This window comes from Desulfobacula toluolica Tol2 (assembly GCF_000307105.1).
Classification (GTDB): domain Bacteria; phylum Desulfobacterota; class Desulfobacteria; order Desulfobacterales; family Desulfobacteraceae; genus Desulfobacula; species Desulfobacula toluolica.
The window spans coordinates 1,592,132-1,649,802 of the sequence record NC_018645.1; the positions used below are offsets into that span (position 1 = coordinate 1,592,132).

The 57,671-nt window shown below is 40.6% G+C and carries 59 protein-coding genes (2 of these 59 running past the window's edge); 47 read left to right on the forward strand and 12 right to left on the reverse strand.

Going from position 1 to position 57,671, the window contains the following annotated elements:
• From TOL2_RS07290 to TOL2_RS07345, 12 genes are all read left to right on the forward strand, one after another.
• Positions 1-100, forward strand: partial view of a cell envelope integrity protein TolA gene (locus tag TOL2_RS07290; protein ID WP_014956862.1) — the 3' end only. Its footprint begins 872 nt before the window's first position; the window shows 100 of its 972 coding nt (coding positions 873-972); its start codon lies beyond the left edge, outside the window; it ends in the stop codon at positions 98-100.
• A 2-nt stretch (positions 101-102) separates the two neighbouring features.
• A complete protein-coding gene (gene tolB / locus TOL2_RS07295; protein ID WP_014956863.1) occupies positions 103-1,464 on the forward strand; it encodes a Tol-Pal system beta propeller repeat protein TolB in 1,362 nt (453 codons plus the stop codon).
• 148 nt (positions 1,465-1,612) lie between these two features.
• Positions 1,613-2,230: a peptidoglycan-associated lipoprotein Pal gene (gene pal / locus TOL2_RS07300; protein WP_014956864.1), complete on the forward strand. Its 618-nt coding sequence runs from the start codon at positions 1,613-1,615 to the stop codon at positions 2,228-2,230.
• Positions 2,231-2,310: 80 nt separating this feature from the next.
• Entirely contained in the window at positions 2,311-3,189 is an 879-nt protein-coding gene (gene ybgF, locus TOL2_RS07305) for a tol-pal system protein YbgF (RefSeq protein ID WP_014956865.1), read from the forward strand.
• Positions 3,190-3,204: 15 nt separating this feature from the next.
• A complete protein-coding gene (locus tag TOL2_RS07310; protein WP_014956866.1) occupies positions 3,205-3,690 on the forward strand; it encodes a crossover junction endodeoxyribonuclease RuvC in 486 nt (161 codons plus the stop codon).
• Positions 3,687-4,337: a Holliday junction branch migration protein RuvA gene (ruvA, locus tag TOL2_RS07315; protein WP_014956867.1), complete on the forward strand. Its 651-nt coding sequence runs from the start codon at positions 3,687-3,689 to the stop codon at positions 4,335-4,337. Before TOL2_RS07310 ends, ruvA begins: the two co-directional genes overlap by 4 nt.
• Before the next feature lie 7 nt (positions 4,338-4,344).
• Positions 4,345-5,370: a Holliday junction branch migration DNA helicase RuvB gene (gene ruvB, locus TOL2_RS07320; RefSeq protein WP_014956868.1), complete on the forward strand. Its 1,026-nt coding sequence runs from the start codon at positions 4,345-4,347 to the stop codon at positions 5,368-5,370.
• 118 nt (positions 5,371-5,488) lie between these two features.
• Positions 5,489-6,391: a hypothetical protein gene (locus TOL2_RS07325; protein WP_014956869.1), complete on the forward strand. Its 903-nt coding sequence runs from the start codon at positions 5,489-5,491 to the stop codon at positions 6,389-6,391.
• Between the two features lie 44 nt (positions 6,392-6,435).
• Positions 6,436-6,846 (forward strand): bactofilin family protein, encoded by a 411-nt coding sequence (locus TOL2_RS07330; protein WP_014956870.1) that lies wholly within the window; start codon positions 6,436-6,438, stop codon positions 6,844-6,846.
• A gap of 73 nt (positions 6,847-6,919) precedes the next feature.
• Positions 6,920-7,354: a 50S ribosomal protein L13 gene (rplM, locus tag TOL2_RS07335; protein WP_014956871.1), complete on the forward strand. Its 435-nt coding sequence runs from the start codon at positions 6,920-6,922 to the stop codon at positions 7,352-7,354.
• 25 nt (positions 7,355-7,379) lie between these two features.
• Positions 7,380-7,775, forward strand: coding sequence for a 30S ribosomal protein S9 (gene rpsI, locus TOL2_RS07340; protein WP_014956872.1), 396 nt, complete (start codon positions 7,380-7,382; stop codon positions 7,773-7,775).
• 93 nt (positions 7,776-7,868) lie between these two features.
• Positions 7,869-9,305, forward strand: a complete 1,437-nt coding sequence (locus TOL2_RS07345) for an exonuclease domain-containing protein (protein ID WP_148278074.1) — start codon at positions 7,869-7,871, stop codon at positions 9,303-9,305.
• 203 nt (positions 9,306-9,508) lie between these two features.
• Here TOL2_RS07345 and TOL2_RS24805 read toward each other — a convergent pair whose 3' ends face one another.
• A complete protein-coding gene (locus TOL2_RS24805) occupies positions 9,509-9,667 on the reverse strand; it encodes a hypothetical protein (protein WP_158406071.1) in 159 nt (52 codons plus the stop codon).
• A gap of 67 nt (positions 9,668-9,734) precedes the next feature.
• A complete protein-coding gene (locus tag TOL2_RS07350) occupies positions 9,735-10,004 on the reverse strand; it encodes an HU family DNA-binding protein (protein WP_014956874.1) in 270 nt (89 codons plus the stop codon).
• Between the two features lie 202 nt (positions 10,005-10,206).
• On the opposite strand from TOL2_RS07350, the gene TOL2_RS07355 reads away from it, so the two are divergent.
• Positions 10,207-10,683: a chemotaxis protein CheX gene (locus tag TOL2_RS07355; RefSeq protein ID WP_014956875.1), complete on the forward strand. Its 477-nt coding sequence runs from the start codon at positions 10,207-10,209 to the stop codon at positions 10,681-10,683.
• A 45-nt stretch (positions 10,684-10,728) separates the two neighbouring features.
• Here the strand turns inward: TOL2_RS07355 and TOL2_RS07360 are convergent, their stop codons facing one another.
• Positions 10,729-11,529 carry a prepilin peptidase gene (locus tag TOL2_RS07360; protein WP_014956876.1) on the reverse strand — a complete coding sequence of 267 codons (801 nt, stop codon included), beginning with the start codon at positions 11,527-11,529 and terminating at the stop codon, positions 10,729-10,731.
• A 211-nt stretch (positions 11,530-11,740) separates the two neighbouring features.
• Between TOL2_RS07360 and lon the strand changes: the two genes are divergently transcribed.
• The 8 genes from lon (at position 11,741) to folE2 (ending at position 18,594) form a co-directional block, all read left to right on the forward strand.
• Complete coding sequence (gene lon / locus TOL2_RS07365; protein ID WP_014956877.1) at positions 11,741-14,170, forward strand: endopeptidase La; 2,430 nt, start codon at positions 11,741-11,743, stop codon at positions 14,168-14,170.
• Positions 14,167-14,850: a tRNA (adenosine(37)-N6)-threonylcarbamoyltransferase complex dimerization subunit type 1 TsaB gene (tsaB, locus tag TOL2_RS07370; RefSeq protein WP_041279348.1), complete on the forward strand. Its 684-nt coding sequence runs from the start codon at positions 14,167-14,169 to the stop codon at positions 14,848-14,850. The genes lon and tsaB overlap by 4 nt, the downstream gene beginning before the upstream one ends.
• A gap of 70 nt (positions 14,851-14,920) precedes the next feature.
• Positions 14,921-15,583, forward strand: a complete 663-nt coding sequence (locus TOL2_RS07375; RefSeq protein ID WP_014956879.1) for a phosphatidylserine decarboxylase family protein — start codon at positions 14,921-14,923, stop codon at positions 15,581-15,583.
• 19 nt (positions 15,584-15,602) lie between these two features.
• Complete coding sequence (gene pssA, locus TOL2_RS07380; protein ID WP_014956880.1) at positions 15,603-16,328, forward strand: CDP-diacylglycerol--serine O-phosphatidyltransferase; 726 nt, start codon at positions 15,603-15,605, stop codon at positions 16,326-16,328.
• Between the two features lie 49 nt (positions 16,329-16,377).
• Positions 16,378-16,845: a transcription elongation factor GreA gene (gene greA / locus TOL2_RS07385; RefSeq protein ID WP_014956881.1), complete on the forward strand. Its 468-nt coding sequence runs from the start codon at positions 16,378-16,380 to the stop codon at positions 16,843-16,845.
• 20 nt (positions 16,846-16,865) lie between these two features.
• A complete protein-coding gene (rpoZ, locus tag TOL2_RS07390; protein ID WP_014956882.1) occupies positions 16,866-17,069 on the forward strand; it encodes a DNA-directed RNA polymerase subunit omega in 204 nt (67 codons plus the stop codon).
• A 15-nt stretch (positions 17,070-17,084) separates the two neighbouring features.
• On the forward strand, positions 17,085-17,840 hold the full coding sequence (locus tag TOL2_RS07395; RefSeq protein WP_014956883.1) for a tRNA 2-thiocytidine(32) synthetase TtcA: 756 nt from the start codon (positions 17,085-17,087) through the stop codon (positions 17,838-17,840).
• On the forward strand, positions 17,815-18,594 hold the full coding sequence (gene folE2, locus TOL2_RS07400) for a GTP cyclohydrolase FolE2 (protein ID WP_014956884.1): 780 nt from the start codon (positions 17,815-17,817) through the stop codon (positions 18,592-18,594). Before TOL2_RS07395 ends, folE2 begins: the two co-directional genes overlap by 26 nt.
• A gap of 24 nt (positions 18,595-18,618) precedes the next feature.
• Here folE2 and TOL2_RS07405 read toward each other — a convergent pair whose 3' ends face one another.
• From TOL2_RS07405 to TOL2_RS07415, 3 genes are all read right to left on the reverse strand, one after another.
• A complete protein-coding gene (locus tag TOL2_RS07405; protein WP_014956885.1) occupies positions 18,619-19,848 on the reverse strand; it encodes a D-alanyl-D-alanine carboxypeptidase/D-alanyl-D-alanine-endopeptidase in 1,230 nt (409 codons plus the stop codon).
• Positions 19,849-20,053: 205 nt separating this feature from the next.
• Positions 20,054-21,481, reverse strand: a complete 1,428-nt coding sequence (locus tag TOL2_RS07410) for an aminopeptidase (protein WP_014956886.1) — start codon at positions 21,479-21,481, stop codon at positions 20,054-20,056.
• Between the two features lie 100 nt (positions 21,482-21,581).
• Positions 21,582-22,124 carry a hypothetical protein gene (locus TOL2_RS07415; protein WP_014956887.1) on the reverse strand — a complete coding sequence of 181 codons (543 nt, stop codon included), beginning with the start codon at positions 22,122-22,124 and terminating at the stop codon, positions 21,582-21,584.
• 235 nt (positions 22,125-22,359) lie between these two features.
• Between TOL2_RS07415 and TOL2_RS07420 the strand changes: the two genes are divergently transcribed.
• Positions 22,360-22,845, forward strand: coding sequence for an LPP20 family lipoprotein (locus tag TOL2_RS07420; protein ID WP_014956888.1), 486 nt, complete (start codon positions 22,360-22,362; stop codon positions 22,843-22,845).
• Positions 22,820-23,785: an OmpA/MotB family protein gene (locus TOL2_RS07425; RefSeq protein ID WP_051012315.1), complete on the forward strand. Its 966-nt coding sequence runs from the start codon at positions 22,820-22,822 to the stop codon at positions 23,783-23,785. Before TOL2_RS07420 ends, TOL2_RS07425 begins: the two co-directional genes overlap by 26 nt.
• A 77-nt stretch (positions 23,786-23,862) precedes the next feature.
• On the opposite strand, the gene TOL2_RS07430 is transcribed toward TOL2_RS07425, so the two are convergent.
• Genes TOL2_RS07430 through gspG form a run of 5 tightly spaced genes read right to left on the reverse strand, consistent with a single transcriptional unit; the run spans position 23,863 to position 27,149 of the window.
• Positions 23,863-24,993: a type II secretion system minor pseudopilin gene (locus tag TOL2_RS07430; protein WP_014956890.1), complete on the reverse strand. Its 1,131-nt coding sequence runs from the start codon at positions 24,991-24,993 to the stop codon at positions 23,863-23,865.
• Positions 24,983-25,720 carry a PulJ/GspJ family protein gene (locus TOL2_RS07435; RefSeq protein WP_014956891.1) on the reverse strand — a complete coding sequence of 246 codons (738 nt, stop codon included), beginning with the start codon at positions 25,718-25,720 and terminating at the stop codon, positions 24,983-24,985. Before TOL2_RS07435 ends, TOL2_RS07430 begins: the two co-directional genes overlap by 11 nt.
• Positions 25,717-26,211: a type IV pilus modification PilV family protein gene (locus tag TOL2_RS07440; RefSeq protein ID WP_041279349.1), complete on the reverse strand. Its 495-nt coding sequence runs from the start codon at positions 26,209-26,211 to the stop codon at positions 25,717-25,719. Before TOL2_RS07440 ends, TOL2_RS07435 begins: the two co-directional genes overlap by 4 nt.
• Positions 26,204-26,710 (reverse strand): pilus assembly FimT family protein, encoded by a 507-nt coding sequence (locus TOL2_RS07445; protein ID WP_041279350.1) that lies wholly within the window; start codon positions 26,708-26,710, stop codon positions 26,204-26,206. Before TOL2_RS07445 ends, TOL2_RS07440 begins: the two co-directional genes overlap by 8 nt.
• Positions 26,703-27,149, reverse strand: coding sequence for a type II secretion system major pseudopilin GspG (gene gspG, locus TOL2_RS07450; RefSeq protein ID WP_014956894.1), 447 nt, complete (start codon positions 27,147-27,149; stop codon positions 26,703-26,705). Before gspG ends, TOL2_RS07445 begins: the two co-directional genes overlap by 8 nt.
• A 277-nt stretch (positions 27,150-27,426) precedes the next feature.
• On the opposite strand from gspG, the gene pilM reads away from it, so the two are divergent.
• From pilM to TOL2_RS07490, 8 genes are all read left to right on the forward strand, one after another.
• Complete coding sequence (pilM, locus tag TOL2_RS07455; protein WP_014956895.1) at positions 27,427-28,917, forward strand: pilus assembly protein PilM; 1,491 nt, start codon at positions 27,427-27,429, stop codon at positions 28,915-28,917.
• Positions 28,918-28,944: 27 nt separating this feature from the next.
• On the forward strand, positions 28,945-29,472 hold the full coding sequence (gspM, locus tag TOL2_RS07460) for a type II secretion system protein GspM (protein ID WP_014956896.1): 528 nt from the start codon (positions 28,945-28,947) through the stop codon (positions 29,470-29,472).
• A gap of 17 nt (positions 29,473-29,489) precedes the next feature.
• Positions 29,490-30,362, forward strand: a complete 873-nt coding sequence (gene gspN, locus TOL2_RS07465; protein ID WP_014956897.1) for a type II secretion system protein GspN — start codon at positions 29,490-29,492, stop codon at positions 30,360-30,362.
• The gene (locus tag TOL2_RS07470; protein WP_014956898.1) at positions 30,359-31,246 is read left to right on the forward strand and encodes a type II secretion system protein N; all 888 of its coding nucleotides are present in this window, start codon (positions 30,359-30,361) and stop codon (positions 31,244-31,246) included. The genes gspN and TOL2_RS07470 overlap by 4 nt, the downstream gene beginning before the upstream one ends.
• Positions 31,247-31,397: 151 nt before the next feature.
• A complete protein-coding gene (gene gspD / locus TOL2_RS07475; RefSeq protein ID WP_014956899.1) occupies positions 31,398-33,374 on the forward strand; it encodes a type II secretion system secretin GspD in 1,977 nt (658 codons plus the stop codon).
• 13 nt (positions 33,375-33,387) lie between these two features.
• Positions 33,388-35,100, forward strand: a complete 1,713-nt coding sequence (gene gspE / locus TOL2_RS07480) for a type II secretion system ATPase GspE (RefSeq protein ID WP_014956900.1) — start codon at positions 33,388-33,390, stop codon at positions 35,098-35,100.
• Positions 35,101-35,107: 7 nt separating this feature from the next.
• Complete coding sequence (gene yidD, locus TOL2_RS07485) at positions 35,108-35,494, forward strand: membrane protein insertion efficiency factor YidD (RefSeq protein ID WP_014956901.1); 387 nt, start codon at positions 35,108-35,110, stop codon at positions 35,492-35,494.
• Entirely contained in the window at positions 35,491-36,669 is a 1,179-nt protein-coding gene (locus tag TOL2_RS07490; protein WP_014956902.1) for a tetratricopeptide repeat protein, read from the forward strand. Before yidD ends, TOL2_RS07490 begins: the two co-directional genes overlap by 4 nt.
• Before the next feature lie 2 nt (positions 36,670-36,671).
• Here the strand turns inward: TOL2_RS07490 and gspF are convergent, their stop codons facing one another.
• Entirely contained in the window at positions 36,672-37,889 is a 1,218-nt protein-coding gene (gspF, locus tag TOL2_RS07495; RefSeq protein WP_014956903.1) for a type II secretion system inner membrane protein GspF, read from the reverse strand.
• A gap of 217 nt (positions 37,890-38,106) precedes the next feature.
• Between gspF and TOL2_RS07505 the strand changes: the two genes are divergently transcribed.
• The 16 genes from TOL2_RS07505 to TOL2_RS07580 all read left to right on the forward strand — a co-directional run.
• Entirely contained in the window at positions 38,107-39,072 is a 966-nt protein-coding gene (locus TOL2_RS07505) for an ABC transporter substrate-binding protein (RefSeq protein ID WP_014956904.1), read from the forward strand.
• A gap of 8 nt (positions 39,073-39,080) precedes the next feature.
• Complete coding sequence (locus TOL2_RS07510) at positions 39,081-40,517, forward strand: sensor histidine kinase (protein WP_232508094.1); 1,437 nt, start codon at positions 39,081-39,083, stop codon at positions 40,515-40,517.
• A complete protein-coding gene (locus tag TOL2_RS07515; protein WP_014956906.1) occupies positions 40,518-41,879 on the forward strand; it encodes a sigma-54-dependent transcriptional regulator in 1,362 nt (453 codons plus the stop codon).
• Complete coding sequence (locus TOL2_RS07520) at positions 41,880-43,901, forward strand: TonB-dependent receptor plug domain-containing protein (protein WP_014956907.1); 2,022 nt, start codon at positions 41,880-41,882, stop codon at positions 43,899-43,901.
• A gap of 145 nt (positions 43,902-44,046) precedes the next feature.
• On the forward strand, positions 44,047-44,475 hold the full coding sequence (locus TOL2_RS07525; protein ID WP_014956908.1) for a hypothetical protein: 429 nt from the start codon (positions 44,047-44,049) through the stop codon (positions 44,473-44,475).
• Positions 44,472-45,797, forward strand: coding sequence for a TolC family protein (locus TOL2_RS07530; protein WP_014956909.1), 1,326 nt, complete (start codon positions 44,472-44,474; stop codon positions 45,795-45,797). The genes TOL2_RS07525 and TOL2_RS07530 overlap by 4 nt, the downstream gene beginning before the upstream one ends.
• 182 nt (positions 45,798-45,979) lie before the next feature.
• Complete coding sequence (locus tag TOL2_RS07535) at positions 45,980-46,189, forward strand: hypothetical protein (protein WP_041279353.1); 210 nt, start codon at positions 45,980-45,982, stop codon at positions 46,187-46,189.
• A 3-nt stretch (positions 46,190-46,192) separates the two neighbouring features.
• Positions 46,193-47,848 carry a type I secretion system permease/ATPase gene (locus TOL2_RS07540; protein ID WP_014956910.1) on the forward strand — a complete coding sequence of 552 codons (1,656 nt, stop codon included), beginning with the start codon at positions 46,193-46,195 and terminating at the stop codon, positions 47,846-47,848.
• Positions 47,845-49,509 (forward strand): type I secretion system permease/ATPase, encoded by a 1,665-nt coding sequence (locus tag TOL2_RS07545; RefSeq protein ID WP_014956911.1) that lies wholly within the window; start codon positions 47,845-47,847, stop codon positions 49,507-49,509. The genes TOL2_RS07540 and TOL2_RS07545 overlap by 4 nt, the downstream gene beginning before the upstream one ends.
• Entirely contained in the window at positions 49,493-51,163 is a 1,671-nt protein-coding gene (locus TOL2_RS07550) for a type I secretion system permease/ATPase (RefSeq protein WP_041279354.1), read from the forward strand. Before TOL2_RS07545 ends, TOL2_RS07550 begins: the two co-directional genes overlap by 17 nt.
• Positions 51,164-51,165: 2 nt before the next feature.
• A complete protein-coding gene (locus TOL2_RS07555; RefSeq protein ID WP_014956913.1) occupies positions 51,166-52,476 on the forward strand; it encodes an HlyD family type I secretion periplasmic adaptor subunit in 1,311 nt (436 codons plus the stop codon).
• A 6-nt stretch (positions 52,477-52,482) separates the two neighbouring features.
• Positions 52,483-53,595 carry a glycosyltransferase gene (locus TOL2_RS07560; RefSeq protein WP_014956914.1) on the forward strand — a complete coding sequence of 371 codons (1,113 nt, stop codon included), beginning with the start codon at positions 52,483-52,485 and terminating at the stop codon, positions 53,593-53,595.
• A 216-nt stretch (positions 53,596-53,811) separates the two neighbouring features.
• Entirely contained in the window at positions 53,812-55,146 is a 1,335-nt protein-coding gene (locus TOL2_RS07565) for a hypothetical protein (protein WP_041279355.1), read from the forward strand.
• Positions 55,147-55,260: 114 nt separating this feature from the next.
• A complete protein-coding gene (locus tag TOL2_RS07570) occupies positions 55,261-56,226 on the forward strand; it encodes a GDP-mannose 4,6-dehydratase (RefSeq protein ID WP_014956917.1) in 966 nt (321 codons plus the stop codon).
• A 28-nt stretch (positions 56,227-56,254) separates the two neighbouring features.
• Positions 56,255-57,382 carry a GDP-mannose 4,6-dehydratase gene (gmd, locus tag TOL2_RS07575; RefSeq protein WP_014956918.1) on the forward strand — a complete coding sequence of 376 codons (1,128 nt, stop codon included), beginning with the start codon at positions 56,255-56,257 and terminating at the stop codon, positions 57,380-57,382.
• Position 57,383: 1 nt separating this feature from the next.
• Positions 57,384-57,671: the 5' portion of an ABC transporter permease gene (locus TOL2_RS07580; RefSeq protein WP_014956919.1), read on the forward strand. It continues 489 nt past the right edge of the window; 288 of the gene's 777 nt are visible here — the first part of the coding sequence; it begins with the start codon at positions 57,384-57,386; the stop codon falls past the right edge of the window.

Here is a 57,671-nt window from a genome sequence, read left to right on the forward strand (position 1 = left end):
AAAAAAAGCAATTAAAAAAGCAAATCCACTGCCGCAGTTGCCGGGTGGAAGGCATTCTTATGATGTTATTGTTATTTTCACACCAAGAGGGCTGAAATAAAAATGGGTTTAATTATCAGGAATAAACGGTATCTTATCTATGAGATGGTTAATAAAACTATGGTATACAGATGTTGTTTTGTGTTTATTGTTTTTTTTTTATTTCAATATGGCACTGTATATGCTCAAGAATATGATTATATCAATATCAGTAACCCATTTTTAAAGAAAACACCTGTTGCTGTAACGGGATTTAAGGCGTTTAACGGTCATGAAGTTGAGGTAACGGATGGAGAAAAAGCAAGGCGTATTTTAACACAGGCACTTGATTTTACAGGCTACCTTAAAACGATGAACCCTGTTGCATTTTTATCAAATCCGGCTGAATCCGGCATTCAGCTGGGCCAGATTAATTTTCGTGACTGGACAGGCATTGGTGCTGAACTGCTTGTTACCGGGGGGATTATTGAAACCAATGGCAAAGTAAAACTTAAATTAAGACTTTTTGATACATTTAATACAAAACTTCTGGTAGGCAAGGTATATAGCGGTTCTCGTTCCCAAATCAGGAAGATGATTCATTTGTTTTGCAGTGAAATATCCTACTCTCTTACCGGTAAATGGGGGGTGTTCAATAGTAAAATTGCATTTGTTTCAACAGTAAACGGTAAAAAAGAAATATTCACCTGTGATTTTGACGGGCAAAACGTCAAGCAGATGACCTTCCACAAAAGTATTTGTCTTTCTCCTTCCTGGTCTTTTGATGGAAAATGGCTGGCCTATGTTTCCTATGCAAAGGGAAAGCCGGATATATTTATTAAAAATTTCAATGAAAACAAAGGTGCAATTGTCAATTACAAGGGAATGAATATTTCTCCGGACTGGATGCCGGGACAGCTTAAACTTTCGGCAGCTTTAAGTTTTTCCGGGGATCAGGAAATTTATTTGTTGACCCTGACCGGAGAAATTATTAAAAGAATAACAAAAAGCTGGGGAATTGATGTGTCGCCCAAGTTTTCACCGGATGGCCAAAAAATAGTTTTTACTTCAAAACGGGCCGGAACTCCCCAGATATATATAAAGGATATTGAATCAGGAGAAGTGCGGCGCCTGACGTTCAAAGGTCTTAATAATACATCGCCGGCTTGGTCTCCCGATGGCAAGAAAATTGCTTATGTCAACATTAAAGATAACCATATTAATATTTTTATACTGGATATTGATACGGGAATGCCGGTTCAATTGACCATGAATACGGGGGATAATGAAGATCCTGCATGGTCACCGGACGGCAGTATGATAACTTTTACATCAACCCGTGAAAACGGGGTTCCAAGAATTTTTGTTATGAATGCGTCCGGATCAGACCAGCGAAGACTTTTAAGTCTGAGCGGCAAACAGACCCAACCGGATTGGTCAATGTAACAAAGTACTGAATAAAGATGATATTGCGGGGGCAGATTTTAAATCTGCTTTCTTTGTTATAGTAGATTGAATGACTAAATTTGAATTCGTTGAGTTGAATTATAGGCGGGGACAAATTTGTTCCCTCAAACAAAGAGGAGATAAAAAAATGAAAAACAGAGTGTGGATTAATCTGACCATGGCAATCCTTGTTGCAGGACTTTTTTTTGCTGTCTCATGCGCAAAAAAAACAATTGTGTCAGATGCAACTGCTATTGAGGATCAAGCTAAGATAGAAGCAGATAAAAATGCTGCCAAAGCTAAAGCAGAAGCTCAAGCTCGGGCCAACGCGCAAGCAAGGGAAGATGCGGATCGTATTGCACAGCAGGAACTGGAAGATCGAATTGCCAATGAAAAAGCGCTGAGGCAAGCTAAAATAATGGCTGCAAAGAAACGGTTTGAAAACCAGAACATCCATTTTGAATATGACAGTTCTCAACTGAGTCCAATGGCAAAAACAGTTTTAAAAGAAAAAGCAGCATGGTTAAAAGCAAATTATTCGGTATCCGTAACTATTGAAGGCCACTGTGATGACCGTGGTACAACTGAATATAACCTTTCGTTGGGTGAAAGGCGTGCTGCTGCAGCAAAAGCTTATTTGGTCAATCTGGGCGTTTCGGCTTCTCGTTTGAACACCGTCAGCTATGGTGAAGAACAACCTGAAGATTTTGGAAAAACAGAGGATGCATACAGAAAGAACAGGCGCGCTCATTTTGCAATTGATTAATACAGAACTGATTTAAAATCTGTTCTTGCAACTATAAATTTGTCTTTCCACAAATTTTTTTTGATTGCTGGAGTTTAGTTATGAGAATGAAATATTTGTTCGGTGTTGTGATTATTGTATTGGTTTTTTCCGGCTGTGTCGAATCCCAGAGTTTTGTGATTCTTGAGAACAAGGTGGCAACTCTGGAATTGAAAAATAAGCGGCAAACTGAAAAATCAAAAGAATTTGCCGTGCAAAATGAACAGATTCGTTTGAAGTTTGAGCAGAATATTGAAAGTATCGAAAAAAGATTAAATGAAAGTCACAGTATCAGCCAGGAAGAGTATGCTGAAATGAAAGATACTATTCAGAGTATCAAATCAGACATTCAGAGGCTTCAAGGTATGATTGAAGAAATTAATCACAGTTTTGCACAATACCGCCAAAATGATAGTGAATCAATTGAGAAAAAAATTGATCGACTTGATCAGGCAGTTTCAAAGAATTATGAAAAAGTGATAGCGCTTGAAAAGTATATGGGGTTTGAACCATCTGCAGCAGGAAAAATTGAAAAAAAAGCAGTATCATCAATAGAATCCGGCAAGACTGCCGAACTTGAATTGTATGAGTTTGCAAAGAAATTGTTTGATGAGGGAGATAAGGAAAACGCCCGTATCCAGTTTGAAAACTTTATCAATAAATATCCGGATTCTAATAATGCGGACAATGCAAGATTTTGGATTGCCGACAGTTATTATGCTGAAAAATGGTTTGAAAAAGCAATCCTGGAGTACCAGAAAGTCTTGGAAGTGTATCCGAACAGCAATAAATTGGCTGCAGCAAGATTAAAACAAGGGTATGCGTTTGCTGAACTGGGTGAAAAAGCTAATGCAAGGCTTATCCTGAAAGAATTGTTAAAAAAACATCCTGACTCAAATGAAGCACAATATGCCCAAAAGAAATTAAAAAGTTTAAAGTAAGTCTATCAATATTTTATGGTAAAAATAGTTGGGATTGATCCTGGGTTGGCCGGCACCGGCATTGGCGTTATAGAGGGAAATGATCGAGAAATCCTATCGTATTCATTTGGCAGCATATCCACTGATTCAAAGGACCCGATTCATTTGAGACTTCACACCATTTATTCTAAAGTGCTGTCTTTTCTTTGCGCACAAAAACCTGATCGTGTTGTTATAGAGGACATATACTCACTTGAAAAATACCCAGGATCAGGTATTATGCTGGGCAAAGTTTCCGGTGTTCTTCTTCTGGCAGCTTATAAAGCAGGTCTTGATGTGGAAGAAATTTCCGTAAGGGAAATGAAAAAAATTGTTTCCGGGAATGGGAGCGCAGACAAGCATCAGGTGGAGCGGTCTGTCCGTAATTTGTTGGGACATGGTGAGACAATAAAGCCCTTTCATGCCTCTGATGCACTAGGATTGGCTTTGACAGGATATTACAGGTGTAAAAGGATATTATGATCGGATATCTGGAAGGCACTATTTTGCAGTTTGAATCTGATGGTATCCTGCTGCTTGTGGGTAGTGTGGGATATGAGGTGCTGTTGAATCCCCAAATGGTTGAAAAGCTGATGTCCCGGGAAGCTACCGATAAAATGATTTCTCTGTATATTTATTATCACCAGACAGAGCGACAGCCAAAACCTGTTCTTATCGGTTTTGAATCTCCTGATGACAAAGAATTTTTTCAAACATTTATTACCGTAGATGCTATAGGCCCCATGAAAGCCGTCAAAGCCATGACTCGGCCGTCCAGTGATATTGCAAGGGCTATTGAAACAAAAGATGTCTCTTTTTTAACCGGCTTAAGTGGTGTTGGTCAACGAACAGCTGAAAAAATTATTGCAACCCTTCATGGAAAAGTTAAAAAATTTATGCTGGTAACCAAAGATGAAAACCAGGATAAAAATCAGGATAAAAAAGAAATGAAGACCGAATCTTTTGCGTTTGAGATGCTCGACATTGGTCGGCAGGTTGAGGATGTTCTTGTTGAACAGCTGGGGCATTCCCCTGCATCTGCAAAAAGAATGGTCAAGGAAGCCTTAGAAGCTAATGATAAAATTTCAACGCCGGAAGAACTTTTTGATGAGATTTTTGGGAAAAATTAGATAAACCATGAATGATGATATTATTTCCTATTCTTCCGAAAAAAAAGGGATTGTTACATCCAGCAGAACATCCGATGACCTGTCTTCTGATATTGTTTCCTTAAGACCCATAAGCTTTAATGATTATGTGGGACAAGATGATACTGTTGAAACCTTGAAGATTGCCATACAGGCAGCCAAGATGAGGAATGAACCGTTAGATCACATATTGCTTCACGGGCCTCCTGGTTTAGGTAAAACAACTGTCTCCCATATCATTGCCAATGAAATGGAAAAAGAGCTGACCGTCACGTCAGGACCTACTCTGGAGAAGGGAGGGGATCTTATCGGAATATTAACTAATATAGGCAAAGGAGATATTTTATTCATTGATGAAATCCATCGAATTCCAAAAGTTGTTGAAGAATTTTTATATCCGGCCATGGAAGACTTTGCCGTGGATTTTATATTCGACAAGGGGATTCATGCAAGAAGTCATAGATATCGCTTAAATCAGTTTGTACTTATTGGCGCAACCACCCGTGTAGGGCTGTTATCCTCTCCTTTAAGGGATAGATTCGGACTTTTTCGAACACTTGATTTTTATTCTGTGGATCAACTGGTGATTATCATTAAACGGTCTGCTGCTATTTTGAACATAACCATTTCGGATGATGGCGCCCTGGAGCTGGCCCAAAGGTCCAGGGGTACCCCGAGGATTGCCAACAGGTTGTTAAAAAGAGTCAGGGATTATTCACAGGTAAAATCACATGGGAAAGTTACCCAAAACAGTGTTCAAGCAGCTCTTGAACTCGAAGGAATTGATGCTCTTGGTCTGACCTGTCTTGATCGAAATTATCTGAAAACCATAGTGGATTTCTATAAGGGAGGACCTGTGGGGATTGAAGCTATTGCGGCAACATTGCAGGAAGAAACAGATACTCTTGTTGATGTCGTAGAACCTTTTTTGTTGCAAATAGGCTTGGTACTTCGTACTTCCAGCGGCAGAAAAGCTTCGGAAAAAGCATATCGCCATCTTAAAATTAAACCATAAAATGAGATGCGTTTTTTGATTTGGATGAAAAATCATTTCTATTTTTTCAGGAGTATAAATCCAGCAGGTTAACGACCCAGGAGATTAAAAGTTTGAAATTGGTTAATAAAGGTGGGTTATGGAAGATATATCAAGAGAGTTGGAAGGTGAAATAAAACGATCCAGACTAAAACCCTATAAAAAGAACCGAAAGTCAAGGATTCTGATAATTGATGATTTCGGAGAAATAAGATCTGGTGAATATTTAAAAGCGCTTTTAGGGATTTTATCTGCTGTAAGCATACTTTTTTTTGTGGCAGCGGTCACATTTTATTTTACAGGGGTATCAAGGGGTGTTGCTTTAATTAAAAAAAAGCTTGTTCAATCTGAAAAAAAAGTTGATGAATTGACCAGGGAAAAAGAATTGTTAATGGCAAGGTTGGTTATTTTGGGAAAAGATCCAAAGATTATTAAAAAAGAAATTGAAGAAAAAAAAACTGTGGTCTCAAAGAATCGGGAAGTAAATTGCGTTCAAGAACTTGAAAATAGAGTCAAAACAAATCAGTTTTCAACGGCTGAACAACAAGAAAACAGGATTCAATCTAAATTAAATGCCTCTAAACTAAATACTATTGATAAACCGCCTGACACATCGGCAAAACCTAAAGAGATGAAAAAAACAGTTTTGATAGAAAAATTTGCTGTTAAAAAGGATGGAACAAATGGCGATCTTCTGGTTCGATTTAATATCAAAAATAGTTCTAATAAACCCGGGGATGTTTCAGGAAGAATTTTTACACTGTTGAAACCTGACAACAACATTGAAGATCAGTGGCTTGTGGTGCCGGCCTCAGCCTTGAAAAATGGTATTCCGTCTGAGTATGGAAAAGGACAATATTTTTCAATTGCACATTTTAAACCAGTTAAATTCAGGATCAAAAGTCAGGCTGATCCTGAATTTTTTAAAAAAGCGGCTATTTTTATATTTAATGATCAAGGTGATTTGATATTCGATAAGATGATTGATATCACTGAGGCTTAGGGCGGTAAAAGGTATTCAATCATAGGCAGGCCGGGAGATATAAAGTGGGAAAGAAAAGCAGCAAAAATCTTTCAATTATTGATAGGGAACTAAAAATTGAGGGATCAATATCAAGCAGCGGAAAGTTGATTATAAAGGGGCAGGTAACAGGAACTATTGAAGGAGAGGTGGTGATCATTGCAGAGGGAGGGCAGGTGAATTCCAGTGCCACAACGGTATCCAGTATTACGATTGGCGGAAAATTTCAAGGAGAAGTTACGGCATCCAGGGAATTGATTATTCTTGCCACTGGGGTATGTGCGGGTAAAGTAGAGTGTAAAGATCTTATTGTTGAAAATGGTGGTGTTTTAAATGCTGAAGTTTTCTGTAAAACATCAAGCAAACTATCGGCAGGGAAAGATTCAACTGCGTTTGACAACACTGATGTACAAAAAGGAAAACAGATAGAACTTTAAATTTTGCTTGACATGGATATTAAACTTATGTAAGTTTTATAGATTGTGTTTATGAAGAGGAGCGTTGAAGAAATTGAAAAAATATACATATAGTGCAAAAAGATCAGACAATAGTGAAAATTGGTGTGTCATTGACGCAAAGGACAAGATTCTCGGCAGGCTTGCATCTCAGGTGGCGTATAGGATTCGTGGTAAACACAATCCTCTTTTTACGCCTCATGTTGATACAGGTGACTGGATTATTGTTATCAATGCAGATAAAATTCGTATGACGGGTAACAAGCTGGATCAAAAAAAATATTACCGTCATTCAGGTTATATTGGTGGTATTAAATCCATTACAGCTAAAGAACTGCTGGAGAAAAAGCCTGAAGAGTTGATAAAAAAAGCAGTTAAGGGAATGCTTCCTAAAAACAGGCTTGGCAGAAAACTTGGCAAGAAATTATTTGTATATACGGGCGATCAGCACCCTCATGCTGCTCAAAAGCCTGAAGTTGTTGAAATCTAAGGAATAAAGGACGCGATAATTATCAATGGAAAGTGGAAACGTATTTTACGCGACTGGTAAAAGAAAAGATTCTATAGCCAAAGTATGGTTAACACCCGGCAATGGTAAGATTTTAGTCAACAATAAAGATCTTAATGAATACTTTGAATTAAACGTAACAAGAGATTTGCTTTTATCCCCTTTGGTTCTTACTGAAAAAAGCGATGCTTTTGACATTAAAGTTACAGTAATGGGCGGCGGAAAATCCGGTCAGGCCGGTGCTGTGCGTCTTGGTGTGTCCAAAGCGCTTGAACTTTCAGATCCTGATCTTCGAGGTGTTTTAAAAAACGCAGGATTCCTTACAAGAGATGCAAGGAAAAAGGAACGTAAAAAATACGGTAAAAAAGGCGCAAGAGCAAGCTTTCAGTTTTCAAAAAGATAGTCTTTTTTATTCAATCGAATCATTCGGTACAAACGCACCAGGGACAAAGATGTTTTTTTTTGTCCCTTTTTGTGTTGGGAAATGAAAAATAAAATGAAAACCTTTTTGTTCTATGATATTGAAACAAGTGGTTTAAATCCTGCATTTGATCAGATTTTAACGTTTGCTTTTATCCGGACTGATTTTGGACTCAATGAAATGGACAGGCAAACCATTACTATTCGGTTGCGTAAAGATATTGTGCCGTCGCCAAAAGCTTTTTTAACGCACGGTTTGACTTACGATGAATTAGAACATGGGGTCAGTGAATATGAAGCAGCTTTAAAAATTCATAACATATTAAACACACCGGGCACGATAAGTCTGGGGTACAATTCTCTTGGTTTTGATGATATTTTTTTAAGGTTTCTTTTTTATCGAAATCTTTTAGATCCCTACTTGCATCAATATGCTAATGGGTGCTACAGGATGGATGTTCTGCCTATTACGGCTGTCTTCAGGGTATTTTATCCATCTTGTTTGAAGTGGCCTTGTGTTGATGGAAAACCAAGCCTTAAACTTGATTTGATTTGTTCTGAAAACAGGTTTGTCACTTCCGGCAGGGCTCATGAAGCAATGAATGATGTTGAGGCTGTCATTGAGCTTGTCAGGAGATTGATTCTTCAGAAGGACATTTGGAAATATTGTCTTGGATTTTTTAATAAAACCCGGGATGAAATCAGGATAAGTAGCATTGAAAAAACTTTTGATATTCAATCAGAGCGTTTCAGTGTTTGTCTTATGGTTTCGGCATCTTTTGGGGCCGGTAAAAATTACCTGGTGCCTGTTATCCGTCTTGGAGAATCAAGGGTGTATAACAATCAAAGTCTTTGGTTGCGACTTGATTCAGACGATATTATAGGTCTTGGTACGGATAAGGATTTGAAGGATACGTTTGTTATAAGAAAACGTCCCGGAGATGCATTGATCGTATTGCCTGCCCTTGAAAGATTTTGGACAAAATTGCCGGAGGCTTCACAACAATCAGCTGATGAAAATATGGATAAAATTCGCCGTCACCAGGAAAGATTTTTGGAATTTATCGAGTACCATTGCAGATATGAATATCCTTTTGTGCCCGACATAGACCCGGACGCAGCGCTTTACCAGGATGGTTTTTTTTCCGCGCTTGAGAAAAAACAAAGCGATTTGTTTCATAAGGCTGCGAACAACCGGAAAAAAGAAGTCTTACAAAAAATTCAAAGCCCCAGGATAAAAGTTTTAGCCGGTCGTATTTTTGACAGGAATTTCAAAGATGAAGCAGAACAATCAAAAGATAGTGAATATCATTTTTATTTGAACAGATTAAGATCTTCTTTGCCTGAAGATCAGTTCGTCGGCTATAAAAACGATATAAAATTTAATTGTGAACAAGGGATGCGGGAATTAAAGGAAGTTGAAAATGATCTTTTGAGTCTTAATCCGGACCAAAAAAAGATGTTTGGATGGTTAAAAGAGTATATAATGAATTTATCAATTCCTCCTGCTTAGAGTTTTAAGGTCGTCAATTTGGGCATCATGAATAAACCGGTTTAAAAGTGTTTCACTTTTGTTTTCCAGTTGTACCTTTGTATTATTGGCGAGCGCGAAGTTGTTAATGATTTTAAACTTACGACAAGTTACACCTATTCTTATTTTTCTGTTTTTATTCTGAATAATAGTTGTCAGGTGTAACTCTTTAAAATTCGTATCTTTTAAGAACGGTATGTGGGTTGGGCAATAATAATTGTCTTGTTGGCCAAATCAACATCATAAATAATGGATGGCCTGCAGTAAGGCACCATGGAGTTAATATTGAAAACCATATCCACACCAACGGATGGAAGCATTCCCTTGCTTATATCAAAGTCCATGGTTTAATTACTATCCAGGCAGTATTTATCCTGATGCGTCATACTGCCTGAACCAAACCTTTTGATATTATTTTACAGCGTCTTTTAATGCTTTTCCCGGGATGAATTTTGGTACATTTCTGGCTGGAATATCAATTTCTTTACCGGTTTGTGGATTTCTTCCCTTCCTGGCTTTTCTTTCAGCTGTTTTAAATGTTCCAAAGCCAACGAGCGTAACAGAATCATTGTTGGACAGAGCATCTGTAATTGCCTTGATGGTGCAGTCCACTGCAGACTGTGCATCTTTTTTACTGTTAAGTACTTCTGAAACCTTGTTTATTAAATCGCCTTTATTCATTTTTATCACTCCTTTTTAGGTTTTAGAAATGTTTAAATACTAAAATCGTCGATAACATAATTTTTTAAGTTAATTTGAATCAGCTTTTCTGCGTAAGTTACGTCGTTGAGAGGCCCGTGTCAAGTATTTATTCACAATTTTTATTAAATTTGTTGCCAGAATGAAGCGAAAATCATAAAATCAACTTAAACAGGAGGAAAATATGGATGCAGCACTGGTCAATCCCTTTATTGAGGGTACGTTACATATTCTCGATACAACGGCATTTGTAAAAGTAAAACCGGAAATTCCGTTTTTGAAAAAAGATAGAAAATCATTGGGTGATATTTCAGGGTTACTGGAAATATCCGGTGACCTTTCCGGCTCAGCCGCCATTAGTTTTTCGGAAAAAAGTATACTTGGAATCGTTTCGGCGATGTTTGGTGAGGATATGACCCAACTCAATGAAGAAATAAATGATGCGGTAGGTGAGATCTGTAATATGGTAGCCGGCCATGTTGCGACAAAAATTGCTGAGATGGGCAAGAAGGTAAATGTTAAGTTTACAGAGATAAAAATAGGAAAGGATGCATTTATAGAACATGTTAAAGGTGTGAAACATGTTCTTGTTCTTCCTTTTAATACGACAAAAGGTAAGATGGTGATAGAAATATGCTATGAAGCTGTGAGTGATGGGTGATGAGGTGGAACGGCAATTTGTTTCTCAATACTCAGAAGCCGGCACCTAAAACCCAAAACTCATCAGATACCAGTTAATCAATTGATTTCCAAAGAAAATATATACAATTGCGCCTAACGACAGGAATGGTCCAAAAGGAATCTTTAATTTTGTATCTGCTATTCTGGTATAAAGCATGATGAAAATTCCGGTGATAGTGCCGAATAATGAGCCTGTAAAAATAGTGAAAACAACCCCTTTTATTCCTGTCGCAGCGCCAATCATGGCCAGAAGTTTAATGTCACCGCCGCCCATGCCCTCTTGTTTCTTTAGTAAATAATAAAAAAGCGCTACCGCATATAAAATGCCCCCTCCGGCCAGTATGCCCAATAGAGCGGCTTTTATGGTCATTTCAGGTATGAAATAGAAAGAAGATGCAAAAATTGGTATGCCTGAAAGAGAGATGCTGTCCGGGATAATTTGATAATCAATGTCAATAAATGAAATGGTAATCAAAGCGCTTATGAAAACAAACCAGTAGGCCGTGGCAGGGGTTAGCCCGAACTTAAGGAATAACAGGAGGGAAAAGATACCGGTCAGTGTTTCTATAAAAGGATACCTGATGGATATCGGGTTCAGGCAGAATTTACAGCGGCCCATTAAAAAAAAGTAGCTGAATATGGGAATATTGCAGTAAAAGGGAATGCTGTTTTTACAATTGGGACAGAATGATCCCGGAGTGACAATGGATTTGTTTGCAGGAATCCGGTAAATACAAACATTTAAAAAACTTCCGATACAGGTGCCGAATATAAAAACAATCAGGCCCGGAATTATTAAGTTTGGATAAGAAAAATAGTCTGTCATTGTCAGGTTCTCTTTTTGTTTGGGTTTTGTTAATTTCTTTTATTATAGTTAAAAATATTTTTTTCAAGGATATTGTAAAAATTAAAATCTGTTTTATTGTAAAGTCACCAGTATGCAGGTATGAAAAGTGAATGTCAAACATTGAATGCAAAGTTAACAGTCAAAAAAAAAATCATTCAGTGTTTTTTTTATATGAAAATAAGGAGCAAAAATGGCTGAAGCAGATATTGATGACCTGATTGAAATTATAGAAAAAGAAAGCAACATAGAGGATATACCGAAAATTCTTCCCATGATGCCGGTAAGAGATGTTGTCGTGTTTACAGATATGCTGCTGCCATTATTTGTCGGACGGGAAAAATCCATTAAAGCAGTTGAAGAGACTGTGGAATATGACAGGTATATTTTTTTGAGCGCCCAGAAAGATTCTGAACTGGAAAAACCAACAGCAAAGGATGTTTATGCCGTTGGTACGGTTGGCAGGATTCAAAAAATGATCAAGTTGCCGGATGGCAGGATCAAGGCCCTGGTTCAGGGAATAGCCAAGGCAAAAATATTGGAATACGTTAAAAAGAGAACTTTTTTTAAAGTTCGTATTGAATTTTTAACGGATGTCGATCCTGTGGAACTCAGCATTGAAAATGAAGCTTTGATGCGTAATGTCAAAGAAGCCAGTGAAAAATTATTGGCCCTTAAGGGCGAGTTTTCGGGGGATGTGGGGGATTTGTTGTCTCATATTGAATCTCCCGGCAAATTGGCGGATCTTGTTGCTTCCAATTTGAATTTAAAGGTTGAGGATGCTCAGATTTTGCTTGAAATCACCGAAGGAACCGAACGGTTGAAAAAGGTGAATGATCTTTTGGCAAGAGAACTGGATCTTTCAACGGTTCAGGCTAAAATTCAAATAGATGTCAAAGATGAGATTTCTAAAAATCAAAGGGATTATTATCTCAGAGAGCAGGTAAAGGCAATTCACAGGGAGCTTGGAGAGAACGACGAGAAACTTGCCGAAATAGAAGAGTTTAAGGAAAAAATTAAAAAATGCAAAATGCCCCATGACTGTGAAAAAGAGTCACAAAAGCAACTCAAACGTCTTGAGCAGATGCATTCCGACTCTTCTGAAGCTTCGGTTGTAAGAACCTATCTTGACTGTATCGTTGATTTGCCATGGAGCAAAGCAACAAAAGATTTTCTTGATATTCCAAAATCACAAGAGGTGCTGGATGCAAATCATTTTGGTCTGGATAAAGTCAAAGAAAGAATTCTTGAGTATTTGAGTGTCAGAAAATTAAATCCCCAGAAAAAAGGACAGATCATTTGTTTTGTGGGGCCTCCTGGTGTTGGAAAAACATCGTTGGGTCAGGCTATTGCCAAAGCCATGAAGCGTAAGTTTCATCGGCTGTCCTTGGGCGGTATCCGGGATGAGGCTGAGATCAGGGGACATCGAAGAACTTATATCGGTTCAATGCCGGGACGGATTTTGCAAGGGTTGCGGCAATGTGGTACAAATAATCCCGTATTCATGCTGGATGAAATCGACAAACTGGGAAATGATTTCAGAGGAGATCCTTCTTCTGCACTGTTAGAGGCTCTTGATCCTGAGCAGAATTTTGAATTTTCAGACCATTACCTGAATATGCCTTTTGATCTTTCCAATGTGCTGTTCATTTTAACCGCAAACATGTCCGACACGATTCCGTCTGCTTTGCTGGACAGGATGGAAGTGATCAGAATCTCCGGGTATACCCGCCAGGAGAAAAAAGTGATTGCCCAAAAACATCTTTTACCCAGAAAACTCAAGGATAACGGTTTGATTCGCAGGTCCATTCATGTCAGTTCCGCTGCCATGGAGTTGATTATTGCAGAATACACGCTGGAAGCCGGTGTACGAGGGCTTGAAAGGAAGCTGGATGCCATCTGCAGAAAAATTGCAAGGCAGATTGCAGATGGGAAAAAGGGAAAATTTTCCATCACCCGTCAAAATCTTACAAAATATCTGGGTCCGCCCCAATATCTTACAGAGCTTGATCAGGAAGAGAGCCAGGTGGGCCTGGCAACAGGCCTTGCATGGACTGAAGTCGGCGGAGAGCAGTTGTATATCGAGGTGTCATTGTATCAGGGAAAAGGAGAGCTGCTGGTCACAGGCCAGATCGGTGATGTTATGCAGGAATCTGCCAGAGCTGCCCTTACTTATACAAAAGCCAATGCAGATAACTTTGGTATAAATAAAGAGGATATTGATAATAACGATATTCATATTCATGTGCCTGCCGGTGCCATTCCAAAAGATGGTCCTTCAGCAGGAATTGCCATGGCAACGGCATTGATTTCAGCATTTACCGGTCGCAAAGTGAATAATAAAGTGGGGATGACAGGTGAAATTTCTTTGAGAGGGAGAGTTTTGCCCATTGGGGGGCTTAAGGAAAAAGCCCTTGGTGCTTTAAGGGCAGGCATTGACCATGTGATCATTCCCGAAAAAAACAAAAAAGATTTATATGATATGCCCAAGGTGATTAAGAATAAAATGAAATTTACCTGTGTAAGTGATATACGGGAAGTTCTTGATATTGCTTTGGAAGAAAAATCAAATAAAGAAAATTCAGATGAAGAAAAACCGGATAAGAAAAGGGCAGATAATTGAAACTTCTTTGTCTGAGTACGGCAGAACAGGGATGCAGCTTGGCAATTGTTGATGGAAGCATACTTGTTTGTGAAGAGTTCTGGGATGCCAGGCTGACGCATTCCAGGCGACTTGTAAAAATGATCGAACATATGCTTGAAAGTCGCGCTTTTATGTCACTGAAAGATATGGACGGTTTTGTGGCTGCCAGAGGGCCCGGCAGTTTTACAGGTCTTAGAATCGGTATCAGTGTAGTCAAAGGATTGGCCTATGCCATGGGGAAACCTGCGGCAGGTGTTTCAAGTCTGGACGGGATTGCGTTCCGGTTTGATCACTGTTCCATTCCTGTTTGTGTGATGATGGATGCCAGGAGAAATGAAGTCTATTGCGCTGTTTATCATTTTGACCATGGCAGGTTGATGTCAAAAACCAGGGAAAGTGTTGTCAGTCCTGAAGAGGCAATCGGTATGACAAGCGGGCCTGTAGTGTTTGCAGGGTCGGGATCAAAAGCGTACCGGGATATTATTGAACAAACAGCCGATAATCCTGAGTTTGCTGACAGATTTTTGGATTCCGTTAGTGCAACTGCGTTGCTTCGGTCCCTGGCTTCAAAAGAAGATTTTTTTAATTGCCCTGAAAATAGACTTGCTCCGGTTTATATCAGACAGTCTGATGCCCAATTGCAATTTGCTGAAAAATAAGGACATTGACATAAGGATAGATTGTTTGATAGTGTGAGTGACACAGATATAATTTGAAGAAAGTTAAATTATGGACAATTCAAAATGGCCGGCGCGGGCGGTTTTACCGGTTGCTCAACCCGGCCTGAAATTTATATTTATAGCCATTCTCATTACGGGGATGCTTTTTTATTTTGAGCGGGGAGTATTTTTCTGGATCTGTCTGGCAGCAACTTTATTTGTCTGCTGGTTTTTTAGAGATCCTGATCGTGTGCCCCCTCAAGAGGAAAACAGTCTTATATCTCCTGCTGACGGGAAGGTAATTTGTATTGAAAAGCAAGAAAAATGTGACTATTTATCCGATCCCTGCATTAAGATCAGTATCTTTATGAATGTGTTTAATGTTCATGTAAACCGGGTTCCTTTTGACGGAATGGTTCAAAAGGTTGTGTATCATCCGGGAAAGTTTATGAATGCCTCTTTTGACAAGGCATCCATTCACAATGAAAGAAATGCATTGATTATCAAGACAGCGGATGATGCAAGTTTTGCAGTTGTTCAGATAGCCGGTCTCATTGCCCGGCGTATTGTGAATTGTGTTAAAGATGGTGAAATACTGAAAAAAGGGGATAGGTATGGTATGATTCAGTTCGGCTCACGTCTTGATTTGTATTTGCCCCGGGATTTTAAAGTTGCTGTAAGTGTTGGTCAAAAAACAAAGGCCGGGTCTACTATCATTGGATATATGAAATAAAGGGGATAGACCTTAAAGGATGCAAAAACAGAATTTTAAAAAAAGTATTTATATTCTCCCCAATCTATTTACGTCCATGAATTTGTTTTGCGGATACTATTCAATTACGGCAACTATTCAGCTAAAATTTGTTGATGCTGCTGTTGCCATATTGATTGGTGCCGTGTTTGATTTGCTGGATGGTAAAATTGCCAGGGCAACCAATACCACCAGTAAATTCGGTGTTGAATATGATTCTCTGGCAGATCTGATTACTTTTGGGTTGGCTCCCGCACTTTTAATGTTTTTGTGGGTGCTTGAATCCATTGGCAGGCCGGGTTGGTCCGCAGCTCTCTTGTTTACGATATGTGGCGCATTAAGGCTTGCCAGGTTTAATACCAGTAAATCATCCGGTATTGATTTCGAGGGTTTGCCGATTCCTGCTGCTGCGGCAATGAATGTTTCCGCAGTTCTTTTTTTCTATCGGTTGCAGATTAGTCCTGAATCCTTTAAACTGATTTTTATGATACTGATGTTCGTTCTTTCTTTTTGCATGGTAAGTTCGTTCAGGTACAAAAGTCTAAAAAAGGTATCTTTTTTTAAAAGCATGAAATTTAACAAACTTGTCATGCTTGTCCTTGTTTTTGTTGCCTTTGCCACCGAACCTTATATTTTTCTGTTTGTTGTTTTTTCAGTATATGTTGTGTCCGGGCCTATTTTATCACTGTTATATCATCACACATCCAAAATTGAAAAAGCGATTTAAAATTGATAAAGGGTTTAAAAATAATAATTATTATGGAGTAAATTGAACGTTGGAGCAGATACCTATCACAAAACAGGGCTATGCAGCCTTGAAAAAAGAACTTGAACGATTGAAAACAATTGAGCGGCCTGAAAATATCAAAGCAATAGAGGTGGCCCGTGCCCATGGTGACTTGTCTGAAAACGCCGAATATCATGCTGCCAAGGAAAAACAGTCATTTCTGGAAGGCAGGATCGGTGAAATCAGCTATAAGATTGGAAATGCTAAAATAATTGATCCGGAAACCGTACCAAAGGACGCTGTCAGGTTTGCCTGCAGGGTTCTTGTTGAAAATCTTGACTCGGAAGAAGAAATAGAATACATGATTGTCGGCCCTGATGAAGCCGATATAAAACTGGGAAAAATTTCCATGTCTTCCCCTTTGGGCAGTGCGCTTATCGGCAAAAAACCCGGAGAGGAAGCAATCGTTCAGGCTCCCGGCGGCAAAAGAATATATGAGGTCATAGAGATTCTCTAAACATATTGGAGGTATGCGTTTTGGCAAGAGTTACCATTGAAGATTGTTTGAAAAATGTAGACAATAGATTTACCCTTGTTCACTTGGCTGCTAAAAGAATCAGACAGGTCAGAGAAGGAGCGGACCTGCTGGTGAAATCATCCAAGAATGAGGATGTTGTGACAGTGTTAAGAGAGATTGCGGCAAACAGGATTGTGGCAAAAAAGAAACCCGAAGCCGAATAAATTATAGGGTTAGGATTGAAAACCGGGCTTCAAAAAAGAATCAATCGTGCCGTAGGAAAAGCAATTCATGATTGGGATATGATCCTTGAAAACGATCGGATACTGGTCGGTTTATCCGGTGGTAAGGATAGTCAGGCACTTTTAGAAATTTTAGTTGCCCTGCAAAAAAAGGCACCAATAAGATTTGAACTGCTGCCCGTACACATTGATGCCGGTTTTGAAGGGTCATTTGCAAAAGATCTGGAATATTATGTAGAGAATGCATATGGTGATATTAAAATTGAATACAAAGATTATGGTGTGCTGGCCCATTCAGACGAAAACAGGTCAAATCCGTGTTTTTTGTGTTCCTGGTTGAGAAGAAAAAGGCTTTTTGAGATTGCACAAGAACAGGGCTGTAAAAAAATTGCTTTGGGTCATAATAAAGATGATATTATTGAGACATTATTTATTAATATATGTTATGCCGGTAAAATTGGTACTATGAAACCCAGGCAAGCTTTTTTTAATGGTGCTATTGATATCATTCGGCCTTTGTCCTATGTTGATAAAGAAGATATTATACGGTTTGGTCAATTGTTTGATTTGCCGGAGTTTAAAAATAATTGCCCCAGTGCAAACCAGACAAAACGCAGTGAAATAAAAAATTTACTTGAAACATTGTATAAACATAATAAACACATAAAAGGCAATATATTCAGGGCAATGAGCAATGTTGCCCTTGATTATCTTTTAGAAAATAAAAATGATAGACATTCAAAATCAACCTGATTACAGGAATATTCCAATTGACAAGGTTGGGATAAAGGGATTGAAATACCCGGTTAAAGTTCTGGATAAAACAACAGGACTTCAGTCTACCGTCGCCCAGATCAGTATGTATGTGGATCTGCCCCATCAGTGCAAAGGAACCCATATGAGCAGGTTTGTGGAAATTTTGCATTTGTTCAGGACAAAGGTATCTTTGGAATCCATCACAAATATCCTTGAAGATATGAAGAAGATTCTTGGTGCCAAATCATCCCATATTGAGATCACATTTCCCTATTTTATTGAAAAAAAATCCCCGGAAACAGGTTCAAAAGGCTTGATGGATTATACCTGTTCCATCATCGGGTCTTCAAACGGAAAAACAGATACAGATATTGTCTTAACCGTTGCTGTTCCTGTAACATCTGTCTGCCCTTGTTCAAAAGAAATAAGTGAATACGGGGCACATAACCAGCGAGGAGAAGTGCTGGTCAGTACGCGGTTTAAACGATTGATCTGGATTGAACATATTGTGGAGCTTGTTGAGACATGCGCATCCTGTGATATTTTTTCAGTTCTCAAAAGAGAAGATGAAAAATTTGTCACGGAAAAAGCCTATGATAATCCCAAATTTGTGGAAGATATCGCAAGAGACGTGGCCAAAGCCCTGATGGAGGATAACAACATTACCTGGTTTTCCGTAAGTGCGGAAAATTTTGAATCTATCCATAACCATAGTGCTTACGCTTATATTGAAAAGGGTATTGTTTCTTAAATAAGGACTCTTGAATTTGGATTTTTAAATCAGCTTTTTTTTTGTTTTTTTCTGATTTGTTATTTGAGAAACTTTAGTTTGAAGCTTTTTTAGAATGGATTTATAGTCTCTATTTTTCTGGTTCACCATAATTACATATGGGTAAAACTTATTATCATCTCCCAGAATATATCCTGCACAGGTTCTGACATCTGAGAGTGTACCGGTTTTAAAAAAATCATTGTTTTTGCAGTTTAATAATGAATAAAACGGCATAAATTCAATCAGAATTTTCAGCATCTGGTCTGGAGAAATTCGGTTTTTTCTTGACAGGCCTGATCCTTCTGAAAGCCTAAGATGACTGAGTTTTAAATGGTTTATAGAATAATCCAGAATCGTGTTAACTCCTTTTTCAAGTGTGGCAGGTGTTCCATATGTCTTTGCCCCAATGGTTAAAACTAATTGATTTGCAATAAAGTTACTGGAGTACTTCAACAGCTTTTTTACAATCTCTTTTAGTTCAAAAGGGGACACAAAAAGGTGTTCGTCTTTTTCTTTGATATCAAGTTTTCTGGTATCCCACGTTCCCTGTAAAACATCTCCAGTGATTTTGATATGATTTTTTTCAAGAAAGTATTTGATCAACTGACCCGGATACAAGAAGCTTTGCTGTTTTGAAAGAATGATTCTGCCCTGTCGGAGGCCTGATCTGTTAATGTCGTCATAAAAGACTGAAAGCAAAGGCGTTTGTGCTTCCGCACTGACAAATTTGTTTTGTTTTGAACTCCATTTGAACATAATTGTGTTGAAATTGGCACATAAGGCACCGACAGGGGCATCATAGGGATTTAAAGAATTGCTTTTGCCGGGAACCGTTATCTGTTCTGAAAAATATGTTGGATCAAGAATGATATGGTGAATTTGTTTGATTTTTGTTGTTAAGATAATGTCCAAGCACAGCGTTTCAATGATTTCTGAAATCAATAAAGGGTCACCAAAGCCTTTTATATAAAGATTTTTTGAGTTTTTATCAAAAAAATAAGCAGTTGAAAAACGATAGTCTTGTCCAAGGATATTAATGGCGGCAAGGCTTGTCAGAATTTTTAAAATAGAGGCGGGGATAAATTGCCGGTCCTTGTTTCGACTATACAGTATATTTCCTTGGTCATCGGCCAATACAATGCCGATAGGATAATTTGCGGAAATAATGCTTGCGGACAAATTTTTTGCACCAATACATGGCGGAACAAATAGACCGCCGCTACAGATGATCAAACTAACTATAACTGCTGTGAGCAGAACTGATATTTTGCCTGGGTTTGCCGGGAATAAAAGGTGAAAGTCAATACTTGGTTTGTCGGGACTTTCATGTAAGTCCCCATGGCAGATTTGTCTGCCACAATAAAAATTGAAATTTTTATTGTGGCAGTATGTTGCGCAGAGTTTCATATTAAAATAATGGGTATTTGTTTTAAAAAATTCATCTGTTTTCAGCATAAAAGGCTTTATAACCAAGGTATGTCATGTATACATCCGCCTTGCTTGCAACTTCAAACGGTGAGTGCATGGAAAGAATCGCAGGGCCGCAGTCCAGCACATTCATTCCGTATTTGGCAAGGAATTTTGCCACTGTACCGCCGCCGCCCTGGTCTATTTTTCCCAGTTCTCCTGTTTGCCAGACAATGTTGTTTTTATTAAATATTTGTCTGATTTTGCCCACAAACTCTGCACCTGCATCACTTGATCCGGATTTTCCTGCCACACCTGTAAATTTTGTCATACAGATACCAAATCCAAGTTTTGCAGCATTTAATTTTTCGTGAACCTCTTTAAAATCAGGATCCATGGCAGCATTTACATCGGCGGAAAGACAAGATGAGTTGATCAGGGCTTTTCTAAGAGAGCGGTTGTCCGTATTCTGGTTACTGATAAAAAGCAGATCAGACATAAAATCTTCAAGAAAGCTGGATTTTGCTCCGCTGTTTCCCTCACTGCCGATCTCTTCTTTGTCAAAGAACATGGCAATGGCGGTTTTATCAGAAGATTGCTGATCCAGTAATGCTTCAAGGCTTGTATAGGAACATATCCTGTCATCCTGGCCATAGGAGCCGATCATTGATTTGTCAAATCCGACATCCCTTGCTTTTCCTGCAGGTACGGCTTCAATTTCCGCACTGACAAAATCTTCTTCTGTAATTTTATATGTTTCATGTAAAAGATTTAATACCCCCAGTTTGAACCGGTTCTTTTCTTCATCACTTCCCAATGGTATGCTTCCGGCAATCAGATTTAATTTTTCCCCCTCAAATGCGTCTGATAATTTTTTGTTTGCCTGGATTTTTCCGGCCAGGTGCGGCAGAAGATCGGTCACGGTGAAAACCGGGTCATCCGGGTCTTCACCAATTGTGATATCGATTGTTTCACCATCAGCTTTGATGATTGTTCCATGGAGTGCCAATGGTATGGCAAGCCAGTGATACTTTCTAATCCCACCGTAATAATGTGTTTTCATTAATCCCATGCTCAAATCTTCATAAATGGGGTTCTGCTTTAAATCAAGCCTGGGTGAATCAATGTGGGAGGCAATGATGTTGGCACCAAAAACAAGTGGTTCTTTTCCCAAAACAGCCAGGGCCACACACCTCCCCTGAAAAACTTTATAAACTTTTTTTGCAGAGCTTGTTTTGTTTTCAAGCAAAGTATCAATATCAACAAATCCTCTGGCCTTTGCAGCCGTAATGATTTGCCGGGCAGCCTCTCTTTCGGTTTTGGATTTATTAAGAAATTGTTTATAGGTTTCATTAAATTTAAACAGGTCTGATTTTTGTTTTTTATTCAACTGATCAAAAACCAGGGGGGATTTTTTTAAAATAGTGTCTTTTATTTTTTTTAACTGGGCTTTATTCATTTGATCTGTCCTTTTTGCTTGGGGACAGATTTGAAATCTGTCCCCGCTGTCGATTTGAAATTTGTCTCTGGAAATCTAATTATATTGATATGACCTTTCATTATTTTAACAATTGAAAAAAGTCATAAAATATCTGTTTGATTTTATGCTTTATATTAAGGGTTTTCCATTTATCCGGAAAAGCAATGGGACAAAACTCAATTTGAACTTCATAAAAATGCTTATTCTGATCCTCATGGTAAGTATTTTTCAGGATAATTAAAGGGGGTATGATGATCCCCTCATAGCTGATCACTGTGTCATAGTCTTTTGTTTTTACGGATTTGAGCCCCTTATTGGCAAGAATTGTTTTTAAAGAATTCTCTCTGATCCGCTTTTCAATAGATGTTTTTGATTCTCCCGGAGTGGCGGATATCACCCCTGAAGTGGAAATTCGATAAAATTTTTCCGCCCTGAAATCATTTTCAGCCGGGACCATCAATAAATTATCATTTTTTATTCTGTTTTTTGATGATTTAACATCATATCTTACATAGTATTTTCCAATCCCTTCATCCGCATTTATTGTGCTGATAGGTGCGATGAAAAAGAATTGAACCATAACCATTGTGTATGTCAACAGGTATTTATAATATTCAGGCATGATTTTTATCATGTGGCCTTTATTCTATGGTATTTGAGCCTTGTTTTTATATGTTGCCTCTTAGTTTTGTTTTTTTATAATGACAATTTATCTGTTGAAGTGATCCGTACAGATTAAAGTTAACAGCAACTCCTGACGATTGCTATCAGTACCATAAAGAAATATTGTGAATCAATGTTATAAATGGGTTTGCTTCCGGTTTGTTGGTTGGAGTTTTTTTAAATAGGGAAAAAAAATGAAAAAAACAAGCATTATAGTATGGGGACTTTTTTTTTCCGTCTTGTTTTTTTCAGGATGCAGCAGGTTTAACCCATCTTCCATTGCCGTAGGCCCGGGTAACATATGTGTTCTGGCAGGTAGCGGGGGGGATGATCAAAATATTGTTGCATTCCAGGTCATCGGCAAAGGGCTTGAGCCTGAAAACGCGCTTTCAAAAGCAGAGGCTGTTTTAATGGCTCAAAGAGCTGCTGTTGCAGATGGATACCGGCAGCTTGCGGAAAAAGTCCATGGTGTTTATATTGACGCCTTTATGCAATCAGGACGGGGTATTATAACTCATGATGCTGTCCGGGTTCAGACCCAATCATGGCTCAGGGGTACGGAAATTATGGAAATTTATCAGGGTGATCATGGAATCACCAATGCAAGATTACGCTTGAAAATAGCATTAAATCATGCAGTTATTGGAGGTTGGCATGGGATATCGTTTGATTCACCATAAGCTTATGACAGGTATTTTGATTGTTTTATTGATCATCTGCCTGGGTTTGCCTTCCCTTGTTTGGAGTGCAGGGTTTCAGGAACAAAAATTATTTGACGGGAATTTTTACTCAATAAAAGAGTTGATTAAAAAAATTGAGACTCACAATAAAGAACTTAAAGTTATTGATCATCAGATAAAAATCGTTGAAAAAGATATCGACTGGTTGGTGTTGAAAATAAATCAAATCCAGGATTCAGGACGAACCGTATCTTCAAAACTCAAAGACGCAATTACAATAAAAGAAAAAAAAATGGATGTATTGCATAAAAACAAAAACAGGATAGAATCCCTTGTTAGGTATTATTCTGCAGCAGTTTCCAAAAATAATAAGCAGAGCCTGGTTGAGAATATTTTGAAAAAAAACGGTTCTGAAAATTCTCTTCCTGAAAAATCGGATATTCCGAACCCCCCGGCCCTGATTGAGCATAAAAGTGTGGCTGATGTACAAGATAATGATAGCCGGATCAGCAAATCAGATCTTCAGGCAGCCATAAATAAATCGGATTTGGGTGATTGGGTGGAAATAGTCGGAACAGGTACATGTCTTCAAATGAAAACCATACTGCCTATTCTGTTTTCAAGCGGCAGTGCCGATGTTGCAGGCGAATACAAATCTTTTTTAAAAAAACTGGCAACCTTTTTAAAACCTTATGATGTTAAAATCCTTGTAAACGGATATGCAGATACGGTTCCCATTAAAAACAAAACATATCCGTCCAATTTTGAACTGGGTGCAAAAAGAGCTGCAAATATTGTTCATCTGCTTATAAATTCGGGCCTTAAGCCGTCCATATTTAAAATAGCATCACCAGGAAAATATCGTTTTTCAGCAAAAGGAATGTCAAAACAGAAAACCTTTGAAAGACGTGCTGAGGTGACGGTTGTTTTTTCAGGGTGATTGCCTTGTTTTGGGTGCTTAGTCGCGATAATCTTAAATCCCCCCCCCAACATAATTCATCACCCAATACCCAAAAACTAATCAATCTGTTGCCTGAGTGTCTTGCAAAACCATTTACCGTTTTTATCTTTTTGTCTTTTAACGACACTTTTTAAAACAAGAGATTTTCCTTTTAGAATGGCATGTGATTCTATGGAAAAAATATCACTTGAATATGTGACTATTTTTGCTATTTGTTCTGTTTCTTTTTGGGTTAACCCTGCAACACCCGCATACCAGTTCTTAACAGACAGGTCATTGGCATACCCGCTTTTATCGTCCGGTTTCATGCAACGGTATTCACTGATATTTTTGGCAAGATCCTTTTTGCCAAACGGAAGAATTGCCGCAATAACCTGGATAGGGGCGGTATTAATGTTTATTTTTCCTGAAAATTGATAATGTTTATTTTTGTCGTTCTTGTTTTTTTCAGCACCAAAAACAGTGAACAGGTCATTTAATTGCAAATCTTTTTGATCAAAAAACAGAGAGTTAAGATTGTCTGATTCTGAAAGTAAAGTGTTTGATACTCCTTTAACAAAAAACATTTCATTTAAATCAAAAAATTCCCTGTTGGCACATTTATAAGGGGGGGTAAGGGACTCATAAAAGGAGGATTCCGCACCTGAGATTCCCGTGATCATCTCTCCATCTTTGCTGTCCAACCAGTCAATGAGACAATTTGTGATTTGTCTGGGATCTCTTTTGTCTTCAGACTTGTCATTGCTGATAAAAAAGGACAGAAGATTTTCACAGATCTGCTTTTGATCCTGATTGACTTCATGTCCGGGATAGGTATCGATCAAAGCATTGATCTGAAGTTTACCCATTTCATCATTGATTTTTAATTTGATATCACCCTCATCAAATGCAAGAGAGTGTATTATTTTGTCCAGGATCTCAGTGTCTGCCCATTCTTCCTGGACTGAGTCAATACGATTATGAGTCGTATCTTTTACAAGAACGGCCTTTGCCACATTGATGCCGGATTCGGCCATTTCCATCAAATAATAGTCGTCTTTGCCAGTTTGTGCTGCCATGCTTCCGATTTTTACCCGACGGTTCAGTTCAAGGGAGATTGTAAGAAGAATGGCAATAATGGACAGTGTTATCAGCAGTGCCACGCCATTCTCATTTTTTAATATTTTTACAAGGGTTTTACGATTCATTTTTTTCCCTTATTGACGGCAATACAAGTGTGGTGGAAAAACTATTTGATCGTTTGCCTGATTTTTTTCCAGATTTTCCAGGGTCTTGAATCACAAGTTTGATGCTTACGGCATAAGGGGTGGCATAATCAAAATCAGAGGAATCAGAATCCCATTCTTCATGGGATTTGCCGTCCTGATCTATAAAAATAAACTCAAATGCCTTTACCCTTTCACATAACAGCGGATCATTTTTAGTTTTATCTTCCCGGGTCTCATCAAAAAAAACAGATCCAATATCAGAGCGTTTCAGAACAATGGTTCCATTTTCCAAAGGTTCCACATAATAGTTGATAATTCCAATCCTGCTTTGCTGATCCCGGTTAAAAGCAATATGTTCAAATGATGCAAACTTCAGTTGAGTATAAGAATTTCCATCAAGAAAAAAGGTTTTTGATACAAACCTGAATCGGTCCGGATGATCAGATCCTTCCATGTCCGGGGGTCTGTAAATAGGATATTGGGTCAGGCAAAGGGACATGAGGTCTTTTTTGATTCTGTCCATGGCAACCTGGGCCATTTCATAATCATCCAGACCTGTGTTAATGGGATCAATATGGGATATGATGATATTAAATGAGGCAAACAGAGTTGAAACGGCTATGCTGAATATGGTGACTGCCACCAGGATCTCAACCAGGGTAAAGCCCTTATATCGGTTTGATCTTGTTTTTTTTGATTTTCTCATTGGGATATTAATCTTAAGGACTTGACAGTGTAATGATATTCACCATTCTTATAAAGAATCGTACAGACAATTTCAACAAGCAATCTGTAATTGTCATCCTGATTCCCGGAATACAGGTTTTCAAAATCAAGTTCTTCATGGTTTATGTCAAAGGTGAAACCCGGGAAATCCTTCAGGGAATCGCTTACGGCCAGGGGGGCAGTATCAGTTGCCGTTGAGATTTCCCATTCCGCGATGATTCTTTGTGCAAGAAGCGGTGCTTTTGCATAAAAGTTTGATCCAATATTCATGGCTACGGTCTGGGTGTGAAGTTTTATTACACTTGTAAATGCAATGGCGATAATGGAAACAGCCACCATGATTTCAAGAAGGGTGAATCCTTTTTGATTTGTTTTTATATGAAAGTTATCAAAAATCCGAACAGCAATTTTTCTGTTTTTTTGTGGGCAAACCAAGGAGAAATACCCGGTCTGTTCGTTGCAGTTAGTCAAATTGAATATATCCTTCATAAATGTTGACTTTGTGAAGAAAAGGTTGGATTAAACAGGAAAAAGTGTTTCCGTCATTGTCTGAAAGATGGATGATCGCATGATCCGAATATCCTTTTTTGTAAAATTTAACACATAAGTCATTATCAGTTGTCTGTCCTGGAATGTTGAAGTCGATTCCGTCAAGACGGACATCTTCGGGCAGTAAAAATTCACAAATGGTTTCTTTGTCTGACACGTCCGGATCAGGTTGGGTTTCTTTGATGCTTATGGTGTTTGTGTCCGGGCTTATGCACATAAAGAGATCTTTGTCCTGATGCCGGGATTCTGTTTTCAATTTGTTGACATTAAAAATAATCCAGTTCAAGGTGGTCTCAGTATCACTTCTGAAAATTTTCCCGCTGAATTCAGGAACAGCAAATGTCATCATGATACTGATGATAAAGAGAACCACAATCAGTTCCATGAGTGTGAAACCGGAATGGGGTGATATTCTATTCAATTTCCCAGCTTTTAATATCCTTGTTCTTATCTTCTCCGCCCGGCACGCCATCCGCCCCATAGGAGATGATATCATATTCTCCGTGAATTCCAGGACTCAGGTATATAAACTGCCTTTTCCAGGGATCTTTTGGCAGAGTTGATTTTTCAAGATACCCGCCCTTTTTCCAGTTACCCGTACCTTCTTCTTTGTCCGGCGGCTCAATCAGGGCTTTAAGCCCCTGCTCGGTTGTGGGATAGTCTCCATTGTCCAGTTTGTAAAGCTGCAACGCCGTAGTAAGGGCTGCAATATCAACCTGTGCTTTTACCTGCTTTGCGTCGTCGGTTCTTCCCATCAGCTTGGGCATGATCATTCCGGCAAGAATGCCAAGGATGACAATGACAACCATTAATTCGATCAAAGAAAAACCCCTGATATTGGTCACTGTTTTTTTAACCATTTTTTTGTCCTCTATCGAGCCATTTTGTTTCTTTAAATAACTGCCACGGGCAGACATGCTATTTCACCTTGGTTTGCCCACAACAAAACAGGAAAGTCATGGTCTGGATTTTTCAAGACTTTCATATAAAATTATTTTATCGCTGGAAATCAAACCTTTCAAGTTTATTTCACAGCTTGTATCAGATAATTGAATTATTGAATAGGGTTGCATAAAACTAAGTTAGAGGATATAAAATCAGCTTAAACTTCCTATTTGCCTTTTTGTGGAAAAAAATATGAGCAGCAGAGTGTTGACAATTGATATTCAACAGAATCAGATTGTATCTGTTCTATTAAGCCATGGCCTTAAGGGGATTCGTGTCGTTGAGGCAGCCTGCATCACAATTGCTCAAAACACAAATGGTCAAAACACAAATGGTCAAAACACAAACGGAGCGCCCCCTTTTCAGGCGGTTAAGGACGCACTTAATCAAATCCTTATAAAAATGAATACCCGGTATGACAGATGTATTATAAGCATTCCAGGTATTTGTTTTTTTTTCAGAACAATCGACCTGCCATTTAAAAACAGAAAAAAAAACAGCCGGATTTTTTCTTTTGAGCTGGAGCGCTATCTGCCATGGCCGGTTGAAGAGATTGAAGCTGATTTTTGTATGCTTCATAAAAATTTTAATAGCTCTATGGACACTAATATGGCAGGGGTTGCAGGCATACAAAATAGTTGTCTGGAACCGTTCAAAAACCTTTTTGACCAGTGTGGTGTTCATCCTGATGTGATAACGGTCGGAAGCGGTTATGCAGCCGCCTTTGTATATGCCGGAACGGCAGACCTACCTGACTTTTATTGTTTTATTCATGCAGAACCCCTTATGGCATCCATCCATTTAGTGCGGTTTGGTGAAATCGCTTTTAGCAGAGCTTTTTTATTGGATTCCGGTCACCCGGTTGGGTCCGTAAAAACAAATCTTATCCATACATTTTTGTCCTTTAACGAATCAATCGGCAATCAGCTTGAACTCAAAGATATTATTATATCGGGAACCGCTTCTTTTCTAAAAGAGCTTTGTGGTGATATTGAAAAAGAAATGGCTGTACCGGTTCATGAATTTGATCTTTTCAAGCTTGAAAAGCTATCTTTTGTATCAGGACAATTTTCTGACTCTCATACCAATTTTTATCAAAATGCAATTGCCATGGGTATCAACGAAATAAAAGGTGCTGAAATATTTAATTTCAGCCGCCAGGTTTCGAATTTTACATTGTTTTACCAGGAAAACAAATTTAATATAACAGCGGTTGCTGTTTTGTCTGTCTTTCTTTTTCTGGCATGGACGATTAATCCTATTATACAGATTAACCGGATGCAAAACAGTATAGAGCAGCTTGACAAAAAGGTCATTGGAGTTTTTAAATCGTGTTTTCCGGATGTAAAAACAATTGTTGATCCGGTCCATCAAATGCAGGTTAAAGTTTCTGCCTTACAGGAAAATAAAAATACCAATTTTTTGGGTGAGCATCTACTTTGCATTGATGTGTTAAACGAGATAAGCAAATCTTTACCGCCTTCTTTAGATATCGTTTTTTCACGACTTGTCAGAACAGAAGATCAGTTGCTTGTAAGCGGAAGTGCAGATCAATTCAATACCATTGATAACATGAAAAATAAATTTGAAAATATTGCGTTGTTTAGAGGGGTTGATATACAGTCGGCCTCAATGGACAAAACAGACAAACGTGTGAAGTTTAATCTGAAGATTGCATTCTGAATTTAAATTTTAGGAGAAAAGTATACTTTGGCTTTAAGAATGAACCGGCGGGAAAGGTATTCTGTTTTTTTTGCTTGTATTCTAATACTTGCCGTCATCGTGTATCAGTTTGGAATAGCCCCGTTTACAGAAAAAAAAAAGCTTTTTGAGCGGCAGTTGGCATCCAAAAAGACAGCGCTTGTGCAAATTAACCGCTTAAAGTCGGAATATGAGAGCCTCTTAAATAAGAATAACAATTTAAAAAAAATAAATTCCCAGAGAGAGAAAGCATTTACATTGTTTGCATTTCTTGAAAAGCTTGCCGTTAAAGCAGGCCTTGATGGGAATATTGATTATATGAAACCGTCGTCCTCTTTGGATAAGGCGTCAAAAATTGAATTATCCCTGGTTGAAATGAAGTTAAAGTCAATAAAATTATCCCAGTTAGCAGCATATTTGTATCTTGTGGAAACATCCCAAAATATTGTTTTTGTCAAACGTCTTGCCATCTCCAGGGATGGGAGAGATGAGGGCTATATCAGTGCTGTTCTTCATGTCGAGACCATAAGGAGCTGAAAACAGAAGATTGTTGAATGAAACTTAAAATTTTTGGATACTTTATATTTATTGCCGTTTGCCTCCTTTTTTCTTTATATGTCCATTTTCCGGGTAAGACTGCAGCAAAATATATTGAACAAATGTTGTCACATATACATCCCGGCGTAACTTTACGGATTGATACGCTTAATCCTTGTTTTCCCCCCGGTCTAAAGGCAGATGCTGTTCAAATTCATTATGCCGGTGTCCCCATCGCAACTCTTGACAACTCCAGATTGTTTTTTGATTTAACCACATTTTGGGGCAATCCTGTGACAGGCACATTTAAGGCACATGTTTTAGATGGTGCCCTGTCAGGTTTTATGCGTCTGTCAAAGGAAACAACAGGAGATGCCGGTATTGAAGCTGTGCTTGACAATTTGAAATTAGAAGATATACGTCTGGGTGAACTTTTGTCAGACGGTCAATTGTCAGGGATACTCAATGGAACCCTGACCGCAGTTTTTGAGCAGGGCAATATTCTTCAAAATAAAGGAGACCTGAATTTTGCAGATCTGGTCTTGCAATTCCCAGAAGCCTTGTTTTCTGTTGAAACCTATTCTTTTTCTTCCGGAAAGTTAAAATTTTCCATGTCTGAAGATCATCTTGTCAAGGTAGAAAATTGCAGTTTAACAGGTCGGCAGATAGATCTGCATTTATCGGGTATAATCAGTATGGCCAAAATATTTCAAAACAGCCGGTTGAACCTTAAGACCAAAATTGTATTGTACCCCTTGTTTTTTATGAATGCGGGAGATGAAATGCCGGTTGATGTGTCAAGAACAGATTCCGATAATGCCTTTATTCATTTGCGGATTGGCGGAACCATTCAATATCCGATAATTACCATTGACCCGGGGATCAAATGAAGCAAGTTTTTACAATCATAAATTTGGTGTTAATCTTTTTTATTATTGATTTTTCCGTATCAGGCTTTTATACATATTTTTCAACAGAATTTGAAACCAGTGATGATTTCAAAACCGTTGATGTTCAGCTTCAACCGGTTGAAAACAAAAAAAATCAGAATCAATCCTATTATAATGCCATTACCGTGCGTGACCTTTTTAAAACAAAAAAAAATGCAATCCCTGAAAAACAAATATCCTCAAAATCTGCATCCGCTCAAAAGATCAGGCTAACCGAGCTTAAGCTTGAGCTTAAAGGTACGATCACAGGCAATGGATCAGAACTTTTTGCAGTTATTAAGAAAAAGGGTGAAAAAAAAGAAGAACTTTATAAAACTGATGACATGATTGATCGGGCCGTTATAAAGGCGATATTCAGAAAAAGAGTTGTCTTGCTGGTAGATGGAAATGAAGAAACTCTTCTCATGGAAGAAAGCAAGCCTAAAGAAATTTTTAATAAAGGCCCTGGTGTTTTTTCAGGCGTTCCTTCCGTGGGGGAGCGTGAGAGAATTTTTGATACCGTCAAATTAAAATGGGCAGATGTAAATGGCCTGGCTAATGATTTGAAAAATATGCGAAAACATGTCAGGGTTCGGCACCACTTTTATCGAGGCAAAATGGATGGATTTAGGCTGAGCAATATTAAAAACAACTCGATTTTTTATGAAAAGCTGGGATTGAGAAATGGTGATATCGTGGCAGCAGTTAATGGGGAAGATGTCCGGTCCATAGTTGATGTTACAAAATTTTATAATGACTTCAAGAAAATAGGTGATAATGCCGCCATGACTGTTGAAATAAAACGCAATGGAGTGAAAGGGGAAATTAGATATTCACTTGAGTAATTGCCACGGTCAGACCTGGCCATTTCATGCAACAATCCGGTCACCTTGGTTTACCCTTAATAAAACATGAAAGTCGCTGTTTGGATTGTTAAAGTTTGAAAGTCACAGTTTATATTTTTAGAGACTTTATTATAAAAAGGTATGTTGAATTATGAAGCTGTTACAGAAAAACAGTAAATTTTTATTCGTTATTTCAGTTTTTTGCTGGATCATTTTTAATTTAAGTCTGGTTGTTGCTGAAGAAAATAAAGTGGGAAATAAAACGGAAAATAAATCAGGAAGGAAGGCGGAAAATAGTTATAAAATAGCTCAGAATGAATATGTAGCCATTGATTTTAATGACGTGGATATAAGGATTTTTATAAAGTTTATCAGCGAATTGGTTAATAAAAATTTTATTGTTGATAACATGGTCAAAGGGAATGTGAACATTATATCTTCGGGCAAGATTACAAAGCAAGAAGCATATAAAGTATTTGAATCCGTGCTTGAAGTGAATGGGTTTACTGTGGTAAAGGCAGGTGAAATTTCAAAGATTATTCCTATGCAGATGGCCAAGTCAAAAAATGTAGAAACACGATTTGAAAAAGGTTCCGGCGGAACTGGAGATAAAATTGTGACCCAGCTGATTCCTTTAAAATACGCAGACACAAATGAAATCAAAAGGCTTTTTGTTCCATTTGTGTCAAAAACAAGTGTGATCCTGGCATACGAGCCTACAAATACCCTGATTATAACGGATGTGTATTCAAATATTAACCGGCTGATGAAAATCATTACAGCCATTGATGTAAAAGATGTGGGGCAACAGATATCTGTGATACCGGTCACCTATGCCGATGCCATCAAGCTTGGGAAAACACTGAATACGCTTTTCCAGACAAAAACAGCAAAAGGCAAAAAGACAGCCTTGGATCAGATGGTCAAAATCATACCTGATGAACGAACAAACACACTTGTTCTCCTGGCCAACGAGTTTGATACGGCCAAGGTCAAAGAACTGGTAGAGATCATGGATAAGCAGGTGCCTAAAAGCGATTCAAAAATCCGTGTTTTTTATCTTGAGAATGCAAACGCAGAAGAGCTGGCAACCGTACTTCAGTCGCTTTCCGGCAAAGCATCTGTCCAGGAAAAAGGAAAAAAAACAGCCCCGGTGGTGTCTGATACAGTTAAAATTACAGCGGATAAGGCCACCAACAGCCTGATTATCATGGCTGAAAAAGATGATTATCCTGTGCTGGAAACCATTATACAAAAGCTCGATATCCCCAGGCCAATGGTCTATATTGAAGCCTTGATCATGGAGATACGGGATACGGATGACTTTATGCTGGGGGTTGAATGGATGGCCGGAATGTCTGCCGGCAGTGTTGATGGAAATGATGCCGGTGTTTATGGAGCATTTACCAGTGAAAGTGCAAGCAATGGAATTTCTGCTTTGCCGACCATTACCAATAATATTCTTAATGTTCCCGGCGGTTTTGCCCTGGGAATCATGGCGGAAAATATAACCATTGGCGGGATTTCCTTCCCCAATCTTGGCGCTGCTATTCGGGCCATGAAAAAAAATGAAAAAGTGCAGATTATTTCCACCCCTCAGATCATGACCACGGATAATGAGGAGGCTGAGATCAGTGTGGGTGAAAATATTCCGTATAAGACAACCAGCGGTTCAGGTGATCAAAATTATGAAAATTTTGAATACAAAGACGTGGGTGTTACTCTGAAAATCACACCCCAGATAAGCCAGGGGCGTTTTGTCAGGCTGAATATTTATCAAAAGGTTGAAAAGGTTGCATCAACTGAAGAAAACACCCCCACAACCTTGAAACGAACGGCTCAAACCACGGTTGTGGTAAAGGATGCAGCTACCGTTGTTATTGGAGGATTGATCGGGGAAGACCTGACATCAACTGATTATAAGGTACCTTGTCTCGGGGATATTCCATTTGCTGGGAATTTGTTTAAATCAACCGGCAGGAAAGGGGTCAAGACAAATCTGTATATTTTTTTGACTCCTCATATTATTGAGAATCCTGTTGAGGCGGAAACCGTGTACCGGGAAAAACATAAAGAGATTTCAAAGGTCAAGGAGAACACCATTAAATTATACAGGGATAAAAAATAGCAACAGGCAGGATATGAAAATCGAAACGCTTTCCAATATACTGCAAAACCGGTTCGGCATACCAGAGGATATGGTTGCGACGGCAAGAGAGTCTGCTAAAAAGCAGGGTGAATCACTTCAGGACGCTTTGATAAGAAAAAAGATTGCCCCGGAAAAATTAATTTTAAAAGCTCTTGAGTTACAATATGATATTCCTTTTCAGGAGGGGCTGGATGTGCAAAATATCCGATCCGGCTTTACCCGGATCATTCCGATTCATTTTTTTAAAAATTATTATATCGTTCCTCTGATAAAAAACGATGAGCAAGCAGAACCGTCTGCCCTGGAACCGGTCATTGTTGTGAATGACCCCTCATCCCTGCAGGCAGTGGATGACCTGGTTTCCATATTGAAGATTGAAAAGTATCAACTGGTGCTGTCCACCAAAGGTGAGATTCTTTCGACTATTAATAATCTTTACGATAAAAAGAGTGACAGTGCCCAGAAGATTGTGGATGATATGGAAGATGATGACAGCATCATCAATGAGATTGCTCAGACGTCGGATCTGCTGGATGATACCAGTGATGCTCCCATAATCAAGCTTGTGAATCATATGATTTCCCAATCGGTGAAAGCAAAAGCCAGTGATATTCATATTGAACCGGGCCGGGACAGTTTGAAAATTCGGTATCGGATTGACGGCATCCTTTATGATCTGCTTGAGCCGCCAAAAAGGATACAGGCCTCCTTGATCACGCGGATTAAGGTCATGGCAGATATGGATATCGCGGAAAAACGGCTTCCCCAGGACAACCGCATTGAAGTACGCATTGGTAATAAAACCGTTGATATAAGGATTTCAACCATTCCAACCACTCTTGGCGAAAGGATCGTCTTACGCTTGCTGGATAAATCCAGTTCTCTTTTGACCCTGTCGGAGTTTGGTATTGATCCTGACAGGCTCAGCCTTATCCGCAAACTTTCCTCCCTGCCCAATGGTATTATCCTGATGACAGGTCCGACGGGCAGTGGAAAAACAACCACCTTGTATGCCATGCTGTCAGAAATTAACAAACCGGATATTAATATTATTACCGTGGAAGATCCGGTTGAATATAAACTTGAAGGAATTAACCAGATCCAGGTGAATCCCAAAATAGGCCTGACTTTTGCCAAAAGCCTCAGATCAATTGTTCGGCAGGACCCGGATGTGATACTGATCGGAGAGATCCGGGATCATGAGACCTCCTCCATTGCCGTGCAATCGGCTCTTACCGGCCACCTGGTGCTGTCAACCCTTCATACCAATGATGCAGCCAGTGCCATTACCCGTCTGGTGGATATGGGGATAGAACCCTTTTTGATCACTTCGGCTGTGCGGGCTGTGATTGCCCAGCGCCTTATCCGGGTGTTGTGCCATGAGTGCAAAGAACCCTGTCGTCCTGATGCTCTGGCCCTGAAAAGCATAGGTCTGACAGAGGCAGATGTTGCTCAAAAAAATATTTTCCAGGCAAAAGGGTGCGGCAAATGTTTTCATACCGGATATAAGGGACGGATGCCGATATTTGAAATTCTTGTTATAGATAAGCATCATAAATCTCTTATTTTAAAAACCTCTGATTCAACAAAAATAAGGGATCTTGCCCTTGAACAAAATATGACAACCCTGCTCCATGACGGTATTGAAAAAATATTTAAAGGTATGACAACCATTGAGGAAGTGTTACGTGTTACCCAGGTGTAATTTGTGTGTGCTTTTACAACTATTTGGTATCCGCGTATTTAATATCCGGACATCTATTGCCTGGGCATTCATTGTTTTGATTCTGATTCCTGCTTCTTTTGCATTTTCTATGGAAACGGCTTCTTTGAACCATGTTCCGGGCCTTATTGGTTTTTATCAGGTCTATATCTCGCCGGTTGACGGTGATCGGTGTCCCATGGTTCCGTCCTGTTCTACCTATATAAAAAACAGCGTCAAAAAACACGGGGTTTTTATGGGATGGATAATGGGAATGGACCGGCTGGTCCGTTGCGGCAGGGATGAAGTCAAAACTTCTTCTCCGTTATGGATAAACGGGAAAAAATATATATACGATCCGGTTGAAAATAATGATTTTTGGTGGTCGAATAAATGAACAGGATTTTTTCAATGATGGTTTTGATTCTTTTTTTGGCGATACTTTTATTTTCTCCGGTCAGCGGATTCCCGGCAGATGTGGTTATGGCAGATGTGGTTATGGTGGATGCCCAAAAACAGTATCAACTTGCACAGACCTTGTTTGAAGAAAAAGAGTTTTCTGCTGCTGCCCATGAATATATTCGGTTTTTTCATTTGTTTCCCCATCATGAACGGGTGGTTGAGGCCAGATATAACACTGGAGTTTCTTTTTTTAATGCGGGTCGGTTTGACGATGCTGTAAGGCATCTTGCAGCAGTGGCTGAATTGGGAACGGATTTGAAATTTGTTCCAGATAGACTAAAATCAGGTAGAACAAAATTTGATGGAACAAAATTTGATGGAACACAATCCGGCCTTGCAGTCGACGCCATGTTTAAGCTAAGTGAAGTTTATGTGGCCATGGATAAACCCGGCATGGCCGTATCTGTTCTCCGAAACCTGGTAACGCTGACCCGGGCCGGTGACTTGGAGATAAATTTGAAATCCGGGGCAGATTTTATATCACCATTGCCATTGGAAACAGATTTGAAACCGGTCCCCGGTGGAACACAATCTGTCTCAGAAATTGGCAGTATTGGTGACAGGGCCTGCTTTGTGCTGGGATGGCTACTGCTTGACAAGGCAGATGTGTTAAAATCCCGGAGTGATTATCCGGTATACCCGGTCCGGGAGGCTGAAAAATATTTTTCAATGATCAGCCTTGAAGGTAAAAAAAAATACCGGATGGAAAACAGTATCGCTTCTCTTGAAAAAATAGGTCAATTAAAAAAGAAAATCCCTGCTGTGGCAGGTGCATTGTCCGTTGTCCCCGGGGGCGGGTTTTTGTATTGTGAAAGATATCAAGACGCCCTGGTCTCCTTTTTGTTGAATTCGTCTCTTATGCTGGCGGCCTATGAATCATTTGAAAACGACAATAAGTTTCTGGGTGGAGCGATCTGTTTTGTCGAAGCCGGTTTTTATACCGGTAATATTTACGGGTCTATCACCAGCGCTCATAAATACAATCAAACAAAACAAAAACAGTTTATTGATAGTTTGAAACAAGACTATCGTGACCATAAAAATAAAGTATCGTTTCATCCCGGTTTTGTAAAAAACGGCATGGCATTCATGTTGAAATATAAATTTTAATATTACCTTACCAACTGGTTCATTTCAAAAATGGGCAGACAGATAGACAGAACAATAAATCCTACCACAACTCCCATTACCAGTATGATCAAAGGCTCCATAATGGTGGTCATGCCGATAATAGTTGTTTCGATTTCATCATCATATACCCGGGCGGTTTTTTTTAACATGGATTCAAGATTGCCGCTTTGTTCGCCCACTTTTATCATCTGCACTGCCAGGTAGGGAAAATGGGCGTTTTGACTCAATACATCCCCTAACTCACGGCCGCATTCAACTTCTTGTTTCGCTTCCAGAATGGCATTTGCTATAATTTTATTGCCCGTAATATTTTTCACGATTTCAAGGGCATCCAGCAAAGAGACTCCGTTTTCCAGCAAAGATCCCAGGGTTCTGGTTAATCTGGCAACGGATATTTTTTGAACCAGTTCCCCTGCCACTGGAAGATTTAAGATAAATTTATCAATGGCTGTTTGAACAGCAGATTTTTTGCTGATGATATGATAGAAAATCATCAACAACCCTATGATACCGGCAATCACCCACCACCAGTGTTTTAAAAACCGGCTGGTATTGATCAGGATTTGTGTTGTCAATGGGAGTGACTGGTTCATCTCTTCAAAGATGGAGGTGATATTGGGAACGATAACCGTCAGAAGAAAGAACAAAACACCTATGCCCACAAGCGTCATCAACAGAGGGTAGGCCATTGCTGATTTGATTTTTCTGTTCAGTTTGTTTTGTTTTTCATAAATATCGGCCAATCTTTCCAGAACAATCTCCAGGGTGCCGGAGGCTTCTCCGGCCTTGACCATATTAATATAGATAACCGAAAAAATTCCAGGGTATTGCGACAGGGCTGCGGCAAAACTGCTGCCTTCCTCAATGGCATCTTTGATCCCGGATAAAATTCGTTTAAAAGATTGATTTTTTGTCTGGGGAAGCAGGGTGTTCAGTGCAGTGGTCAGTGGGAATCCGGCTGTAATAAGAGTGGCCAGTTGCCTTGTCATCATTGCAATTTCAGATGACCGGACGGGTGAATAGAAAAAAGAGAACCCTTTTTTTTGTTTTCCGGCACGGGTCGTGATTTCTGTTATTGAGATGGGAAATATTTTCGAACTGCGTAATTTGCCTGTTGCAGCTTTGATGTTGTCTGCATTGAGTAATCCGGAAATATTTTTTCCTTTTTTGTTTAATGCAGTGTATTCATAAACCGGCATTGTTCAATCCCTTCGCGTATGTTATGTGGGGATGGATTTAAAATCTGTCATAGGTTTCGTCATCGGCGGTTGCCGGAAATCCGTTCCAGGTTCGGTTGTGTGTCCCCTGGTTGTGCATATACCATAATTTACGGCTGCCCGAAAACCCTCATTTGTATTTATTAAATTGTTCTGATATATGAACGTGATTATGATGAAATTTTTGGTGCAATTTTGAATGAATAAAAAAAAATATCCATATATATATTTTGTCATGATCTGTATTTGCGGATATCTGTCCGTATTTGCCGGTGATGCCTTTGCCGGTGAAGAGCATAGTATTGCCGTTGTTGTTTCAAAGAAGATCAGGCCGTATATGAATGTAATGGAAGGCATTACAAAGGGCTTGAAAGAAACAATCTCAATCCGGGTGTTTTTTCTTTCCGATTCAGATCCCCAAAATAATGAACAGGTCTTAGGCAAACTGGAAAAAGGTCAGTTTGATTTGCTTGTAGCTGTCGGACCCGAGGCGGCGAAAATGGTTTGGAGAACAGGGGGCAAATTTCAAATAAGTCCTCAAAAATTGTTCACAGCCGTTCTTGATCCCGGTAGTTTGGGAGCTGATTCCAAATTTATTTCCAAATCTTTTGAATATGCAGATTCTATAAATATTCAATCTGTCCCTATCTGTGGTATTTCCTTGAGGATTCCAGTTGATAGACAGGTTCGGGAAATTGCACAAGCATTTATCAATGTAAAAAAAATCGGGTTGCTGTTTGATGCCCGGAACAATAAAGGGTTTTATGAAACAGCCGGTTTTGCATCACAACAATATGGCATTGCCCTTATCCCGTTGCAGGTTGAAGCCATGAAGCAGATTCCCGGGGTGCTGGCAAAAAACTGGCAAAATATTGACTGTGTCTGGATGATTCCGGACCGGACCGTGATTTCTGAAAAAATCATACAATATATTATCAGGCTTGGTATTTACCATAAAACAGGCGTGATAGGATATAATTCTTTTTTTATTCGTTCAGGTGCGGTTTTTTCTTTTGATTTTGATTATACGGCATTGGGATTACAGACTGCCGGAAAAATCGAGGCCTATTTTAAAACCGGTGAGTGCAGCGCAGACCCGCCGGAATTCAAGACCGTCATTAACCGTAAAATGGTTGATAAAATCGGCCTTCAGGTGAGGGAGTGACCATAAGAATGAACTTCAAAAGAATGAATTTCAGAAATATCGGCATACACGCAAGGGTTCTTTCAGCAGCGGTGATTCTCATCAGTGCCTCCACCATGTCATTGGGGTATTGGGGGGTGAATATCATCAACCAGTTTGTGACATCCCGTTTCAGCCGGCAGATTGAGTTTATGACTCAGTACCTGGCACTTAATTCGGAGCTGGGCATCCTGATCAATGAACAGGGACTTTTAAGGGATCTGGCCATAAATATGCTTGGGGAAAATGATATTGCCGGTGTAGTAATCGAGGATGGCCAGGGCCAGGAACTGGTCAGGGAACTTCGCCAGATTCCAGGACCGTTTGAAACAACCCGAAAAGGGGTTTATTTGTCTAACATCATGGAAGACAATGATACCATGGATCTTGTTGGCGGACATGGTGATGCCGACAGGATAGGCAGGGTTATAGTAACTTATTCCACAAAAGGAATTGAAGATCTGGTAACAACAATGAAACATCGGTTTTTAATGATCGCTCTGATTCTTATCATAGTATCCGGCCTGATATTTTATGTGATTTCCAGGTCTCTGGTTACTCCTGTGATATCCCTTGCAAAAATTGCCAGAAAAGTATCCATGGGCAATCATTTGATCCGGGCTTCGGAAGGAAACACACCTGAAACCATCAAGCTTGCCGATGCATTTAACGACATGCTTGATTCCATTGCGCGGGGGCGGCAAACCATTGTTCAGGCATATGAAAAAATGGCAAAACAGGAAACTCTTGCTGAGGTGGGTAAATTTTCCATGCTGATTGCCCACGAGGTGAAAAATCCTTTGGGAATTATAAAAAGTTCTCTTGAAATGCTTAAACGCGAGCTTGCCATTCCTCAGGAAAACATTGCTTTGACTTATGCGGAAGAAGAAATAGAAAGTTTAAACGATCTGATCGAAAGTTTTCTTATGTTTGCCAGACCGGCCCGGCCCAATTTTGAAAAAACGGATTTAAACCGGCTGATGTACCAGGTGGTTATGGGCTTTGAAATACAATACAATTCAACCCGGCTTGAAATAAGATCCTTTGTCCCTGAAAACCCGTTTTATGCCAAAGCTGATTTTGATCTGCTTTCAAGGGGGATAACCAATATTATCAGGAATGCCTGCGAGGCAAACCAGGGAAGGGGCAAGGTTGATATTTCAATTGGGTGCCAAAATAAAAAATGGCAGCTTTGGGTAAAAGATCAGGGCAAGGGGGTCCCCGAAGAAAAGCTAAAAAAAATTTTTGAACCTTTTTTTACAACAAAGGCAAAAGGGACCGGGCTAGGTCTTGCTTTTGCAGACCAGGTTGTCAAGGCCCATGGCGGAAGCATTAAGGCCGAAAACAGTCCCCACGGAGGTGCTGTGTTTTGTGTGACATTGTTTTCAAGTTTAAACGATATGGAAAATCAAGGAAGTTTGGTATAAATGGCAGACATATCCACTATACTTATTGTTGATGATGAAGCAAAAATGAGAAATCTTCTTTCCATGATGCTGGAAAGAAAAGGATATCAGATTGATCAGGCAACCGACGGGAAAGATGCTTTGAAAAAGGTGTCTGCAGGTACATATGATCTTGTGATTTCCGATATTAAAATGCCGGAAATGGATGGAAAAGAACTGATAAACCGGATGAGAGAACAGAACATTGTAACCCCTGTTGTGTTTATCACCGCCTTTGCAACGGTTGATTCCGCCGTTGACATGATGCGGCAGGGCGCTGCAGATTATGTCACCAAACCTTTTGATGAATCCAAAATTCATATCATGGTTGAACGGGCTTTAAACCTTTCCCGCATTGTAAATGAAAATAGAGAATTAAAACAAGCACTTGAAGAAAAACAGGAAAATAGGCAGCTGATCTATGAATCAAACAGCATGGGGGGGGTTGTTGACCTGGTAAAAAATGTTGCATCTGTTGATACGGCAGTCCTGATACTGGGAGAATCGGGTACGGGCAAGGAAATCATTGCCCGGCATATCCATTACCAAAGCCAGAGAAGCCGCAATCGGTTTGTTCCGGTGAACTGTGCTGCAATTTCTTCCAACCTGGTTGAGTCGGAATTGTTCGGATATGAAAAAGGCTCTTTTACCGGTGCTGATTCCCGGCGGAGGGGGAAGTTTGAGTATGCTACAGGAGGCACCCTTTTTCTGGATGAAATCGGGGATATGCCCCTGGATTCTCAAGGAAAGCTTTTGCGTGCCCTTCAGGAAAAAAAGTTTCAGCGGGTCGGGGGAAACCAGGAGATTCCCGTGGATGTCAGAATTATATGTGCCACAAATAGAAATCTTGAAACCATGGTTCAGCAGAATAAGTTTAGACAGGACCTTTTTTACAGGATCAATGTGTTTCCCATTTCGATTCCACCTCTGCGCCAGAGAAAAGAGGACGTGGTTCCGCTTGCCATGTACCTGATGCAAAAATTTCCTTTTGGAAAATCCCATACCATCAGCGAAGGTGCCTGCCGCAAGCTCAATGAATATCCTTGGCCCGGAAATGTGCGCGAGCTTGCAAACGTTATTGAACGCTGCCTGATTTTAACCAGGGAAACCCAAAAGATCACATCTGATACGCTTTCTTTTTTAAAACCCAATGAACCTGCGGCGGGAGGCCGGGTGATTGTCAAGCTGCCGCCGGGAGGGGTTCAGCTCAATCATGTTCAGTTCAGCCTGGTCAAACAGGCATTACAGGCAGCCGGCAACAACCAGACAACTGCTGCAAAGCTCCTGGGGCTGAGCCGGTCAAAACTCAGGGTACTTTTGAAAAATATGGATGGTGAGCAATAAATGATATCAGATGCTTACATGAAACTGGTTATGATTGCCACGGTCGTTCTTGTATCTGTTGTTTCTCTCTTTGTTGTTTCTGTTTCTGCATCCGACACCATGCTGATGTTTGTGGGAGAAGATCTGGATGTGCTTTCCATTGCCTCGAGAAAAGAAGAATCCGCCTGGAGTGCGCCTGCCATTGCCAAGGTGATCTCCCATGATGCTTTGTCAGAGTCTGGTGCGCTTACTGTTGCCGAGGCTGTTGATGATGTGGCAGGCTTTCATGTTGAAAAAACCAATAAAGGGTCCATTCCGTATTTAAGGGGTATACCCAATTCGGCACTGGTGCTATATGACACCGTTCCCATTGGTTCCGGGGCGGATAAATCCGATCACCTGATTGATTATGAAACCTCCCTGGCATCCATTAAACGGATCGAAATTATAAGGGGTGCGGGTTCTGTTCTGTGGGGCCCGGATGCATTTGCCGGTGTGATAAATGCCGTCCCCTTTACGGGCAGGGATTTTTCCGGGATTGAGACCGGCTTGACCCTGTCGTCTGCTGATCAGGGCAAACAGGCGTATGTGAGATACGGGGCAAGCAAAGGGGCATGGTCCTCTTTTTTCTGTGTTTCCGCCCGGCAGGCAACAGAAGATGATACCCCCGTCAATGTTATCAGTTTCTGGAATGACGGCATTAGCCCTACACAGGCGGAAGAGCGGTTTGGAAGCAGTACACTGGATGATTCTCAATATGTTGATTTGTACGGTAACGTGTCGTTTTCAGACTGGCTGGTGATTTCTGCAAAATTGTCGGACGGTCAAAAAGCCTTTTCCGTAACCGACTGGGACCGCGAATATATTTGGGAAGAGCAAAAATTATATGGTTCAAAAATGTTTAAACTGGAGGCGTCAAAAGATATCGGCATTGATTCGGGTATTCGGTTTGCCGTGTATTACTCGGATATCGGACTTGAAAAGACGGTTATTGACCGACAGTTTGAGCAGAACGAATATTCAGTGTTTGGTGAACTGATGTATGAACGGTCATTGTTCTCTTCAGATGCTTTGTTAACAGTGGGAACTTCTTATAAAGAAGATCATTTTAAGGATATCCTTGTGTGGAATAGTTTTTATCCCGGATTCCTGGTGTCCGAAAATCAGGATTTTTTGCCGGACTTCTCGCAAAAGGATTATGAAAACACCCTGTTTTCAGTTTTTGGTCAGTACCGCCACAAAATAAAGGATATCGAGTTCTGGGCCGGTTTCAGGAACGATGACCATGAAAAATTTGAAGACAAAGTCAGTTTCAGCTCCGGTATTGCTTGGGAGTTATCTTCTGAACTGATGGTCAAGGCCATCTATGGTTCGGGTTATAGAACGCCGTTTGCCAAGCAGGTGGATGGAATTATGGAAAACTGCCTTGAACAGATCAAAAATATTAATCTCCAGCTGCAGTACAAACCCAATCCCAAAATCTTGTTCTCTATGACGGTTTTCAGGAACGATATTAAGGATCATGTGGTGGGGGACCGATATGAAGGGGCCGGGGTCTCTTTGCCCAACCGACAGACAATTGATGGGATTGAATTGGAATGGGAATTTGTGGCAACTCAAACCCTGTCTTTTTCCGGGAATGCCACTTTTTTAGACAATGACGGAACTTATGAAACCTTTCTTAGTTACGAACATATCAGTTATCCTGATTATTATCCGGTATTGCACCACAGTTATGACACCGGCTCGGATATTATGTTCAATTTTAGCGGGGTTTGGCAGATGGCAGAGCATATCAAACTGGTTTCTCAGATTGAGTATTTTTCCGGGCGAGAACTTTATTATTCCATGGATGATGAAACACGGAAGTATCCGGATGCGTGGCTGTGCAATCTGCGATTGCGGTTTGAGGATGTCAACTCCTGGGATATTGACCTGTTTGTAAACAATATTTTCAGCAGCAAGTATAAGACCTTTGATGCGGCATCAGACCATTTCAGCGAGTCCTTCAGTGCCGGAATTACCCTTAAATATAAATGGTAAAGCAGGATTGTTTGTGGCATGTTGTTGTGTTGGTTTTCGTCCGATCAATTCCGGCAATATTAAAGATGGGTTTTGTTGACATTATGACAATTAACGCCCATAGTGGCGAATTAATTAACTTGGAATCTATTTTGAGAGAAACACTGTGAAAACACCCTTGCAAGCATTTATCAACTGGTTTGACAATGTTCCTGTGTCTTTACGCAAATATCTTGCCCATATTTTCAGGATCTGCACAACCGATGATACCTCCCATATGGCAGCACTGCCTGAGCAGTCCCTTGAAGGCTTCAGGAACTGGGCCGTAAAAACGGATTTTCCCTTGCGCATTGCCGCCAGAATGTTTTATATAAGATCGGTTTTTGATATGGTGATACTTCATTATAAGGAAATACTTGCAGGGGATGAGTTTTGTCACCTTGCATCGGAAAAAGACAATATCGTTCAGATATCTTCAAAACAATGGGAAGAAATTTTCAAGTCCTGGATAGATTTGCGCAGAAAGGAAATGGCTGATACATATATCCATTCCTGGGCTTCCGGGATGATTAAACTGCAGATGGAGGCAAAGTGAAATACCCTATTTTTTATAACGCTTTTATACTGGTTTTTACCCTGACCCTGTTAAATGGCATGGCATTTGCTGGACAGACCATGACCCTGGAACAATGCCTGGAAACAGGAATCAAGAACAATCCTTCCCTTAAAGCCGCAGGGCTTGGTGTGGCGGCTGCCGGCCATGACATCAAGGCGGCCAGGGCTGATTTTCTGCCGGCCGTATCATCAGGTTATTCTTACAGCATGCTTGGCAGCATAAGTTCAAAAGGCCCTACGGAAACCGATTATCTTGATCAGGAGAGCAGGACATTCAATATTAAGATGACCCAGATTCTCTATGCCGGATCAAGAGTTGTCAATGCTTATGGCAAAGCCAAAATTCTTGAGCAGGCAGCCCAGGCTCAGATGGACCTTGAAAAACTGGAGCTGATTTATAATATTGAAATAACTTTTTATAGAGTAATGAAAGCCCGGCAGGATGTTATTACAGTTACCGAGTCAGTCAACAGGTTGAGTGAAAGCATCAAGTCTGCCAAAGCGTTTTTTGAAAAAGAACTCGTTCCCTATGTGGATGTCCTCCAGGCCCGAGTGGACCTGGCAGATGCAAAAGAGCAGTTGGGGATTGCAAAAAATAATTTAAATCGCGAGCGCGTAGCATTGTTTGCCTTGATGGACCTGCCGCTGGATCCGGACATGGAATTTTCCGGCGGGCAGTATAATACTGTAACGGATGATCCTTCTTTTGAATCTTGCCTTCAGCAAGCCTTTGAAAACCGGCCGGATATCAAGAGTCTTGAATATCAGCTTGATGCTGCAAACAAAGATGCCGGGATTGCAATGGGAAAATATATGCCTATGGTCAGACTTGACATTGGGTATTACGACCAGGACAGAGATTATGACAAACCTGGCACTTCAATATCCGGGGACTATGACAGGGATCAGAGAAACCGTTACTGGTCAACCGGTATTTATGCCACCTGGGATATGTTTGACGGCGGCAGGTCATGGTATGAAAAAGAAAAATACAATGCACAAGCAAGCAAGATAAAATCTCTGATCAAAGAAGCAGAAAACATGATTTCCACAGGAATCCATAAGGCGCTTTATTCCATGTCTGAAGCTCAGCAGCGCATCTCAACTTCCGGTGAAGCATTGATTGCTGCAAAAGAGTATTACGAGATGGAAGAAAAGCGCCTCAATGCAGGTCTTTCCACAGTTCCATCGCTTTTGGATGCCCAGTACCGCTTGATTCGTGCCCAGGGAAATCAGACCCGTGCTGTTTTAGATTATCAGCTGGCAAAATCGGAATTGAAATTGATGACGGCAGAAAAATAAAAAAAGCCTGGAGCTGTTAATTGAGAAACGATAAAGTCACTTCATTTATTTGATTGCCTGTCAGTTATATTGACACGATATTAATGCTGCTTATTGTAACGTAACGCATTGACCGTGGGCTTTATTATAATGATCCGGGTTTTAAGTTGACGCAGAACTGATAGGTTTTTAAGGAGATAAAAATGCTTGGTCCAGGACCGTTGATCGCCATTGATGTTGTGTTGCTGTATACCATTCTGGGCCCCCTGGTTTTATTTGCCATTTATGTTTTGTTTGATTCTCTTGACAGATCCGGTAAACCGGTCCGGCAGAGTCAGGATGCGATAACCGGAAAAAAAGATCCTGCCGTATGGACAAATGATGATATTGACCTTTATATGGACCGGATCTGAGCTGTGACTGCTTTTTTTAAAAAATGGAAAAAATATTTTACCTTTGCCGCGCTTTTAAGCTGTTTTGTTAATATTCTTCAACTGACCTTTCCCTTTTATATGTTTACCATATACCGCAATGTTATAATTTCCTACAGTGGCTTTTCCCTTGCAAATATTACGACTGCGGCCTTTTTTGCAGTCATGGTCTTAGGGCTTTTCAGCTATCTTAGATCAAGGCTTCTGGCTCTGGCTGGAAAAGATTTAAGCCTTGAGCTGAGACAGGGAATCTATTCTGGCATGATCAAAGGGTGTGTGCTGGACAATAAAAGATCATATCAAGGTGGTTTGAACGATCTTGAAGTATTGCGTAATTATTTGTCTTCCCCATCCATTTATGCATTGTTTGATGCACCCTGGGCTCCTTTTTATCTTGCACTTATTTATTTATTTCATCCTGTACTTGGTATTATTGCCACTTGCGGGGCTCTTGTTATGGTTGGGTTGAGCGCACTACAAGAAATACTTGTCCGTAAGAGCATGAAAGCCGCCAATATTAAAAATGCCCATAACTATCGTTTTGTGGAATCATTTATGAGAAATGCCGAGGTGATCAACGGAATGGGAATGATCAATGCCATAAGTGACAGATTTGTTCAAGGAAACAATCAGGTGCTGATGAACCAGACAAAATCCAGTTGTCATGCAGGTACCATACAGGCTTTGATCAAGCCCATGCAGAATGTCATCCAGGTGCTGATTTATTGTGCCGGTGCCTATTATGCAATGAAAGAGGGATTTAATGTCGGACTCATGGTGGCGGCTTCCATAATCATGGGCAGGGGGCTTGCCCCCTTAATGCAAGTCATGTCTTCCTGGCGTTTGACCACTCAGGCAAAAGAGTCGTACCAGCGCTTGAAAGGGTTTTCAGCCATGCTTGAACAGCAGGCCCAAACCATGCCCCTGCCGGTGCCAAAAGGCCATCTCAATGTGGCCGGGGCTGTTTTCAGGATTGAAGATCAGGTGCTGCTTAAAGGCGTGTTCTTTGAATTGAAACCCGGAGAGTTTTTAGGCGTTATCGGACCCAGCGGGGCCGGGAAAACCACCTTGTGTCGCTTGCTTTTAGGTATATGGCCTTCCTTTGGCGGCAAGGTTTATCTTGATGGTAAAGATATTTTTTTCTGGAACAAGGAAGAACTCGGACAATATATAGGGTATCTGCCTCAGGAAATAGAATTGTTTCCCGGAACCGTGGAACAAAATATTGCACGGCTTGGTATAGTGGACAGGGAACAGGTTGAAAATACCCTGGATATTTGCGGGATCAAAGATATGGTGGACAGTTTTCCCCAGGGGCTTGAAACCCAGCTGGAAGGGGAGAACGGGCTTCGTCTTTCCGGGGGCCAGAAACAAAAAATCGGCCTTGCCAGAGCAATGTATAAGAACCCAAGGTTCCTGGTTCTGGATGAACCCACCTCCAATCTGGACGAGCAGGGAGAACAACAGTTGTTAGGTGCATTAGCCTCTATGAAAAAGTACAATGGATGCACCTGTATTATGGTGACGCACAAACCGTCTCTGTTACACTCCATGGACAAGATTCTGGTGATGCGGGACGGCCAGGTTGCCATGTTCGGGTCTAAAGATGAAGTGTTTGCAAAGTTTGCGGGGGCGGCATGATTTTTTTTCTGAGATCCTGTTTTAAATATTTTTTATTTGCAGGGCTGTTTTCCATGTTTATCAATACCCTGCATTTAACCTTTTCATTGTATATGCTTGCAGTTTATGACAATGTCCTTGCCAGTTACAGTTTTCCAACACTTTATACGATAACTGCGCTGGCTCTTGTGGCCTTGACAGTCCTGGGCAGCCTTGAATTATGTCGGTCCAGGCTTCTGGTCAGGGCAGGGGTTAAGCTTGACGGCCTGTTGAGCCGGAGAGTATTAAAGGATATGCTCCGTGACCTGTGCCGTGCAGACGGCATGCAATACACCCAGGGACTTAAAGATATCAATACCTTGCGAAACTATCTTGGAGGCAATTCCATTTTTGCTTTTTTTGATGTACCCTGGATTTTTATTTATCTTTGGGTGATTTATCTTGTTCATCCCGTACTTGGCCTGACCGCCACTGGCGGTGCGGTAGTGATATTTATTATCGGGCTGCTGCAAAACAGCCTTACAAAAAAAAATATCGAAAAAACAGGTGCCTTGAATATTCAGGGACAGCAGTGGCTTTCCACAAGCTTTAGAACGGCACGGGAGCTTCAAAGCATGGGGATGATTGATAATGTGGCAGACGGGTTTTGCAAAATCAATGATAATGAAATTGCATTGCAGGACAAGATAGGCAAAATCGGTCATATACTGGGATCTGTCAGCCAGAGCTTCGGGGTTCTCATGCAGGTGATCATTTTTGGGGTTGGAGCCGCCCTGGTGCTGGCACACGAGGCGGCCAATCCAGGGGTGATCATTGCCGCTTCCATTATCATGGGAAGGGCTCTTGCACCGGTGAATCAGGGTATTGCAGCATGGAAGCAGACGTCCGGTGCCAGGAGTGCATATGATAATTTAAATAGACTTTTAAAAACATCTGACAATGAAGATCCGCTGGAACTTGAGACCGTAAACGGGGAATTAAAAGTTGAAGATGTCAGCCTTGATATCGGGGAAGCCAAGGTATTGAAATCCATCTCTTTTGAATTGAAGCCCGGGGAGATCATGGGGCTTGTAGGACCCAATGGTGCAGGCAAAACCTCTTTGTGCCGGATGATTTTGGGAATGTGGGCCCCGACCCGGGGTTTGGTCACTCTGGATGGTCATGATATGTTCAAGCTGGATAATGATGCCCTTGGAAAATTTTTAGGGTATCTGCCCCAGAATGTGGAATTGTTCACCGGTACAGTGACGGAAAATATTGCCCGGATGGGTAAAGTGGATGCAGAAAAAATCATTGCGGCTGCAACAAAAGCAGGTGCCCATGATACTATTTTAAGGTTTCCCAAGGGGTATGATACCGATATCGGGGAGGCCGGCCAGAGTCTTTCCGGGGGGCAGCGGCAGCGGGTGGGGCTTGCCAGGGCACTTTACGGTAATCCGAAATTGGTAATTCTGGACGAACCCAATTCCAATCTGGATGAAGCAGGGGAACAGGCCTTGGTGGGGGCCTTAAAAAATCTTAAGGACATGGGAGTTACAACCATTATGATTACGCATAAGCCAAGTCTTTTGTATACAGTGGATAAAATTTTAGTGCTTAAAAACGGAGAACAGGCCCGGTTCGGTTATAGGGATGAGGTCTTTGGACAAATGATGGGAGATGTGAATGCAAACTATAATTAAATCCTGGTTTAAATATTTTATTTTTGTGGGGTTTTTCGGGGTGTGTATCAACCTGATCTACCTTGCCATGCCCGTTTACATGATGGTCGTGTATGACCGGGTTTTATTCAGCTTCAGCCGGGCCACGTTGTATACATTGAGTGTGGGGGTGTTGATCAGCCTGATTGGTATGGGCCTGATGGATTATTTGCGCATGCGGATACTGGGACAGGCTGGAAACAACCTGGTTCAAAAAATGATGCCCTTTGTGGTTAAAAGTATGCAGGCTGATGCAGCAGGGACTAACGGTCATGATTATAACCGAGGGTTGTATGACCTTGAATTGTTAAAGGATGCCGTTGTCCACGGCCATATTTTTTATATTCTTGATTTGCCCTGGGTGTTGATCTATCTTGGCGTCCTTTATATCATGCATCCGCTGGTCGGAGGCGTTGCCTTTGCCGGGGTTTTCCTGGTAACACTTTTTCAGATTTTGCTAAGGAAGCTTGAAAACAAACGGTATATTGTTGCTGATGTGGCATTTCAGGCAAATGCCGATTTTGCCGGAACCTGCCTGCAGCATGCCGGGATTGTTTCCGGGATGGGGATGCTGCCGGCTGTCATGGAGACATACCGGGACAGATACCGGAAAATTTTGGTTGAAAGGTCCGGAGCGGATGCATCTCAAGCATTTGCAGGGGCAGTCCTGCGTTTGCTTCATATTATTTCTCTGGCAGCGGTATTCGGAGTGGGAGCCTTTGTCTTTTTCAGAGATGAGATTACAGTTGGGGTTATTTTTGCAAGTGTTATAATACTTGCACGGCTTTTTTATCCGTTTGAACGAAGCCTGTCAGATATGAAAATTTCCATTGAGGCTATGGCAGCATACAAAAGGTTAAAGCAGTTTGTGGATACCAGGGAACAAAAAAAGAAACTTTCTTTGCCTTCACCGGCTGGGAAATTTGATGCTCAGGCCATTACCATGGCATTAAACGGCAGGACAATTTTACACAATATATCATTTGCTCTGGAACCAGGAGAAACATTGGGTGTTTTGGGGCCCTCATCTTCTGGAAAAACATCCCTGTGCAAGGTTTTGCTGGGGATCTGGCCGGCATTGGCAGGCAAAGTACGGCTGGACGGGGCTGAGATTGCCCATTGGCCACGGGATGAATTTGGAACATATGTGGGATATATGCCCCAGGAACCGGAATTGTTTCCGGCAAGTGTGGCCCAAAATATTTCAAGGCTCCAGAAAGTGGATTCGGAAAAAGTTGTGAAAGCGGCTCAAAAGGCCGGGGTTCACCAAATGATTTTAAAACTTCCTCAAGGGTATGATACAAAAATTGACCAGACCGGGAAAAATCTTGCTGCCGGGCAGAGGCAGTTGATTTCCATGGCCAGGGCTTTGTATGATGATCCTAAATTTGTGGTTTTGGATGAACCTCATACCCATCTGGATGATCTGGGGCTCAGGATGCTGTTCGCTGCTTTGAACAATTTGAAGCAGGAAAAAATTACAACCATCGTAGTCACGGACAGGCCCAATTTGTTAGTGATCATGGATAAGCTTTTAGTGATTAAAGAAGGCCAGGTGGCCATGTATGGACCTGGTAAGGAAGTCTTAAATAAGCTTGCCAACAAACAACAGCCCCAGCAGGCAGCAGGAGTATAGATATGGAAGAATTAAATAAAATATTAAATACAAATCCCTTAAAATATATTATTGCCGGGTTATTTGTTATTGCCCTGTTTTTTGGGGGAATTACTGTGTGGTCTGTATATTTTCCCTTCCAGGGTGCGGTCATTGCCTCGGGGGTGGTCAAGGTGTCAGGAGAAAGAAAAGTGGTTCAGCACCTTGAGGGTGGAATCATTGAGAAAATTTTTATAAAGGAAGGGGACACGGTCAAGGAAGGGGATGTTCTTATTGAGTTGAAAGGTTCCCAGGTCAGTTCAAATGTAGATCTTCTCCGGGGGCGGCTGAGGGCTAAGCAGGCAGAGGCGGCAAGGCTCCGGGCGGAAGCGGGCATGAAATCAAAGATTGTCTGGCCCAAAGAGTTTGATAAATTAAAAACCAACCCGGAGATTGTTGAGAATATAGCTACGGAAACAGATATTTTCACGTCCAGGCGCTCTGACATACAGGGAAAGATAGAACTGCACCATTCACAGATAAAGCAGCTGGAAAATCGTATCGAAGGAGCCAGGGAAGAACTTGGCAGCCAGGTGGAAATCATCGAGAACCTGGAAGAAGATTTAAAGAGCAAACGGCCCTTGTTAAAGGAAAAATATATGGGAAAAACCAATATCCTTGAACTTGAAAGAAGCCTGTCTACTTATAAGGGACAAAAAGGCAAGCTTAACCAGGATATTGCACAGTTTCTTCAGATGATTGAGGAACTCAAGCTTCGGATTGTGGACATAGAGAACCAGTACAGGGAACAGGCCGTGTCAAAGCTGGGGGATGTGACTGATGTGATATTTGAAATAAAAGAACAGATCAAACCTCAGCTGGATGCCAAGGAGCGTTTGGAAATACGGGCACCTGTGAGCGGGGTGGTCATTAACATGCAGGTACATTCCGAAGACAGCGGTGTGATCCGGCCAGGTATGCCCCTGCTTGAAATAGTGCCGGAAGACTTGAAAATGATTATTTCGACACAGGTCCGGCCCCAGGATATTATCAGTGTGAAAAAGGGGCAGGATACCAAGGTGCAGTTGGCTGCGTTTCAACGAAAATCCACGCCTCCCATAAAAGGCAGGGTGACCTATGTGTCCCCGGATTTAATGAGCCAACAGACGGCTCAGGGTACCATGTCCTATTATGAAGCCCATGTGGAAGTGGATAAAAACGATTTAAAAGCCAAAAATGCCTATTTGTCACCCGGCATGCCCGTGGCCTGTTATATTACAACCGATCAGCGCACCGTGATCAGCTATCTTTTAGGGCCCCTGCTTAAAAATGTTGACATGGCCATGCGGGAGTAATAGATCGTGGCAAAAATAACACATATTTTTAAGACCTATTTTCCAGAAACCAACGGGGGCCTGGAAGAGGCTATCCGGCAGTATGGAAGCCATGCCGCAAAGAACGGGTTTGATGTTGAAGTTGTCTCTGTGGGGCCAAAAACCTATACCGTTAACGCACCCGACGGAATAAAAACAAAATTTTACAAAAAAACCTTTGACGTTTTTTCAAATCCGTTCAGTTTTGTTTTTGCCCGCTCATTTAAAAAAATAGTTGAAGATACAGACATTCTTCACTTTCATTTCCCCTGGCCCACGGCAGAACTTCTGGTACTTTTTTATAATATAAAGAAACCTGCTCTGGTGACATTCCACTGTGATATTCACAAGATCAAGCCTTTAAAAAGACTTTACCTGCCATTTGTGAAACAATATCTAAAAAAAATAGATAAAATCTGCATTTCAAGCAAGGTTCTTTTAAAGACCACCCCCTACCTTGCCCAATTCAGGGATAAAATAGAAGAGGTCTCTTATTTTATAAACGAAAAACGATTTTCCAATCTCCCTGATCCAGACCCGGAAATTATTGAGTTCACACAAAAAATTAAAAATTATGCATTGTTTGTCGGGGTTTTAAGGTGGTATAAAGGGCTTGACATCCTTCTGGATGCTGCAAAAAAAATTGAAGATGATATTGTTATTGTGGGCAAAGGAGATCTTTATGACAGGCTTTATTCCAGAATAAAAAATGAAAATCTGAAAAATGTTCATTTGCTGGGATTCCAGAACGACAATAATCTGAAGTTTTTAATTGAAAAATCAGGGCTTATCGTTCTGCCGTCTATCGCACCTGCCGAGGCATTCGGCCAGATCCTTCTTGAGGGACTTTATTTTTCAAAACCCCTGGTTTCGACGGAGCTTGGTACCGGCACAAGTCTTGTGAACCGGCACAACTATACGGGCTTTGTGGTTAAACCCGGTAGTGGTGTCTCCCTGGCCGGTGCAATGAATAAACTCTTAACCGATGATGTTTGTTCTAAAAAGTTCTCGAAAAATGCCTATCACCACTATCTGGACAATTTTACGGCCACAGCCCAAGGGGATAAATATATTCGGATCTATAGATCCTTTCTTCAGTAGATCTCTTCTTCAGTCCTGACCAATTTGGGACAGATCTGACCAGGCTTGAAATGTTGACATGCACCGATTTTTTTAAAAATTAGGGTTTGGCAAAAAAAGCAGGAAGGCTGTGCCAATCCATGGGCGATCTCCACAGCTAATTTGCTGTTTGCCTCCAGAGTTTTTAAAGCGTAATCTCATGGTGTGGCACATATTTTGCTTTTTTATTCTATTATTATGAAAAAACAGATTAAATTATATACGATTATTTTGGCAATGGTCTTTTTGGGTGTCCATGGCGCTTCACTGGCAGAATCCTCTGAAAATAAAGAGACTTTTTTGGATGTGATCAACCAGATAAGAACCGCACCCTTTTCCTACGCCCTTTCTCTGGGGTATGATTCAGAGTTTTTAGTCAAGAGTGGAATACTGCCTGAAACCCAGTTTGAACCATATGCAGCCGATGATTTTTTAACCGCCATAGCTGCTGACGACAATGGGCTTATGACCGGGGAGGAGACTCTGGCAAGTAAAAAAAAGCCTGTCCATCTTTTAACGGCGGAAACAGGGGGAGTGGTATCTTTTTTAAATTTCATGTCGCTGGATACTGCTTTTAAAATCGTTATAGATTATCTTTTCAGAAAAGAGCTTGACACCAATAAGTTCCATCATATCCTATCCAATGCTTATTCCTATGCCGGTATTGCCATATCACCGGGCAGGGTGGGAGGTCTGGGGAATGCATGGTTTGTTGCCATTCGCCTTGGGTCTTCCGAGTTAGTATCTGAAATGCAGATGTTAAATCTGATCAACCAGGTACGATCTGATCCGTGGAAAATATTGGATTATTCTGAGTTGAATTCGGCAGAGGTCTTTAATGAAAACCAAAGTGTTCTTTATTTGTTTACCAACAATTACCAGCCTCTTTTTTTTGATGCTTCCTTAAGGGCAGCTTCCGGGGCGCATTCTTTTTATGTGTTCCACGGAGCTTATCCTGAGCCTTCGGGAGATACGCCTCTTGAAAGGGCTGCTTTTCACGGTTATGAAGGTGGTTTTGTTCAAGAATCCGCCTTGATTGTTAACTTTTTAAAAGAGGAGGAGGGTGGTGCCTCTGTGGATACACTCTTTTCATCTCTGATACGTAATGAACTAAAAATATGGCCCCTGGGTTCCGCTGTATTTTTAAAAGATTTTCAGGATGCAGGATCCAGCATATCTTTCGGGGTTGGAGCTGATATTGATGTCTCCGTCCTTTCTTTTGTTGCCGGCAAAAAGATCAGTGATAATGAACAAATTTCAAGAATATATGGAGTCCTTTTTTCGGATAATGATGGGAACGGTCTTTATTCGCCGGGAGAGGAACTTATTCAACAGACTGTCAAGGTTTATGCTGAAGAGATGCAAGCGGTTAAAAATGTTATTACCGATAATGCTGGTCATTTTTCCATGACACTGGACTCCAATAAACAATATAGTTTTAAAGCAACAATAGAAGATGTCCCGGTCACCCAGGAAATTTTTATCACTTCTGATCAATTTGTTAAATTGGTTTACTCTCCCCCTTCTCTTTAAACAGTCTCTCCCCCCTCCCCGATTTGTTAGCAAAAACTTGCGTAGCAAAGGAATGTTTGATAAGTAGATGCATTCTTTGGTATGCAACGATTTTATCTATGAATTGAGAAAAAAATGAAAAGGGCAATTATATTTGGAGTTTCAGGGCAGGATGGGGCTTTTTTAGCTCAATTATTACTGGGAAAAAATTATCGGGTGATTGGTGTCTCCCGGACTATGCGCACAGATTCTTTCCATAATCTTGAGCTTTTAAATATCCGTAACAAGATAGAACTGGTTTCATCTTCAATTCATGACTTTAGAAGTGTTTTTACGATTATGAACAGATATAAACCGGATGAAGTCTACAACCTTGCCGGGCAAAGTTCTGTTGCCCGCTCCTTTGATGAACCATTTGAAACATTCGAAAGTATCAGCGTTGCCAACCTGAATCTTCTTGAAGTGATTCGAATTTTAAAACTTCCTGTAAGGCTGTATAACGCAGGCTCAGGGGATTGTTTTGGCAATATGGACGGGCAAACAGCCTGTGAAGAAACACCGTTTCGACCCCAAAGTCCCTATGGGGTTGCTAAATCTGCTGCATATTTCCAGGTTGCCAATTATCGAAAGGCCTATGATATTTTTGCATGCACAGGTATTTTGTTTAATCATGAATCCTATCTGAGACCAGAAGAGTTTGTTACTCAAAAAATTGTGAAGGCAGCTTGTCTGATTGCCAAGGGCCAGGCAGATGAATTGCTGCTGGGTAATATCTCGATTGAGCGGGATTGGGGGTGGGCACCCGAGTATGTAACCGCCATGTGGATGATGCTTCAAACAAAAAAAGCGGATGATTATATTATTGCCACAGGTATTACATTGAGTTTGAAAGAGTTTATTGCTGTGGTTTTTGATTATCTTGATTTGAATTGGAAAAAATATGTTAAAACAGATGATCAATTTTTACGGCCCACTGATATACAGACAATTCGTGCAAATCCTGGAAAAGCTGAGAAAAAACTCAACTGGAAAGCCAGGTATAATGGTTATGATGTAGCCAGAATGATGGTTGATGCTGAATTGAAGTACCAAAAAAAATAATCAAATTGTAATCCCTATAGGAATATAGATGAAAAAAGCATTAATAACCGGTATCACCGGACAGGATGGGGCGTATCTTACCGAGTTTCTGATTAATAAGGACTATGAAGTTCATGGAATAAAAAGGCGGTCCTCCTCATTTAACACCCATCGAATCGATCATCTTTATCAGGAACAGCATGTGAAAGACAGGAATCTTATCCTCCATTACGGGGATATGACAGATTCTTCAAATCTGATCCGGATTGTTCAAAAGGTTCAGCCCGATGAGGTTTATAATTTGGCTGCCCAGTCCCATGTGGCGGTTTCCTTTGAAGCACCTGAATATACGGCTGATACAGATGCTCTCGGAACACTGCGCCTGCTTGAGGCTATTAAAACCCTTAACCTTCATAAAACCTGCCGGTTTTACCAGGCTTCCACCTCTGAGTTATTCGGCAAGGTACAGGAATTTCCCCAGACGGAGAAGACACCATTTCACCCCAGATCACCCTATGCAGTTGCAAAAATGTATGCTTACTGGATTGTGGTGAACTACAGGGAAGCCTATGGCATGTATGCGTGCAACGGGATATTATTCAACCATGAATCACACTTGAGAGGGGAAACCTTTGTAACCCGGAAAATTACCAGGGCACTGGCCCGGATTGTTCTGGGTTTAAAAGACTGCGTTTATCTTGGTAATCTTGATGCCAAAAGAGATTGGGGGCATGCAAAGGACTATGTTGAGATGCAGTGGCTCATGCTTCAGCAGGAAATCCCGGATGATTTTGTTATTGCAACCGGAATTCAGCATTCAGTAAGACAATTTGTTGAAATTGCCGCAAAAGAACTTGGTATTACCTTGGGATGGGAAGGAAGCGGAGTTGAGGAAAAAGGCATTGTTGATACGGTGGTACCTGACAAAACAAAGTTTCATGGCAAGCAACTCAAACCGGGAGACGTGATTGTTCAAATCGACCCGCGCTATTTTCGTCCTGCCGAGGTTGAAACCCTTCTGGGCGACTCTTCAAAGGCCAACAAAGAACTTGGCTGGAAACCGCAGATTTCCTTTCAAGAACTGGTCAGAGAAATGGTTTGCTATGACATGGAAGAAGCAAAACGGGATGCCTTCTGTAAACAAGAGGGGTTTAGGGTTTGGGATTTTCACGAATAAGATGTCAACACTAAAGATCTCATACATTATTGAAATAACCAAACGTGATTTTGCAGAACGTTTTGCAGGATCGGTTCTCGGGTCCCTATGGGCGATCATCTGGCCCATGGTAAATCTTTTTATTTATATTGTCATTTTTGGTAAGGTCATGGGGGCACGTCTTCCGGGAACATCGGATATGAACGCCTATGGTGTGTATCTTGCCACGGGCCTGATACCCTGGACTGCTTTCGCTGCAACCATAAATCGATGTACATCAGTGTTTTTAGATAAAAAACATATTATTACC

What these genes read in the sequence shown, in the direction of transcription:
- TOL2_RS07310 (WP_014956866.1), top strand. Translation starts at nt 3,205, where the DNA reads ATGGTAAAAATAGTTGGGATTGATCCTGGGTTGGCCGGCACCGGCATT.
- TOL2_RS07565 (WP_041279355.1), top strand. Translation starts at nt 53,812, where the DNA reads ATGAAAAAACAGATTAAATTATATACGATTATTTTGGCAATGGTCTTT.
- gspG (WP_014956894.1), bottom strand. Translation starts at nt 27,149, where the DNA reads ATGGTTAAAAAAACAGTGACCAATATCAGGGGTTTTTCTTTGATCGAA.
- TOL2_RS07545 (WP_014956911.1), top strand. Translation starts at nt 47,845, where the DNA reads ATGATTTTTTTTCTGAGATCCTGTTTTAAATATTTTTTATTTGCAGGG.
- TOL2_RS07505 (WP_014956904.1), top strand. Translation starts at nt 38,107, where the DNA reads ATGAATAAAAAAAAATATCCATATATATATTTTGTCATGATCTGTATT.
- rpsI (WP_014956872.1), top strand. Translation starts at nt 7,380, where the DNA reads ATGGAAAGTGGAAACGTATTTTACGCGACTGGTAAAAGAAAAGATTCT.
- pilM (WP_014956895.1), top strand. Translation starts at nt 27,427, where the DNA reads ATGAGCAGCAGAGTGTTGACAATTGATATTCAACAGAATCAGATTGTA.
- TOL2_RS07360 (WP_014956876.1), bottom strand. Translation starts at nt 11,529, where the DNA reads ATGACAGACTATTTTTCTTATCCAAACTTAATAATTCCGGGCCTGATT.
- TOL2_RS07490 (WP_014956902.1), top strand. Translation starts at nt 35,491, where the DNA reads ATGAACAGGATTTTTTCAATGATGGTTTTGATTCTTTTTTTGGCGATA.
- TOL2_RS07570 (WP_014956917.1), top strand. Translation starts at nt 55,261, where the DNA reads ATGAAAAGGGCAATTATATTTGGAGTTTCAGGGCAGGATGGGGCTTTT.
- ruvA (WP_014956867.1), top strand. Translation starts at nt 3,687, where the DNA reads ATGATCGGATATCTGGAAGGCACTATTTTGCAGTTTGAATCTGATGGT.
- gspD (WP_014956899.1), top strand. Translation starts at nt 31,398, where the DNA reads ATGAAGCTGTTACAGAAAAACAGTAAATTTTTATTCGTTATTTCAGTT.
- lon (WP_014956877.1), top strand. Translation starts at nt 11,741, where the DNA reads ATGGCTGAAGCAGATATTGATGACCTGATTGAAATTATAGAAAAAGAA.
- TOL2_RS07520 (WP_014956907.1), top strand. Translation starts at nt 41,880, where the DNA reads ATGATATCAGATGCTTACATGAAACTGGTTATGATTGCCACGGTCGTT.
- TOL2_RS07415 (WP_014956887.1), bottom strand. Translation starts at nt 22,124, where the DNA reads ATGCCTGAATATTATAAATACCTGTTGACATACACAATGGTTATGGTT.
- TOL2_RS07470 (WP_014956898.1), top strand. Translation starts at nt 30,359, where the DNA reads ATGAAGCAAGTTTTTACAATCATAAATTTGGTGTTAATCTTTTTTATT.
- tolB (WP_014956863.1), top strand. Translation starts at nt 103, where the DNA reads ATGGGTTTAATTATCAGGAATAAACGGTATCTTATCTATGAGATGGTT.
- ruvB (WP_014956868.1), top strand. Translation starts at nt 4,345, where the DNA reads ATGAATGATGATATTATTTCCTATTCTTCCGAAAAAAAAGGGATTGTT.
- pal (WP_014956864.1), top strand. Translation starts at nt 1,613, where the DNA reads ATGAAAAACAGAGTGTGGATTAATCTGACCATGGCAATCCTTGTTGCA.
- TOL2_RS07375 (WP_014956879.1), top strand. Translation starts at nt 14,921, where the DNA reads ATGGACAATTCAAAATGGCCGGCGCGGGCGGTTTTACCGGTTGCTCAA.
- TOL2_RS07510 (WP_232508094.1), top strand. Translation starts at nt 39,081, where the DNA reads ATGAACTTCAAAAGAATGAATTTCAGAAATATCGGCATACACGCAAGG.
- TOL2_RS07550 (WP_041279354.1), top strand. Translation starts at nt 49,493, where the DNA reads ATGCAAACTATAATTAAATCCTGGTTTAAATATTTTATTTTTGTGGGG.
- gspN (WP_014956897.1), top strand. Translation starts at nt 29,490, where the DNA reads ATGAAACTTAAAATTTTTGGATACTTTATATTTATTGCCGTTTGCCTC.
- TOL2_RS07515 (WP_014956906.1), top strand. Translation starts at nt 40,518, where the DNA reads ATGGCAGACATATCCACTATACTTATTGTTGATGATGAAGCAAAAATG.
- TOL2_RS07555 (WP_014956913.1), top strand. Translation starts at nt 51,166, where the DNA reads ATGGAAGAATTAAATAAAATATTAAATACAAATCCCTTAAAATATATT.
- TOL2_RS07430 (WP_014956890.1), bottom strand. Translation starts at nt 24,993, where the DNA reads ATGAATCGTAAAACCCTTGTAAAAATATTAAAAAATGAGAATGGCGTG.
- gspF (WP_014956903.1), bottom strand. Translation starts at nt 37,889, where the DNA reads ATGCCGGTTTATGAATACACTGCATTAAACAAAAAAGGAAAAAATATT.
- TOL2_RS07435 (WP_014956891.1), bottom strand. Translation starts at nt 25,720, where the DNA reads ATGAGAAAATCAAAAAAAACAAGATCAAACCGATATAAGGGCTTTACC.
- pssA (WP_014956880.1), top strand. Translation starts at nt 15,603, where the DNA reads ATGCAAAAACAGAATTTTAAAAAAAGTATTTATATTCTCCCCAATCTA.
- TOL2_RS07425 (WP_051012315.1), top strand. Translation starts at nt 22,820, where the DNA reads ATGGGATATCGTTTGATTCACCATAAGCTTATGACAGGTATTTTGATT.
- TOL2_RS07410 (WP_014956886.1), bottom strand. Translation starts at nt 21,481, where the DNA reads ATGAATAAAGCCCAGTTAAAAAAAATAAAAGACACTATTTTAAAAAAA.
- TOL2_RS24805 (WP_158406071.1), bottom strand. Translation starts at nt 9,667, where the DNA reads ATGGACTTTGATATAAGCAAGGGAATGCTTCCATCCGTTGGTGTGGAT.
- TOL2_RS07350 (WP_014956874.1), bottom strand. Translation starts at nt 10,004, where the DNA reads ATGAATAAAGGCGATTTAATAAACAAGGTTTCAGAAGTACTTAACAGT.
- TOL2_RS07355 (WP_014956875.1), top strand. Translation starts at nt 10,207, where the DNA reads ATGGATGCAGCACTGGTCAATCCCTTTATTGAGGGTACGTTACATATT.
- gmd (WP_014956918.1), top strand. Translation starts at nt 56,255, where the DNA reads ATGAAAAAAGCATTAATAACCGGTATCACCGGACAGGATGGGGCGTAT.
- TOL2_RS07345 (WP_148278074.1), top strand. Translation starts at nt 7,869, where the DNA reads ATGAAAACCTTTTTGTTCTATGATATTGAAACAAGTGGTTTAAATCCT.
- TOL2_RS07325 (WP_014956869.1), top strand. Translation starts at nt 5,489, where the DNA reads ATGGAAGATATATCAAGAGAGTTGGAAGGTGAAATAAAACGATCCAGA.
- TOL2_RS07535 (WP_041279353.1), top strand. Translation starts at nt 45,980, where the DNA reads ATGCTTGGTCCAGGACCGTTGATCGCCATTGATGTTGTGTTGCTGTAT.
- ybgF (WP_014956865.1), top strand. Translation starts at nt 2,311, where the DNA reads ATGAGAATGAAATATTTGTTCGGTGTTGTGATTATTGTATTGGTTTTT.
- folE2 (WP_014956884.1), top strand. Translation starts at nt 17,815, where the DNA reads ATGATAGACATTCAAAATCAACCTGATTACAGGAATATTCCAATTGAC.
- gspE (WP_014956900.1), top strand. Translation starts at nt 33,388, where the DNA reads ATGAAAATCGAAACGCTTTCCAATATACTGCAAAACCGGTTCGGCATA.
- TOL2_RS07420 (WP_014956888.1), top strand. Translation starts at nt 22,360, where the DNA reads ATGAAAAAAACAAGCATTATAGTATGGGGACTTTTTTTTTCCGTCTTG.